Raw genomic sequence first — 42,735 nt, 5'->3', positions numbered from 1 at the left:
ATAGCTTGTTAGACTTCTAACTATCCAAAGGATAGTATTTATCATAACTACCGCTAAAATTAGCATGCCCAAAAGTACATAGGATGCGTAAACAAATTCGCCCATTGGAACTTTATTGCTAATTAGGCTATAGATTATATAGAGTAAAAAGAAGAATCCTATCCATTTGCCACTTGTCTTTAGATTTCCTTTAAAGTCTGGATAAATCATGGCTTTTTTGCTGTAGCGGTTTAAGAAGTAATCACGTTTTTTTCTTATCTCATCTCGCTTTTCTTTTGTAGCATTATCGATGAGAGCCGAATAATAGTGTTCCATATCGCTTGGTCTAGTAGCGTATTTTTTTAGATTTGCTGCTTCTTCATCAGAAAACTCATTAGCTAAGATTTGATAAGTGATGGCTGCCTTTGATTGGTAGGTCTTGCGTTCATCTCTTAGTTTTTTTAGCTTCTCTATATCTTTTTGTCCGCTAATCAAATTTTCGGTGTCTATTTCATATTTTCTCTTATATTTCAAATATCTAGTGAAAATTAGGACAAATATCAAAATAATAAGCATTTGCCCAATTATAACTAATAAATCTCCTCCACCTATGAGGCTAACTATGGTCATCACAATGGCTGGGATAAGTATAGTTATAAGGGCTATTATAACAAATAATAAAATTGATCTCATAATTTAAGTACCTTTTCGTAGGAATCTACTAATTTTCTTCCTGTGTTTTCTATAGACTTTGCCTTGGCAATTTCATAAGCATTTTCAGCTAATGATGGCAAAGCTCCACTTAGTATGCCAGTGATTTTTTCCCTAAAGTCTTTTAAATCTTTGCCCTTGTAGATATTTTTTCCATCAACATAGTCTTTTTCAAATATTTCTATATCTCGAATTAATATATCTGCCTTTGTGGCGAGGGCTTCTAAAAGGACAATCCCCTCTGTCTCCTCGTGGGTCAAAAATACATATAAATCTGATCCGCTATAGGCGATTCTTAGTTCATCGCTAGATATGTATCCTGGGAAGTGGAGATTCTCTGGAGCTTTGTCAATAAGTTTTTTTATCTCTGCAGGCATTACCGAAGGATTTAGCTTACCAAACCAGACAAATTCGTATTCTGGCATTAGCTCTGCAAGTTTTATAAAATCATATATGCCCTTTCTTTTGATAGGTAGCCCAACAGAAATGATTGATTTCTTATTAGGATCCAAATTATAGGTCTTATAAAAATTTTCCCTATCATTTTCTCTCTTTTGCCAAAAATCTAGGTCTATACCATTTGATACAACTTCAATCTCTCTTTTTAAGCCATAAGTCTTGAGAATTCCCTTGGAATATTCGCTTGGAGTAAGGATTAAATCTCCCTTGTTGTAGCAATGAGTTAGCCAAGCTTTAAAAAGTGGGGCTATTTGATTTGACAAAATAAAGGAATTTTTGAAATCTTCCTTGGTAGAATGAGCGTGGTAGATGACTTTTTTGCCAGATCTTTTTGCCTTAGAGGCAAAGGCAGCAGATTTGGGAAAGACTGTGTTGATGTGAACTATATCAAAGTCTTCCTTCTCATCTAGGGTGAAGTCACATCCGACCTTTGTCAAAGCCTTGATTTGGTGGTCTATGGCCTTGCCGACTCCAGATTCTTTTACTGTTTCATAATCTCTTGTATATAAAAGGACTTTCATAATCGTACTCATTTACTGCTTTTTCGTATAAGGCTTCACATTTGCTACCAAAGCTTTGGACAGAAAAATTATCCAGGGCATAGGCTCTGGCATTTGCTCTAAGTTTATTTTTCAAATCTTCGTCATCCAAAACCTGGTAGATATAAGCCTTAAATTGGTCATAATCATCGTAGCAAAATCCATTGAAGCCATTTTCTATAACTCCCTTTAGGGAATCATCACTCCTACAAATAGCAACCGTAGCATTTGATAGGGCCTCGTAGTAGGTAAGTCCTTGGGTTTCTGATGTAGATGCTGTTGTAAAGATATCAGCAGCCTGGTAGTATTTGTTAACCTCGCTTGGATCTACCATACCTATGAAATTTGCCTTGTTTTTAAAGTTTTTGCTATAATCTATCAGTTTATTAAGGTGAGGTCCGCCACCAACTATTAGGAATTCTATACTTGGATCATCGAGTTTGTCATAGTATTCTATGATTTCTTCTATGTTTTTTTCTTCGGCAAGCCTTCCTAGATATAAAAGGATTTTTTTATCCTTATCTATTTTTAGTTCATCACGCAAACCTTCTTTGTCATATAAGTCTGGAATGTGAACACCTGTTGGTATGACCGCTATTTTTTCTTCCTCTATATTATAAGACTCCAATATTGCTGCTGTTTTTGCAGTTGGAGCTATAAAATAATCGCACATATCAGAAAGAGCCTTTGAAAATTTAGCCACAATCTTAACACCAGCTTTTTTGTTGGTTGTAAAATAATGGGTGTAGTCTTCATAGACTGTATGATAGGTGTGGATTAGGGGGATATTTAGCATCTTTGATAGGGTCTTTGCCATCATAAAGGTCGAAAATTCACACTGGCTGTGGATAATATCTGGCTCCCATTTCTTTATACTTCTAAGATAGGTATTGGCCAAAATATTTGTAATCCTAGCTTCAGGATAAATTTTCTTGGCAGAAAGAGAACCTATATAATATACATCATTAGTCTTATAGGACATAAGAGTGTTTGATAGGGTTAGGACCCTTACCTCGTGGCCCTTACTTTCTAGATATTCTTTTAAATTTAATACTGATCTTACCACCCCGTTTACTACAGGATAGTACCAATCGCTTGTTATAAGTATTTTCATAGTATCCTCAATATTACTATATGTTCTATTATTTCTTTTACAATTTGGAAAAATCCTCATCTTTCATTATCCACAAAAATTAGTATAATTTATGAGAAATGAGGTGAAATATGGGTCCTTTAATAGTATCAGACATAATTCTTTTAGTATTTACAATATATATAGGAATTTTTTTAAGAAATTTCTATTCCCCCTATCCCGAAATGAAAGTAGGCTTTCATATTTGGGAAGTTTGCTATGACAAAAACACTTGGGAATACGGCAATAAGTTTGCTGGCCTTACTTCCATAGTTCTTGGCCTTATTTTATTTGCTATTATTTTTCCCCTACTAATTTACTTAGAGCTTAAGAGGTCATATCTAGTAGGAATTATAACATTGTTTGCTATTATCTATTTTATCCTCTTATACTTTATAGTAAAAATAAGACTTAGAAAAAAATTCAATCTCAAAGATGACTAAAGCGGCCAAAAGGTCGCTTTATTTTCTTATTTTAAAGGTTTCTTGGCCATATTTATTCACTATAAATGGAAATGTTACAGTCAAAATACCCATAATAACTATTAGACCTATAAAAGCCACATTCATATCTCCATCAAATTTACCAATAATTGAAGGTATAATCAAAATATTGACATAGCCTATGAGGGAATTTACAAACTTATATAAGCCTCCCTTGGCAGATGCATCGTGGTTAAAGGGTTGGAAAACATAATAATTAAATAGGTTAAAGGCTGGGAAAAACAAGTAGGCAAATACTACATAACTTCCAGCTAGAAGCCCTGTTTTTACGTCAATGTTTTGGTATAAAAAGTAATAAGTAATAAGGCTTACAAGTCCTGAAAAAAGTCCTGCAAGATGTATCTTTAACAAGGTCTTATATCTTAACTTATACATTTCAAATATTGCTTTGGAGTCCCTATAAAATCCATATTGAATCAAAGACCTGTCACAGTTTAGGAAAAAAGCCCTAGCACTTTCAGTATCATTAAAAATAATCATAGCAATGATAGGTAAGGATAATAAAAAGATTCCTTCTATAAGATTTGCAAAGCGTGTAAAAATAAATTTTACACCAACGAGCAAAGCTATAATAATGGCAAATATTATTAATGCCTTTTTAAATACTGGCTTTACAAGAAGCCTACTATGCCTTTGAAAAAAAAGATTATTTAATAGTTCATAGCCCCTTCCCTTAGCTACTTGATCCTTTTCTATATCAGAATCTTTGAGGGCAAGGCTATCATTGGCAATCTTATCATAATCTAAATCAATATTTGCGCTATCTCTTTTTGCCACTTCCAAAAGCCTATCGTAACCATCAAAGCTAAACAAATATCTGCTAGATAAAATAAAGGCAATGAAGCTAATTGCAAATATAGCTACAAGAATGATAATAGAAATATCTTCCACTTGCATCAATAAGGCAAAAAGTATGACTTCCAAGATTATAATGAAGGCAAATCTCTCAGAGAGCCTTTTTTCTTTTTTAGAAAACTTATAAACACTGTAAGTATTGGAACTTATTCTTATAAATGCTAGACTTAAGCTTATTAGAAAAGCCTTTTTAAAGTCCAAGAGTATCCAAAATATTATAGTTCTCCCCAAAGAAATCCTCAAAGGATCAAAGACTCCAAGTATTAGTCCAGACTCTTTGGCCTCCATCCTGTATTGCTTATTTAGTTGGTGGATTTTAAACTTGCCGCCTTCAATAAAATTGGACACGAGAGCTGGTGTTAGATAAAAGCTCAAAAAAGCCAGATTTACTGCTCCATAATCCATCATGTCTTCAAATTCCTGAACTTTATATATACCAAGCTTATGTAAAGCCCAAATTATAGATCCACTTATGACAATTGATATGACAAAGGATAGCAAGCATTTGATAATTTGACCCAACAAAGAAAATATAGGGCCTAGTGTGTATACAAATTTTTTAAATCCAAATAGCCTATACTTATCCCCCGTATGTTTTCCAATTATAGGAAGCCTATGGAAGAAGTGTATTAGGCGGTTGATGGATTCTGCATGGGAAATATTTTGAATAATCCTATATTTTTTGTAATATTCCATCGGCTAATCCTCTCTTTGCAGCAAGTTTATTACTTCCTCTTCAAAATCAGGATTGTTTTTGATTTCCCTGTCAACCTCGCTTATTTTCCCCTTGTGGAGAAGGAGGATCTCATCTGCCATGTTTTTGGCGAGATCTAGAATGTGGGTTGAGAAAATTATTATGTGGTCATTTTTGATTGATTTTATCAAATCCTTCATCTCTTTTTGAACCACTACATCAAGGGAATTGAGTGGCTCGTCCATCAAAATCACCTTTGGCTTTGTGATAAGAAACATCATCATTTGAAGCTTATTTCTCATACCTGTCGAATATCCCTGGATAAGCCTATCCTTGTCATCTTCATCAAATTTAACTTGATCAAAGTAAATATCTGGATTTAAGTTTCCTTTTATTCTTTCCTTACTTACGTCTATGAAAAAATTTATAAATTCTCTACCTGTAAGAAAGCGTGGGAGTTCTGGCTCAGCCAGCATGAAAAATACATCTTTTATGTCAAGAGGGCTTTTGCTAGATTTATCAATGAGATAAATATCTCCAGAATTTTTTTCTAGTTCCTTGGCTATTAGGGAAAATAGAGTGGTCTTTCCTGCTCCATTTCTACCTAAGAGACCGTAGATTATCCCCTGGTCTAAAGTTATACTTAGTTTATCTAAAACTAGTTTTTCGTCAAAACTTTTAGATAAATTGTCTATTAATAATTGCATCAATCCCTCCAATAACTTATCATTTCACTAACTAGTGTATCAAAGTTTTATACTTATTGCCAAGGTCATTGATAGCCATTATATTTATATTAATTATGGATTATACATTTCTGATAGTTGTGATTTCACTTGGTTTATCTATAATTACATCTGGATTTTGATCTTCTAAAACTTTCCTAGCTCTAAAGCCCCAGGAGCATCCTACAGTGAAAATACTGGCATTTTTCCCGCACTTCATATCTACTTCGCTGTCTCCAAAGTATAGGATATCAGAAAAATTCACCCCAAATCTTTCTGCAATTATCATAATTCCTTCTGGCGATGGCTTTCTCTTATAATCCTCCCTATAACCTAGTATATAATCGAAGTAATCATTGCCAAATACGTCTTTAAGGACCTTATTTGATGTGGAATCAGGTTTGTTGGAAAAGGCAGCCACTATCTCTCCACGACTTTTGATTTCATCAAGAGCTTCTCTTATACCATCAAAGGGCTTGGTAAGGTATGATGGGTTGTTGTCGTAGGCTAGATTATAGGCATCATAAATTTCTTCTTTTAAAATATCATCTCCAGAAAAATCAACATAGTCCAAGGCAGAATCAACTAGGACTTTAGGTCCATTTCCCACAAATTCTCTAACCTTATCTTTTGGCACAGGATCTAGGCCATATTTTTTGAAAGTTGTATTCAAGTGATAATCTATAGCATCAATTGTATTTAGTAACGTTCCATCTATATCAAATATATACATAAAATCTCCTTTGTTTTCCTATTTGCTAATTTACCCTATTGTATTATAAATTTCTCATTTAATGAAATAGTAGCTAAGAATACCCTTTGTTTGATAAATAATATTCATTGTATATGCAATGGGGTAAAATATTAATAACTTAAAGAAAAGAGGGTATTATGACAGACAAAAGAAACTTATCCATGCTTAGTGATTTTTATGAATTTACTATGGCCAACGGATATTTTAATAACGGAATGAAGGATACTATTGCAGTATTCGATGCTTTTTATAGGTCAAATCCAGATGAGGGAGGATATTCTATCTTTGCAGGATTAAATGACATCATAGATTTTATAGAAAATCTACACTTTTCAAAAGAAGACATAGAATACCTAAGGTCTTATGGCAATTTTACTGATGATTTCCTTGACTATCTTGCTGATTTCAAATTTACAGGAGATGTGTGGGCCTTTCCAGAAGGGTCAGTTATGTTTCCAAATGAGCCAATAATTACAGTAAAGGCACCTATAATTGAATGTTCAATCCTTGAGACTTACCTATTATTATCCATGAACTTCAACTCCCTAGTTGCAACTAAGTCTAGCAGAATAGTTCGTGCTGCAGGGGATAGACTTGTTATGGAATTTGGAGCAAGACGTGCCCAAGGAGCCGACGCTTCCATAACTGGGGCAAGAGCTGCATACATTGCTGGCGTTCCAGTATCATCCAATACTTTATCAGCCCAAAAATATGGCTTCAAACCATCAGGCACTATGGCTCACTCCTGGATCCAAGCCTTTGACAATGAATACGAGGCTTTCAAAACCTATGCCGAAGCTTATCCAGACAATTGCATCCTGCTAATAGATACCTATGATACCATAAACAGCGGACTTCCAAATGCCATGAGAGTATTCAAGGAAGTTTTGGAGCCAAAGGGCCTTAGCGGAGGAGTGAGAATTGACTCAGGAGACCTTGCCTACCTTTCAAAAGAAGTGAGGAAAATCCTTGATGAAAACGGATTTACAGACACAAAAATTGTAGCAAGCAACTCCCTAGATGAGTTTAAAATTAATTCCCTAACAGCCCAAGAGGCTAGGATTGATTCCTTTGGTATAGGTGAAAGACTAATCACAAGTAAGTCTGATCCTGTATTTGGTGGCGTTTATAAGCTTGTTGGAATTTATAAAGATGATGAGCTAGTGTCAAAAATAAAGGTTTCAGAAAATGTCGAAAAAATCACAACACCAGGCTTCAAAAAAGTTTATAGACTCTATAGCAAGAAAAATAGGAAGGCAGAAGCCGACTACATCACCCTTAGAGAAGAAGAAGTAAACGACAATGAGCCTCTTGTAATCTTTGATCCACTCTTTACATGGAAGATGAAAAAAATGGAAAATTACCAGGCTCGCTTGATGCAAGAAAAGATTTTTGAAGATGGAAAGCTAATCTATGACCAACCTTCACTAGATGAAATTCAAAGCTATTGTAAAAGCGAAATTGATAGCTTGTGGGATGAGGTTAAAAGATTTGACCAACCTCACAACTACTATGTCGACCTTTCCCATGACTTGTGGAATCTAAAACAAAATCTAATACTTGAGGCAAAAAAAGGCCTATAAGATGAGTGAAAAAAGATATATTAATTTTATAAATTCAGATAGCAAACAAGATTTTAATAAAAATTGGAAGTTTTACCTAGGTGACCAACCTGGTGCGAATTTGCCAAACTTTGATGATAGTGATTTTACAAATATCAACCTTCCCCACGATTACTCTATAGACCAAGACTTTAGCCCATATTTTGAGGCAGAATCTGCCTATAAGCCCGGAGGAGTTGGCAATTATAGGAAAAGTTTCGTCATAGATGATATCAATCTTGAAGAAAAGCAAGTTTTTATCTACTTTGACGGTGTTTATCAAAACTCCACAACTTATATAAATGGGGAAAAATTGGGCTTTAATCCCTACGGCTACAATCCCTTTGCCTATGATCTTAGCCCATATTTGAAAAAGGATGAAGAAAATCTCCTAGCCATAAGATGTGACCACCAAGTCCCATCTTCCCGCTGGTATTCTGGCTCTGGCATCTACAGGTCTGTCGATATTTTGGTAAAAAACAGGCTAAACTTAGGTATTTATGGACCAAAGATTGACTATGAAATAGCGGACAAACTTGGCAAAATAAATGTAAAATCTGAAGTTTGCAACAATTACAAAGATCCAAAAACATTTAAACTTAAACATTCCTTATACTTTAAAAATAAGTTAATTAAAGATATTACAAACGAAGAAATCACCATAGATGCTAATTCTAAAGAAGATATAGATTTAAATTTCCAAGTAGAAAATATTTCTTTGTGGGATTTGGATAAGCCAAATTTATACCAACTTAGATCAGAAATTTTACTAGAGGATGAATCTATTGATGAATATGTGACTGATATTGGCTTTAGGGTTTTAGAAAAAAATCCACAAACAGGCATATCCTTAAATGGCAAAAATATAAAAATTAAGGGTGTTTGCCTCCACCACGACAACGGTGCCCTTGGGGCTTGTGATTATAGGTCAGCCCTAGAGTACAAGGTCGATATCTTAAAGGATATGGGCGCCAACACCATCAGACTTTCTCACAATCCAGCAAGCAGGACTCTGATTGATGTTTGCAACAAAAAGGGCATGCTTGTGGTAAGCGAGATATTTGACGGTTGGCTTTTGGACAAAAATAACAATTACAATGATTTTTCAGCCTATTTTGAAAAAGAAGTCGGCCAAAGCAAACTTTTAGGATCTAATCCTTCTATGACTTTCGCAGAATTTTCCCTAAAAGAAGTCCTCAAAAGAGACTACAATTCCCCAGCTATCTTTATGATATCCATAGGCAACGAAATAATGGAGGGAACTGATTGGTCAAGCTTATCCAGGTATCCAGATGTTTGCGATAAGCTCATAAAATGGGCCAGAGAGGTCAATGCCAATAGATGGCTCACTATCGGGGATAATATTATAAGATATGACTATGTCGACGAACTAATCGAAGTCGATGATAAGGTTAATAAAGCTTCTGGCATGGTTGGCCTTAATTATACAGAAGGCGGACGCTATGATAAAATCCACAAAGATCACCCAGATTGGGTACTTTGGGCAAGTGAAACAGCTTCAAATATCAATTCCAGGTCTGTCTATGACAGGTTTGAATTAGATTATCTACCTAAGGATAGGAAGCTATCTTCATATGACACATCAAAAGTTGCCTGGGGTAGCCATGCATCTGATGCTTGGTACGATATCATCACCAGAGACTATGTAGCTGGAGAAGCTGTGTGGACAGGTTTTGACTATCTTGGAGAACCCACGCCCTTTAACGGTGTAGACAGAGGCCCAGTTGATAATTGGCCAAGCCCTAGATCTTCATATTTTGGCATCCTAGACCTAGCAGGATTTCCAAAAGATGCCTACTATCTTTATAGGAGTTTGTGGAATGATAAGGATATCACCTGCCATCTCTTGCCAAGTTGGAATGAAGATGAAGTCATAGTAAATGATGGCAAAGTTAAGGTCATCTGCTATACAAATGCTAGTTCAGTTGAACTAGTCCATAAGGATCAAAATGGCAAAATCAAATCTTATGGCAAAGAATATTTTGTAAGTCAAATTACAAAGGCTGGCCATAAATATAAAGTCAATAATGCTAGAAAACGTGGATTTTCCCTATACTCCCAATGGGAAATCCCTTTTGAAGAAGGAAGCATCCAAGCTATAGCCTATGATGAAAAAGGCCGAGTAATAACCCAAACTATTGGTAGAAGCACTATAAGCACAAGTGGTAAGCCTGCCAAAATTATGGCGAGGGCAAATAAAGATACCATATGTAAAGACTCTTATGGCCTAGCTTATGTCACAATAGACATAGTTGATGAAAATGATAATCTCATTACAAATGCTGATAATTTGATTAATGTTGAATTATCAGAAAATGGAGTCCTCCTAGGCCTTGACAACGGCTTCCAAGAAGATATGGATTCTTTTAAAGTATGTCAGAAAAAAGCCTATGCTGGCAAGCTTCTTGCAATTATTGGTGGAAAGTCTGGACTTTACCCAATAGAAGTAAAAATTACAAGCCCTGGTCTTGAAGAAGCAATCCTTAAAATTGACCTTAAAGAAAATCCAAACACTTTTAATATCAGAGAAGAAATATATCAAGAGCCAAAAACTCCAGCTTTCATAGGAGAAAAGGGCTTAAGCATTTTAAATTATTCCACAACAACCTTGCCAAATATATATCCAAGGCTTCCACAAAAGTTGGAATTAGTAGATAAAAAGGGCAAGCTTAGCGGAAATTATATAGATATTGCTTGGGATGACATAGATAGTGACGACCTTAAAGAAGAAGGGCAAATCTTAGTCAAAGGCTATGGGAATGTTGGAGATGAAAGGCTAGAAGTAAGTGCCTTTATAAGAGTTGAAGGCGAGAAACAAATTATAAATGCTGATATAGCTAATCTTGCCTTGATCAAAGAAGTAGATGATAAGCAAATCACCCTAGGCTTTGCCACCCAGCAAGTTTTTGGTAAACTAGCCATTAGCAAGGCGAAAAATCCTGATATAAAAATTTATGTATCAGAATCGAAGGCTTACGATAAGGGAAATCTAGTTAATTACCAAATGACTAAAAACAAGGGCGAGTACACTTATGAATTTGACCCTGTTAAGGCAACTTATATAACAATTGTCTTTGAAGATAAGGCTTGTAAGCTAGAAAATCTATGTCTTTACAAGGTTAAAAAACTTGCACGAATATATAATTCTACTGAATTTGAGTCCTTGGAAGTAAATGATTACAAGCTTTCAGATGATGAACTTAAAGCTAACGAATACATCTGTGATGGCAAAATCGAAGTAGTTTCCATAAATCCAAAAGAAAACGCAGCTATAACTACAATCAGACGAAAGAAAAAATGGATAATATTATTGCAGGCTGAAGACTCATCAAAGATAAGAAAATTTACAATAAAAAGGGACTAAATGAGCAAAACCCCTCTATCCGTATTGCGGATTTTGGGGTTCAAGTCATAATAGTCCCTTTTTTATTCCCTTGCTATCTCTTTTGCAAGTACATAGCCACCTATAAGGCCTGCCTCGTTGCCTAGTTCTGGGAATACTATATATTCTTTACTATCTGGCAAGACAAGGTAGTCGCCCTTTATCTTGTCAAATTCTTCTCTGATCTTATCAATCATACCTTCCTTGTTACAAACTCCTCCACCAATTATTATGATATGCGGACGAAGAATTGCTGTGTAGGTATAAAGTGCTTTTGCTATATATTTTGCAGTAATAGCAAAGGCCGGATCTGAGATGTCGAGATTTTCTCCTTTTTCTCCTGCTCTTTTTTCTATAGCAGGTCCTGAACAAAGGCCCTCAAAGCAATTTTTGTGATAATCGCACACCCCTTCAAAGTCATCACCATCTTCTTTTGGAAGTTCAAAGTGGCCCATTTCTGGGTGGGAATAACCTTCAAGCAATTTGCCATTTTGTATGTAAGAACCGCCTATGCCTGTTCCTATGGTTAGATATAGTGAGCTTGTCTTATCTTTTGCTGCTCCCAATTCATATTCGCCAATGCCACTTGCTCCAACATCTGTTGTAAGTCCCATTGGTAGGTCTAAATTTTTCTTAAGCTCACCAAGTAAGTCAAAGTTTCTCCAAAGCCTTTTTGGTGTAGCTAAGATAGACCCATAAGTTTTGCTATTTTTGTCAACATCAACTGGTCCAAAAGCGCCAATGCCAATGGACTTTATGTCAGAGTCCTTGAAGAATTCTACAATCTCTTTTACATTGTCATATGGGTCAGCCGTCTTTATCCTATCTTCTGTGAGGAGTTTTCCCCCATCGTCAAAAATACCACACCTTATTTTTGTTCCACCTAGTTCTATTGAACCGTACATATACTGCTCCTTTCATAAAAAGCACAAATATTGATTTTAAAATTTCCTATAGTTCCATTATATCATTACTTGTAGGGGAAATATTACTTTTATACATAATAACTAATAAATTTTAAAATCGTTAATGTATAGCTTGCTTGCTCCATATAATGCAAGTCTTAGAGTCTTGATTTTTTCATAAGATCTTAGGTCCAAAATACGCCTATCCCCAATGGAGTCGATATTGAATCTTTCTCCATTTATGAATATATATCCATGGGTGAAACGTGAACCTTTTCTAATATCTTCTCTGACTAGAAGAAAGTTAATATCAAGGTCATTTGGATTTTCTACTTCTAGAAAATATTCATTACCAATATCAGTACAAGTTATAAATATGCCATCTTCTATGTTTTTTGAAAAAGATTCTTGGATTTTTACCTTGGTTTCCTTTAATCTTTCTATAATCTTATCATCTATTTTTCCGCTTTTGTTGGCAGGAATGTTTAATAACAAAACTCCCCCACGGCCGACAGATTTGAGGTATATTTCAAAAAGTTCTTCTACAGATTTTATCCTCTCATCCTTGTGAGAAAACCAACGGTCGGTAACTGATGTGTCGCACTCACTAAGAGAAAAAACATAGTCTTCATTATGACCCACAGATGACCTAAAGGCAGCATCGTAGTCTATTTCAAAAGTATCTTTTTTAAGTCTAGGAGCATTTTCACTTGGGGCATAGCCTAGTTCGTTACCAGCCCAGTGGATGCCACCCATAGGTCCCACTCCAAAAAATAGGATATGAGGATTATTTTTCCTAATCTCTGCCATAAAACTCTCAAAATCATATTCTTGGTCTGGGTAATTCTCATCCTTGGCATTGTCAAACCACCATTCCACAAAATGACCCTTGTTGCCGTATATAGGATTATTAACAATCTCTTTGATTTGTTTTAGGTAAAATTTGTTATAAGCTTCTCCGCTACCATAAGTAGGCTCGTGGACATCCCATGGGGAAAGATATATGCCCATATTCATGTCAAACTTGCTACAAGCCTTTGAAAGCTCAGCTAGAAAGTCCTTGCCGTAGCTAGTATTAGTAATCTTATGAGAGGTCTCTTTTGTATCCCACATACAAAAACCATCGTGGTGTTTGGCTGTAAAAATTAGTCTCCTAAAACCCAAATCCTTCAAGGTCTTCACATAGGATTCGTAGTCAAAGTTAGTCAAAGTAAAATCATCTAGATTTTCCTTGCCATTGCCCCATTCCACTTCTGTATAAGTATTCATGCCAAAGTGCAAGAAAGCCCCACACTCTTCTTCCAGATAATTAACTTGAAAGACACTTGGGATAGGCCCATGGTATTTTGGTATTAATCCATCAAAGGTCTCTTCAAATTCAAAGTATGGATCAGAGTTCAAATCCGTTGTTTTTTCTAAGTTCATAAAACCATTCCCCAGATTTCTTAATCTTTCGTTCTCCAGTTTTAAGGTCTAGTTCAACAAGTCCATAGCGATTTTTGTATGCATTTAGCCAGCTCCAGCAGTCTATAAAGGTCCACACTTGGTAGCCCTTACAGTTGGCTCCTTCTTCTATGGCCTTGTGAAGCCAGTATAGGTGTTCTTTGAAAAACTCTATTCTATAGTCATCTTGGATTTGCCCATCTTTTCTAAAACGTTCCTCATCTTCTACACCCATGCCATTTTCTGTGACTAACCATTCAATATTGCCGTAATTATCACGGATATTTATTGCAATGTCGTATAGAGCCCTTGGGTAGATTTCCCAACCTCGATATGGGTTCATCCTCTTACCCGGCATGTCATAGCCCATATAGTATTTGCTTTGGGAAAACATAGCATCTTCTTTGTAGACATATGGATTTTCCCTAACCCTAAGTGGTTGGTAATAATTTACTCCAAGGAAATCTATAGTGTTTTCTTTGATAATTTCTAAATCGTCATCTGTGTATTCTGGCAACAAATTTTCATTTGCTATGATTTCTACTAATTCTTTTGGATAATAGCCTTTGACAGATGGATCCAAAAATGAAGCTGTATTAAATAGCTCGCTAATTTCAGCAGCTTTCAAATCTCCACCATTGTCACTTCTTGGATATGATGGTGTAAGATTTAGTATTATTCCTATTTTTTTCTTTCCATTCATTTGCCTATATGCTTTTATAGCTGAGGCACTGGCAAGCTGAGTATAAAAAGCACTTTGGATGGCCTTTTGCGGATTTACTTCCGCCGGATAGTGGCAACCATTCATATATTGGCATTCTACATGGACTATAGGTTCATTAAAGGTAAACCAACCGTCAACTAAATCGTCAAAAAGTTCAAAGCATTTTTTGGCATAGGAAACATAGGCCTCGACAGTCTTTTTATTGGTCCATCCACCAATATCCATCAGATACATAGGCATATCAAAATGGAATAAGTTAATATATAAGGTGATATTTTTTTCTTTGATTTTTGAGAAATAATCCCTATAAAATTCGACCGCCTTTGGGTTGACCTCTCCATCTATAGCTGGTATTAGTCTTGTCCAACTAATGGATGTTCTAAATACTGAATGGCCAGTTTTTTCTAGTAAGTCTACATCTTTTTCATAATTATGGTAAATATCCGTTGTTTCTTCGGGTCCTATAAGATTGTGAAATTTATATGGGTCTTTTTTGTACCAAAAATCCCAAGTATTTTCACTTTTGCCATCAAGGCTTGCCGCTCCTTCAGATTGGCTAGCACTGGTGGCTGATCCATATAGGAAACCCTGTGGAAATTTAATCATCTTCACTCCTTTGTTTAAGACTCCTGCCTTCTTTTATTGTCTTCATTAAATTAGCATAGGCTCCGTAGAGATTGTTGTCATTAAAAAATGATACAGGTCTGATGTCGTATGCTTTGCTTGCAAAAATTCCACTTACAAGTTTTTTCTTTAACTCATTTATAAAACGCTCATCAGAAGAAATCCCTCCGCCTAGGTATATGATTTCTGGGTCAATGGTATAGGCAATGTTATAAATGCCCATGGCTAGGTAATCGAACATCAAGTCAACCTCAGAAAAATATGGTTCTTCTTTTTTAAAATACTTGTCAAAAATCTGATAAGTCGTCTCCTTGATTCCATACTTTTCTACCATCTTACGCCTTACATTCGGTAAAGTTGCAAGAGTTGAGAAGTTTTCATAATTACCATCTTCATTTTTTAATAGCATATAGCCAAATTCGCCACTCTCTAGCTTGGCGCCCCTGACTATCTCACCCTTGTTTACAACAGCTCCCCCAATTCCTGAACCAATTATAAGAAAAGCTATGTAATCTTTTTTGTGATTTCCGTAATAAACCTCGGCAAGAGCTGCACAGTTTGCATCATTTTCTATAGCTACTGGTAAATAAAATTTCTTTTCTAGATGGTAGGCAAAATTATATTCTGTGATAAATTCTACAGCTGATTGGCCTAAGATTTTGCCTGTGAGAGGATCCACTGTCCCCGGAGAAGACAAGCCTATGCCCTCGATTTTATATTTATTTTGGTAATATATTATTGTATCTTCAAAAAACTTAACAAAATCATCCATATTTCTTGCTTGAGCTTTTGAATATTTCTCGATAATCTTATCATTTTCTATTAAAGCGTACTTGGTGGATGTGCCACCTATATCAAATACTAAATACATTTTTTTCCTTTATGTTATAATAATCTAATAAGGAGTTATTATGTCAAACAGTTCATATGATTTTATAATGGATATAATCAGCAAAAATAATATAAAACTTTCCAGAAGTGAGCAAGCTATAGTAAAAAAATTAAAAAGTTTAGACTACGATATTTCAAATCTTTCTATAAATGAATTTGCCAAAACTTTTTATGTTTCTACGGCCACTGCCACTAGATTTTCCCAAAAACTTGGTTTCAACGGTTATCTTGAGTTCCGCTATGCCCTAAAATCACTAGGGGATAATAGGCCCTACAAGGCCTTGGGCATATATGAAGATATGATTTCTGGTATAGAATCAGTTGATTCTAAGCTTCGTGATTTTATCAGAAATTTTGACCAATTTCATAAAATTGCAATAATTGGCATAGGTACATCTGGCCTTGCCGCCAATGAATTTGTCTACAAATTAAATGAAATGAATATAATAAATTCTGACTATGCCAAGGAACCCTACGCCATTGATTTATTGACCAATAGTTTAAATAAGGAAGACTTACTAATAGCTCTTTCCCTTAGTGGAGAAAACACCAACCTTCTAGAAGGGGTAGATAATGCCCTAGAAAAAGGGGCAAAAATCCTATCCCTCACCAGAAGTCCTAAGTCTACCTTGGCCCAAAAATCAGACTTTGTTTTCCTAACTCCATCATATTCGACCTATGAGTTTAACATTTCAAAAATGGCCCCCCTTATTGTATCTATAGATATAATCTGTGAAATCTACCAAGCTACTAGGCCTTGATCATTTCAAGGCCGATGTATCTTAAAACAGCCTCACAGAACATAGAGTTTGACCATGAGAACCAATCTCTTGTGTATTCGCTTGGATTATCCTTATGGAAACCTTCATGCATCAAATACTTATTATCATGTGTTGTTTCAAAATAGTGTAGGATTTCTTCTTGTTCGCTTTTTTCTGTTGATGTCATCATTTGCATAGCTAGGGCTATATGCCATATATAATCTTTTGGAGTATGGTCACTTCCTATACCCTTAGCAGCGCATCCCTCATAATAAAGGTGGTTTTTATCTGACAAGATTGCCCTTCTAGTGTTTTTGTAAAGTTCATCGTCCTTATCCATATAATCTAGGTAAGCAATGGATAATAGGCTTGGAACATTGGCATCATCCATAAAATTGCTATTGCCAAGTCCATCAACTTCATAAGTTAGAATTTCACCAAATTCATCATCAGCAATTTTTCCGTGTTCTTTTATTCCTTTGTCAATCTCATCAGCAAGATTTTTCATCTTATTAGCAAGGTCATTATCTTTGCCGGCATCAATCAAGCAATCAGCAAGTCTTCTAAGGCTTACAACTGTAAAGGCGTTGGCAGGAACTAGGTATTGGTACATACAAGAATCGTCACTTGGCCTAAAACCTGACCAGCTCATGCCAGTATAGGATACTGGAGATCCTTTTTTGCCAGTTCTTAGAGTTTCTGTAACAGCTTCTGGATTTGGTCTTACAAATTCATATGGTGAGTTTTCGTGGTTTTGTTCAAGCTTAATTTGATCAACTACATTTGCTAAAATTCTCATAAATTCATCATCAAATATAGATGAATCTTTTGTCTTTTCATAGTACAAATGAGCAGTTTGCATAATATAAGCTAGACTATCAAGCTCATATTTTCTCTCCCAAACCCAGTCAGATTCAAAGTCTGTTATATCATCGTGGGTCCAAGCCCTGCCATTAGCCTCTTTATTGAAGGCGTTGGCATAGTAGTCCTTGTCAACTGAAAAGAACTGTCTTTGGATGACTTTTTTGATTAAATCATTTGCCTCATCCGAATCTATATAAAATAAGGGTCTAATCTGTCCTGCAGAGTCTCTTAGCCACATAGCTTCTATATCACCTGTGATTACAAAGACATCTCCCCTATCTGTAGTTTCCATGGTAGTTGTAAAGGTATTTTTAATAGCTTTTTCAAATATCTTTTTTATTTCATCTGTCACTTGATTGGAAGCATTAACTTTTTCTATCAAGCTTTCTACTATCTTTTCCATAAAACTCCTTTCAAAAATCAAGTTTTGTGGTTCTAATCTCAAACGGACTTAATCTATCTTTATCAATCTTGCGATTATCTGGATTTTGCCCTAGTATATCGTAATTTTCCCCATATAGCTTTGGTATTTGCTTATATTCATAGCTTGGATTGTAGGCCCTAAGTATAGGATCCCCATCATAATTTCTATATAAAACAGAATATAAGTTCTCACCAAGATCTAGGTCAGGGATCTCTGGACTAAAGGCAGTCGGGTCAGTGTTTTTATCTATTTGAACCTTAAAAAATGGAACTCTCTCTTTCAAAGCTTTTTGTATTGAAAGAGATGGATCTTTGTCAAATATATCAAAGTATAGGTCAAATTCCATATCAGCCAAATCTCCCAAAAGTTGAGCATCTGGCGTTGGGAAATAGCCCCAGTCTCCAAGCTCTCCAGTAGACCTAAATAGAGTTAGATATAGGCCTTCATCTTTTATTTGTTCATATTCTGCTATGCCTATAGTTGATACTGTAAAGCCTTTGTTAGATTCATCTTTTACTTGGATATATCTGTTCAAATTTTGTGAATAATCTGGGTTTTCCCAAGTCTTTGGAGGGTAAGCAGATCTTTTGACGGTTTCAAAGATACTTTCTGGATAAATAAAATCTGATTCTAATGAGTGGCCAAATAACAACCTCATTCTATGGTCCTTCGCCATATTTTTAAGTTTGATCTTAATATCCATTGTTGATTTTTCATCATAAACTATAATTTCTTTGTAAATTTTCATCTTTACATAATCTTTTGACCTTTTTGCCTGCCTAAATGGTAGACCTACTAGGGTAACTTGCTCTTCAAACAAGATCTGGTCTGCTGATTTTGGTATAGAAATTTCCTCTTTAAGCTTTATGATGTACTTGTCATTTTCCCTTAAAACTTCTTTATCTATGAGCTTGCCACCCAAAATCCTTAGATTATCGTAAGACTGCCTGTAGATGTACTCGTTTCCAATATCTCCGCTATCTTCAACCATCAAAACATTGGTGTAAGATTCACCTGTCCTCTTATCCTTGATGTCCAAAGAAGCGTTGTCATTTATTTTTATTTGGTAGAAGTCATTTTCAATCAAGTCCTTGTCATAAGACCTAACTAAATACTTGCTTTTTCCTTCTACTAGTCTAAATATTTTCTTTTCATATGGCTTAAGCTTTGCCAGAAATTTGACATTAACTTGCCTTGAAAAATATGGCTTGCGGAAGACATCTTCTGGCAGTTCATAGCCAAAGTTTGTGCCAATATCTGTGATTTGAGCTGGAATTTCATTGCCATCCTCATCGACTAAAGTTAGATCTGGCAGGTCAATTTCTTGAAGTTTTTTGACAACTTCTGGGAAATTCGCTCCAAAAAACTCCTTCATATAGTCTAAGTCTATTGATACACTCCTCATCCTTTCATATGGCAGGGTGTTTATCAGGCAAAAGCTCACATAATCTGAGTCATTGTAGGTGTTTTTTGCTATAAATTCTCCTTGCTTTTGGTCAAGGTAATCAAGTGCCTCAGCTGCATCTTTGAACCTTCTCTTGTTGCCATCGTGAACGGAATCTATAGAACATCCACAAATACTGTCATGTGGATGGTTGGAAATAAGCCTTTCGTAGATGTAGTCAATTCTATCATGAGGATAGTTTTCCTTTTTTCCAAAGATGGTTAGTAGGGGTTGAGTGACTTCTTCAAGTCTCATCTCTAAGTTTTTGTTCATGTGTTTGAGATAGTATCTAGATGAAGAAGTTCCTTGTAGGGTGTACCAGCCGTCTGTAGTCTGACTGCGAAGTTCACCAGTGATTTGGGCAAGATTTCCCCTATCTATCTCTTTATTTACAGCCTCAAAGTACAAGTCTAGGTTTGAGTGGACAAATTCATAGTCATCATACATGGTGTTTAGCTTTTCTATGATTTCTCCAATGTTTTTTTGTACTGGAGAGTGGTCGCAACCGTTCATCAAGAGTAGTTGATTGGTTGAAGCGTATTTTTCCATGTCAGCTATTTTTTGGTCCATGTATTTTCTAAGCTTGTCTTCTCTGCTAGGTATATCTACTCCATTGCAATACCAATTAGCAAAGAGTATCCCCAATACTTCTGACCCATCATTTGATTTCCAAATAAGCTCAGAATTTTTGGATGTGAAATCTTCTATAACTGCATTGTCAAAGCCTGTTGCCTTGACTCCACGCCCAAAGTAAGAGACATCAATGCCAGCCTTATTTAAAATCTGTGGAGCTTGGCCAATATTTCCAAAGGTATCTGGGAAATATCCAATGCTAGCAGGTTTTCCCCAACTACTAGATTTTTTGATACCTAGGCTTAAGTCTTTGACATTTGATTCACCACTGGTCAAAAATGCATCTTGTAAGATATACCAAGGACCAATTATTATCCTTCCAGATTTTATTAATTCTTTTAATATTTCCTTATTTTCTGGTCTAACTTTGAGGTAATCTTCTATGGGCAAATACTGGCCATCAAATTGGAAATACTTGAAACGAGGATCTTCACAAGCTTCAATAAGTCCATCAACTAGGTCGACCAGACGCATAGTATGATTTTCTAAAGGCAAATACCATTCCCTATCCCAATGGGTGTGGGATATGATGTGGACTGTTTTTTTCATATTATTCCTCTATCAATTTGTGGTAAATTTCATCAAGTGATTTTGATGTTATAACCTGCCTATCTATAAGCTCATCTTGGGTAAATTCTTTATAGATTTTTATAGTATAGGATTTGCTCTTATCATAAAGTTCTCTTGCTTTTTTATCTTCTCCATTTATAGCTTCTTTTACGGCTAATAATAGGTATTTTAAGCTTTCAAAGAAAGGAATCACTTCATCATATAATTTTTGATTAGAATAATTTTGCTCATAGGAATCTATTGCAGTAACTTTCTCATCTATAAGTCTTATGACTTCATCATTATCAGCCTTATCAAAAGCTTCATTGATTTTAGCTTCTTCTAGGTATTTTTTATTCTCTTCCCTCTTATAAATATCAGATCCATAGAAAGAGTCAGATATGATGAAAAGTTCTTTTGCAACACTCTTATCCAGATAGTCAAGTCCTCTTTTGAAGGCTTCTATTGGTTCATAGTTTTCTGGGTCTTTGTAAAGCTCTGCTGCTTGGTAGATGGAAAGTTTTGATAATTCAGCTTGATTCATTGGGTTTAGTACAATAGAGTCGTAGTTGAAATCTTTGCTATCAAAGAATTCAAAAACTTCCATAAATATTTCACCACGTTTGTAGTCATTAACTGGCCAATTAAACCAAATATATGGTTTTTTGTCCAAAAGTTTTATAAAGGCTTCATTTGCATCATGTCTTAAAGGAGTGACAACATCATATCCTGTCCACATAATGTTTAAATTATCAATATTTCTAAACATATCATAGTATTCTTTGCCTTTTTCATCTATCCACGCTTGGTTATACCATGGGTTAACAAATATCAAGTCCTTGTTATCATATTTAGAAATATGTTCTATTAGATCTTTAACAAGTCTTAAGTGATATTTCCTATCTTCATAGGCTTGATTGCGATCAACATCGTCCATACAAAGGCCAAAGCTATTTACTCCAACTTCATGCAATTGATCATATTTTTTGAATATTTTTTCAATTTCTTTATCATAATCAGCCCATTTTATTAAGTTTTGTCCTGGATGGATAGCCCAGACAAATTCTATATTTTTTTCTGTTGCGGTTTCTTGTAATTTTTTTAATTCATCAAGTTTTTCTGCTGTATATGGCTCTCTCCATTTAACATTGTGGTAAGGGTCATCTTTTGGCGCATAGAAGAACTGGTCCATACCTACTTCTGATAGAAATTCTATAAGGGATTTTCTTTCTTCAAAAGTCCAAGGTATGCTGTAAAATCCTTCTATAATACCTGTTTTGATTTTCGTCATTTTTACTCCTTTAGAAACTACTTTTCTTATTTTCTAAATATATTGATAAATATTGTAAGTTCTTACAAAAGTCCTTAGAAAACTAGAGACTTATACACAAAAGTGCATAAGTCCCTTTTTTATCTACTATTTTTCCCAAGCATCAAGTTGATTTTGAACTTCAGTTATTGCTTTTTCGATTCCTGCTGTTTTTAGTTGATCTAAAAATTCATTGTAGTAAGATTCGTCGAAAGCACCTGTTTTAAGGTTTATAAAGTATTTTGATGTTGTAGCTTCAATATTTTCAAGTTCACCTTGGATAGGTGTTTTGTCAATATTAAATCCAAGTGTTGGAGAAGCAACAAGTTTTGATTCAAATTCTTTTACTTCTTCATCAAATTCTGGATCACCAAGTCCTACGCCACCAGCCATTGGTGTTCTGTTAAACATTGATAGGTATTGGAATGCAGCTACATCGTATACTTCTGTAGATTCGCCAAGTCTTTTTACTTTGCCATCTTCAAGTTCATAGTCTTCACCTTCAACACCATATGATAATAAGTCTTGAAGTTTCTTATCTGTGAACATTCTGTTGATAAAGTCTAAAGCTTGTTCTTTGTTCTCAGTTTGGCTGTTTACAGATACTAATTTACCTGTTGCTTTACCATTGTCGATTACTATAGAATCACCGATTATTGAAGATAATTTTTCTTCACCTGGTTGTGACCATACTGCTTGAGATCCTGGTTCACCTTCAGCTTGGCCTACAAGGTTTGATTCATAGCTTCCGTCAGCTTCACCTGGTTGAAGTTGTGGAGCATCTGGATTGATTAGACCTTCGTCATAAAGTTTTTTCATTTGGTCAATTTCAGCTTTGAAATCTTCAGATTCATAGATGCTATAAGCTACTAATTTTCCATCTTCTTCCTTAACACCTATACCAGAAGCAACTTCAAATACTGGGTTTTCTCTAGCGAATAGGTAGTCAGAAGCTACTATATATGGATATGGAGCATCTGGTTCGTTTTCTTTAACTTCTTTTAAGTATGGTTCAATATCTGTTGTTGTTTTTAAATCTTCATATGGTACATCATATTTTTCAACATATTCTTTGTTCCATACGAATTGGTTAGCTGCTACAACTCCTGGATAAGCTGATGGCAAACCATAAAGTGGTCCATTTATTCTTGAACCTTCTAGCATTCTATCGTCGATTAGTTCTGCAGCATCTTTTAGTTCATTGTCTAGGTAGTCATTTAAGTCTAGTAGAGCGTTTTGATCTGCTAGAGTTTTGTATGGACCTGCCCAGTTAGCTGTGAATGCTAGGTCCCAATCTTCACCAGAGTTAATTGCTAGTTGAAGTTTTTGTTGGTAATCACCCCAGTCATAGTAAACTGTGTCTATGTGATAACCAGCATCTTGGCTATCAAGGTATTCGTTAATAGCAGCTACAACTTCAGCATGTCTTGTTGGTTCTCCACCTATATTGAAATAGGTAAGTGTTGGAACTTCACCATTAGTTTCTTCTGTAACTTCTTCATCTGTCTTTTCTTCAGTAGCTTTTTCTTCGTCAGCTGGAGCAGTTTCAGTTGTTTCTGCCGCATTGTCTTTTTCTTCTTCTGCAGGTTTAGCAGAATCATTGCCACATGCTGTGATACCTAGTGCTAATGCTAAAATTAGTGCACTTTTCTTAAATTTGTTGTTCATATTTCCCCCTAAAATTTTTTATAAAAACTTTTTATTAATAAAAAGTATTTACCTACTTGTCTTCCCAGCTGTCTAGTTGTTTTTGAACTTCTTCTACAAGTTTTTCAATACCAGCTGTGTGAAGTTTTTCTACAAATTCTTCGTAATATGCATCGTCAAATGCTCCTGTTTTGATATTACGTAGATATTGTTCTATGATTTGATATACATTTTCGTATTCTTTTTCGCTTCCAGCCTTATCAAAGTTAAATCCAAGTATTGGTGATGGTTTAACCCTTTCAAGATAAGTTTCTAGTAAAGCTTCTCTTTCAGCTTTATCTTCTTTTTCTGCTTTAACACTTGGTGTCATCATTTGTGATGCAAGGAAGGTAAAGCCTGGAACATCATATCCTGTATCTTCTATTGGTTCTATAGCATCATCTACTAGCTTGTAGTTGACTCCTTCGATACCATTTACTAGATATCTCATCAAAACCTTATCGCTATACATTCTGTTGATAAAGTCCATTGCAAGTTCTGGATATTCACTTTGAGAGTTTATAGCAAGAAGTGAACCTGTTGCTTTTTCATTAGTTACATATACCATATCACCTGCATATGATGAAACTACTGGTACACCAAAGTTTTTAGTCCAAATATCGTCAGATTTGACTCCGCCCTCACCTTTTCTTACTAGCCATGTTGGGCCATTGGCCAATTGACCAGCATCTATTTGTGGAGCTGATGGATCGATGTAGCCAGCGTCCATGTATTTTTTCATGGTGTAGGCTAGGTCTTTGTAGCCATCATCTTCCCAAACTGAGTAAGCAACAAGCTTTCCATCTTCTTCTCTAACTCCTACTCCAGGAGCTGCAGTAGATGTTGGAACTCTTGTTTGGAAGATAAAGTCATTTGCTATACCAAATGGATACTCTACTTCTGCTTCATTTTCTTTAACTTCTTTTAGGTATGGTTCTAAATCCTTTTCTTCTTTGATATCTTCTATTGGGATATCATATTTTTCTACAAGGTCTTTATTCCAAATGAAAAAGTCTGCTGGTGTGATATTATCAGCTGTTGCTGGTGCTCCGTAAAGTCTGCCATCTACTGAGGCCCCCTTTAGTACATCATCACTTACCAAATCAAGCATAGCTTGGCCTTTTTCCTTGGCAAGGTCTGTGATATCTAAGAATGCTCCCTTATCAACCATTTCCTTGTATGGACCTGCCCAGCTTGCTGTAAATGCTAGGTCCCAATCGTCACCAGCATTTGATGCTAGTTGGAGTTTTTGTTGGTAGTCACCCCAATCAAAGTATTGGAAGGCTATATGATAGCCAGCATCTTGGCTGTCAAGATATTCATTTAAAGCAGCTGCTACATCATCTGTTGCAGGTTGTGGTGTTCCTACATTGTAGTAAATAAGTGTTGGCACATCACCTTTTGCCAAATCTTTGTCTTCTGAATCTTTGTTATCCTCGCTAGCTTCTTTATTTTCTTCGCCAGCTTCTTCTACTTTTGTATCGTCTGTAGTTGTATTCTTTTCATCTGCATTTTGACAAGATGTTACTAATAGCAAGGAAGCTAATAGTATAGAAATTTTACTTTGAATTTTCATATTACCTCTTTTTGTCAAGCTTATTCCTTAACAGCACCAAGGGTTAGCCCTGATATAAAATATCTTTGGAAGAAAGGATAGGCTATAAGTATTGGTGCTGTTGTGATAACTACTATTGCCATCTTTAGAGATTCTTGAGGAAGAGTCTTTTTTATCTCTCCTGCAAGAGATCCTATGGCATCTTGCCTTATTGATAGGAAGTTTGTTGAGTTTTGGATTCTCATAAGCATGTATTGAACAGGCATCTTATCTTCGCTATCTATATAAAGCATGGCTTGGTACCAGTCATTCCAGTAACCTAAGGTTACAAAGAGTCCAACTGTCGCAAGTATTGGCAAGGATAGGGGCAGTATAATCTTAAAGAATATCTGCATTTCACTTGCCCCGTCTATGGTAGCAGCCTCTATTAGGGCTTTTGGTATAGACGTTTGGAAGTAGGTTCTCATCAAAATAATATTATATGGTCCAACTAGTAGTGGTAAGATTAGAGCCCACATACTATCTTTTAGACCTAGAAACTGTGTCATTATCAAATAGCTTGCTACAAGACCGCCAGAAAATAGCATTGGTATTGTAGAAACTTTTGTGAAAAATCCTTTATACTCATAATCATCACGGCTTAGGGCATATGCATACATGGTTGTAAGAACAAGGGCTATGACTACGCCGACAACTGTTATTATAACTGAGTTTTTGTAGGCAGTTGCTATCTGTCCGCCACCCTTAAATACATATTGGTAAGCTTCAGTAGAAAATTTTTCTGGTATCAGTTGGTAACCGTTTCTCCTGATAGAATCTTCATCTGTAAATGAAATCATAACTACAAAGAGGAATGGCAATATAGCAGAAATTGTCAAAAGTACTAGGATTATGTTTAAAACTACATTTGATCCCTTACTAATCTTTAGAGGATCATAATTGCTTTTCTTTACTTCTTTCATCAATCACCTCCCTAGAATAAGGACCTTTGTGGATCGTATCTTTTTACAATCTTATTTGAGAACAAGATCAAGATAGTACCGACAACAGATTGCAACAATGAAACTGCTGATGATAGTCCAATATCCCCTGATTCAAGTAAGGCTCTAAATACATATGTGTCAATAACGTTTGTTACATTGTACAAAGGACCTGAGTTTCTTGGAACTTGGAAGAATAGACCAAAGTCTGCTCTAAATATATTTGCCAAGGATGTGATAAATATGATTGTTACAACAGGCCTTAGTAGTGGTATGGTGATTGATTTTGTCATCTGCCACTTAGTAGCCCCATCCATGGCCGCAGCTTCGTAATAGGTCTTATCTATACCGGATAAGGCCGATAGATAAACTACAGTGTTATATCCTAGACCCTTCCATGAGTTAATCAAAACTAAAAATACTGGCCAAAATTTGGTATTTGTATACCAGTTCACACCCTTTCCGCCAAGAGATGTAATAAGTTTGTTTAAAAGACCCTTATCTGGTGATAGGAATGCAAATACTGCATAACTTATAACAACCCAGCTTAGAAAGTGTGGTAAAAACATTGAAGTTTGGTAAAACTTCGCTAATTTCTTGCTGAAAATTTCATGTAAGGCTATAGCTGTAAACATAGCAAGAACTATATTTACTATTATAAAAACAAAGTTATAGCCAATAGTATTTCTAATAATTATCCAAGCATCATTACTTCTAAAAAAGAACTTAAAGTTATCTAAACCTGACCATTCACTCATGTAGAGATTGTAGAAAAAATTCTTTGAGAAGATTTTATATCTCTTAAATGGAATAATAAGTCCAAACATTGGCAGGTAAGCAAAAATTACAAACCAAATAAAAGCTGGCAAGGAAAAAACTAATAAGGGTAGATTTGTCTTAAATCTTTCTTTAAAAGGTTTTTTCTTAGCCTTTTTCTTATTCTCAATGCCAGGTTGGTTGGATATGGCTGCATTTTCCATTTGTTTATTAACTGGTTCTTTTTCCATATCTTCCTCCTTATATCTTCTTTATGGCATATTCATTAACTGTATTGATTAGGGCAGCAAATATTATTATAAATATTAGCATCCAAACACTATTTACTATGTATAGATTCTCAAACACTTCCCAAACTACAAAAATTAGAATAGTAAAAATAAAATATTTGTAGCTTAGTATCAGTGAATTTTTAATACTAGTGATTATCCCAACATATTCACGGTGAGATGTTTGTAATATGGTATAAAAAATTATCCCCCTATAAAAATACAAAAGAATAATTCTCAAAATCCCAAAAACAGCACTAGTCTGTCCAATAATACTCAAAGATCCATTTCCATAGTAGTAAAGAGCAAATAATAGGGTGTAAAGTTCGTATTTTGAAAGCCAGTCCTTGTTAAATACTTCCTTGAAATAAGGTGGGTAGACTTTCTTATCATTTACAAAAGCTGCTGTAAATGATAGAGCTTGTCTTTCTAGGGCAAAGCCTAAAAGTCCAACTAAAGGTATGAAGATCATAATGTATGAACTTATCGGACCTTCTATCAAAAGATCTATAGCAAAGATTGGCAAAAGTATCAGTCCGCTATAAAAAAAGCTAACTATTGCATAGATTATGACTTCCCCTATCCTATAAAGCCCCCTAGTAAATGACTCCATTAATTTATTCTCATCTGTGTTTTGCTATCAAATAAGTGAATATCATCGAAGTTTACAAATAGCTTTATCATATCGCCAGTTTCAATGCCCTTGCACTTGCCTTGAACTTTGATAGCTACTTTATTGTCGCCTTCTTCTTCAATAGATATGCTGCTTTCCTTATCTTCTGCATAGATAATTGTTTCATCTCCAAGCATTTCTATGTTGATAACTTTCGCTTCGATATAGTTATCTGGATTGTCAAGATTATTTAAAGAAAATGCTTCTGGTCTGATGCCTATAATTAATTCATGGTCAGAATTCTCGTAAGTCTTTAAAATATCTTTGGTGTGTTCAGACATTTCTATGGTGTTTCTACCAAGTTTTAATTGTCCATCTTCAAGCTTTCCACTAAAGAAGTTCATTGGTGGAGCACCGATAAAGTTTGCAACAAATACATTTGCTGGATGATCATAAATTTCTTCTGGTGTCCCTACCTGTTGGATGTAACCATCTTTCATAACTACGATACGACTAGCCATGGACATGGCTTCTGTTTGGTCGTGAGTTACATAGATAGTTGTGGTATCCAGTTGGTCGTGGATACGAGCAATTTCAGTTCTCATTTGTCCACGAAGTTTGGCATCTAGGTTACTTAGTGGTTCGTCCATCAAGAATATTTCTGCTTCACGAACTATAGCACGTCCTAGGGCAACCCTCTGTCTTTGACCACCAGATAGGGCTGCTGGTTTTCTATCTAGGTATTCTTCTAGTTGGAGCATCTTTGCTGCTCTTTTTACCTTTTCATCTATGTCTTTTTTATCCTTTTTTTGGAGCTTTAGGCCAAAAGCCATATTTTCATAAACACTCATATGAGGATATAAGGCATAGTTTTGAAATACCATAGCAATATTTCTATCTTTTGGGCTAACATCATTCATTAGCTTGCCATCTATGTATAGTTCCCCATCAGATATTTCTTCAAGGCCAGCAATCATACGAAGTGTTGTAGACTTACCGCAACCTGACGGGCCAACGAATACTATAAATTCTCTATCGGCAATATCTAGATTAAAATCAAAAACAGCTTGAACGCCATTTGGATAGATTTTATCTACATTTTTTAAATTTAATGTTGCCAATTTTCCCTCCTTAACAATTTATATGAAATCTTTTAAAAGTATACTAAATATTTCTATTCTCTTCTAACACTCTAATTTTAATACATATTGGGAAATATAGCAACGTTTTCACATATTTAGATAAAAATTTTCACAAAATTTATATAAAAATCTGTCAAATATGTAAACATTTTCATTATTACTAAAAAATAAACTCCTATTAAGAGTCTTAATAAGAGTCTTAATAAGAGTTTATTTATTGTTAACTACATTTGATTCGACTATTGTCAAGTCGCCAGCAAATTCGTATGTTGAAACTAAGTTTGTCAATATGAAAAAGTCTCCCTTTTTGATTTGGTATTTTTCTCCATCGACATTTAATTCGCCTGCCCCATCGATTACTGATTCTATCAAATAATCACTGGCGCGGTTAAGGCTTTTGTTGCCCTTTATTTCATATTTTCTCACTTGGAAAAATTCATTATCGGTAAGTTTTGTAAGTCTTAGGTCGCCATCCACACTTGTTTCAGTTTTGTTGTCAATATCATTGAGCTTGATAGCTTCTATAGATTTTTCTATGTGAAGGTCTCTTAAATTGCCATCCTTATCTTTTCTATCATAGTCGTAGAGTCTATAGGTTATGTCACTTGCTTGTTGGATTTCTAGTATTAAACAGCCCTTTTTGATAGCATGAACTGTGCCTGCTGGTACAAAGAAAAAGTCTCCATTTTTTGCTGGAACTTCCTTTAAAACGTCCTTCCATTTTCTTTCATTTATAAGCTTTACTGCTTCGTCTTTGTCCTTAGCATTTAGTCCATATATTATGGAAGATTCATTGTCATTTAATATATACCAGCATTCTGTCTTTCCCAAAGAATTTTCAAGTCTTTTACCCATATCATCATCTGGGTGAACTTGAATGGATAAATCTTCTTTGGCGTCGATAATTTTTACCAAAAGTGGGAAAGTTTCCTCCTTAGGATTGCCAAAAAGTTCTCTACTGTTCTTATATACTTCTATGAGATCTTCCCCTGCCAATTCTCCATTTATGATAAGTGATGGGAATTCTTCCATGGCTGATACAGCCCAGTATTCTCCAACGCTATCAGATTCTATATCATAGGCAAATTCTTCTCTTAGGCGTTCCCCTCCCCAAATCTTATCTACAAACTTTCCTTCTAACATTAAAACTTTTTGCATTTTTTCTCCTTATAATCTTTCGAGTATATCCAGAGTATCTTTTATCTGTCCATCTTCTGGATTATCTATATCTTCATATGGGGACCCCATAACTACAATGATGTATTCTTTGCCATTTTTGACGCTAAGGGTTGCCCAACATTGGCCAGCTTTTTCTGTCGTGCCAGATTTACCACCGATTATTTCAAAGCCTTCTTCCTGGTATTGGTCAAGTTTTTCAAATACCGTACTTTGCATATATACCCCATAAGGGTGGTCTGCTGTTGAAGAAGAATTATAATCTTTTCTTGTAAAAATCGCCCTGTAGTCTTCATTCTGGAGGGCGTATTTTAATAGCATAGCCATATCCTTGGCTGATGAATAGTGGCCCAATTCATCCATTCCATCTGGATTTTGAAAGTGGGTGTTTGCTAATTCCAGTTCCTTTGCCTTGTCATTCATTAACTCTACAAAGCTTATTATTGATCCAGAAATATTTATGGCTATGGAATTGGCTGCCTCGCCTCCTGATGGGAGCATGGCTCCGTATAGTAGGTCCCTATAAGTAGTTTGTTCTGCTCCATAAAAACCTGCCATTGATGCATTTTCTGCTACTAGCTTTTGGTAAGTTTCTGTATCCACTGGAGCTATAGAGTTTAGGTCGCTTACTTTTTCTAGGCCCAGCAAAACAGTCATCATTTTTGTAAGAGATGCCATAGGAAGCTTCTCATTTTCATTTTCTGCCAATACTTCCCTATCATCAGTCAAATTGTATACATATATAGCCTTGGAATTGTAGGTATGAACTTCCCTGCTATTATTCCTAAGTATTATAAATAAGGCAATTATCACTAGTGGCAAGGCTAGTATGGCTATGGATTTCTTTTTCATTTTATACCCTCTATTAATTATTATCGTCAATAAAAGTATACAGTATCAAAAAGTTTTTTAAAGTATTACTAGTCGTCAAGATATATATAAATTTTTATATTATACCAGTTTCCCTTTTTTTCCTTTTCTTTAACCTTGCCATACAAAAGCTTGCCCGCATCCATTAGCCTTGCAAATACCGGGTTATCAGCCTTTGGTATGTATCCAATCTTAGATCCATCGTCTACTTCTACCTTGATGGCTCTTGGGTCATATTCATTAGACGCTTCCCTATAAAAAGAAACTCTAGTCCCAATTTCTATTTTTTCGGCAAGTTCATCCATATTTTAAATATGACTAGTTCCTGCAATGTGGGTTTCAAAAAGAAATATCTGTCTATTAAAAGGCTTTGGAATTACTAAGTCGCCACCTCCATGAAGTCCGTCTACGACCTTTCCCTTATCTACTTTTTCAATCTTTGACATTTTCAATAATTTCCTTTAATCTATCTTCCAAATACTTATTGGATGTTTTGTAGCTTTCTATCAAATCATCTAGTTCTTTCTTATGATTTTGGGTCTCTTGCGGACTATCTAGCAAGTCCTTGTAAATATAAGGATATGAATTTTTGATATCTGCAATAGAAGCCTTTATTTTTTCAATTTTTTCCTTAAGGCGTCCTATCTCAGCTTTATAGTTTAGCCTATCATCCTCTGCATTGTAATCATCTGCAAGGACTATTAGCTCGTAGTAAAGGTCTATTATCTCACTCCAGCCATTCTTATAAGCATCCACAACCTTATAGAAAATTTCAAGCAGCTTGGTATCTATGCCTGGGTTTAGGTCCGGGTGGAGCTTTTTCACTAGTTCTTTGTACTTTTTCTTAAAATCTATGAATTCTTGACCAGTTATTTTATCACTACTAAACCTATCTGCTGCCCAATTAATTTCTTCTAGCTTGGCATTTAATTCTTCCATATACTTTTGAAATTCTTTTTCTATGTCCCTATCAAGGCGGTTAAGAAAGTCTCTACTAATAGTCTCTTTCCTGTTAAGCTTTGCCTGGAGGATTTCTATTTTCCTGCGAAGTTTCTGATAGCTTAGAGATAATTTTAGAATTTTATATTCTTTTGATCCAAACTCTCTGATATATTTAGCTCTGATATTTTCACATTCTATATATATCAAGTTATCTTCTTCGAGTATTAGCCTTTCTAACTCTTCCCTAAACCTTTTTACTTCATTTCTATTTTCAGAAGAATTTGGAAATTTTATTATATCAGCCATAGATCCCCCCTTTACTTATTAATATAAGATTACCCAAATTTTAAAAATAGGCAATTTTAACTATATTGACAGTGACATTAGCCTAAAGTATATTTTTTTCATCTATAGTAGCAATTACAAACAATCTATTTTTGCAATTATAACAAAAGCAATTATTAAGGAAACTAGCAAATAATTATGCATACAAATTCAAATAAAAAGACGATTTTATATTTTTTTATAATCCTTCTTATCTTTTTATTCACCTTAAATGGAAATAAAATATTTACAATTAAATATGATGATTTAGAAGCCAAAAACTCACAAATACTAAAATCAGAAAATATAAAAAACTATACTTTAGACGACAAAAAAGAAGCTAATTACAGTGTTGTGTATGCCTATAGATTAAATGATAATAAAGAGTATGTATTTATTTATAGTAAATCATCAATATTTAATCTTTATCATTTGGATGATAGATTCATTTCTAATGAAGATGAAATAAATACCTTGGCAAGCAACTTTAAATATCACAATCTATTAAAGATTGATAGATATAAAGATAAAGCTATTATATCTCTGACTCCTAAGAAAAATGAAGATTTTATTTCAAATATTATTTATGCACTACTATCACTAGCTTTGATTATTTTAATAAACTACCAAATACAGATAAATCGATCTAAAATAAAATCCTAAATACGATATTAGTCTATAAAAATCAAGTCAAAAAAAGCAAGTCTCAAAATTATGTAAGACTTGCTTTGTTTTTTGCTTTTATTTACCTATATATTCACTAGCATTTTTTGCAGCATTTCTACCAAATACTACTATATCTGTGATTGCGTTGCCACCAAGTCTATTTGCTCCGTGAACTCCTCCTGTGACTTCACCTGCTGCATATAGGCCTGGGATTGGATTGCCATCTTTGTCTATCACTTCAGATTTTGTGTTTACTTCAACTCCGCCCATGGTGTGGTGGATACCTGGTGCTATTTGTACTGCATAGTATGGAGCCTTGGATAGGTCACTTGTTACTGTATCCATGCCTTCACGACCGAAGTCTGGGTCTTGGTTATTTTTTACAATCTCATTCCAGCCCTCTATAGTTTTTGCTATAGTTTCTTCATCACAACCTATTAGTTCAGCTAAGGCTTTCATATCACTTGCTTCTTCCATGTAGCCTTTTTCTACGTATTTTTGTATAGTTGCTGATTGGTCATACATACCTTGGTCAACTATTAGCCATGCGTTTTTGCCATCTTGGTCAAGGATAGCTGCTGATACATTATCTCTTGTTTCTAGTTCGTTGTAGAATCTTTCTCCCTTGCTATTTACAAGGATTGCTCCCTCTCCACGTAAGCCTTCAGAGATTAGTGAACCGTTTTTTTGGTAAACTGTTGGGTGGATTTGGATTTGGTCCATATCAATGAAATTTGCACCTATTTCTTCCAAAAATCCTATAGCATCACCTTCTATTGATTTTGCATTGGTTGATACATAGCCCTCTAGGTCAGGATTGTAGTGGGTGATTAAATCCATGTTGCCACCAAAACCACCACTTGCTATTACTACAGCATCAGCATTTACTGTGATAGAACCATCTTTTGTTTCTGCCTTTACTCCCTTTGCCTTACCATCTTCCATGATAACTTCATTTACCTTGGCATCATATACTATTTCAATACCAAGTTCATTGGCTTTTTGGGTCAATTTGTCTACCAAATATGAACCAACTGGTATAGATTTGCCCTCCTCATTTAGTGGAGCGTGGGTTCTCATCTCGCTTTGTCCACCTGAAAATTTCAATTGTTTGAACACTACTCCATTTTCTTCAAGCCAGTCTATGGCATCTGAAGATTCACTTGCCAATATATTTACTAGGTCAGGATTGTTTAAGTTTTTGCCACCTTCCATAGTATCTTTTACGAAAAGATCTACTGTATCTGGCACATTTTCTTCTTTTTGTAGGCGGGTTTCTGCGGCATTCATACCTGCAGATGCATAGGCAGTATTACCACCTGTAATGCCTGCTTTTTCAACAATCATTACATCTACACCCTTTTGAGCAAGCTCGATTGCTGTAGAAAGTCCAGCACCACCAGCTCCTACTACTACAACGCTTGTATCATAAGAATCTTTTTTCTCATCTTCAAGATCTTCTTTGGCAAGTTTATCAGCATCAATTCCTGCCGTTTGCAAAGCTTCGTCTATTGCTGATAAAAATGCTGCTGAGGAAATAGTTGCTCCAGATATCCTATCTACGTCTATGCTATTAGAGGTGATTACTCTTTCTCTCATCTTTTCAAGAGCTTGGGATCCTACTGCCTTTGTTTCGTTTTCTGTAGTTTTTATGTCAGTTATTACGCCATTTTCAATATCAACAGCCACTTCTATGTCTGATCCATAGCCAGTAGCCTTGCCATTATATGTACCTGTTATGTCTGAATAATCAGCTGTTTCTGTTTTATCTTCTGATGTTTCTTCTGTAGTTTCTTTTGAATCTTCGCTTTGTGTCTCTTCGCTTACTTGGCTATCGTTTTTTGTTTGATTCTGTGTTTGATTGCCACAAGATGCCAGGCTTAAAGTTAGGGCCAAGGCCATCGCTAAACTTTTAAATTTGTTCATTTATCCTCCTTATATTGATAATCCTATAACAAATAATGTCAAAAAAACAGCTACCTTTGGCTTAAAGGTCAAAGATAGCTAATCTTTTACTAATTATTTCGCGTTTGTGATTGCGTCATCAACTGCTGCTTTGAATGCTTCAGATGTTACTGTAGCTCCAGATACGTTGTCAACACCTTCTGTACCGTTAGCTTCGATAACAGCTTTTTCTAGTTCTGGAATAGCGTCTGCTCCTACACCTTCTGTTTCTGTTTGTTCTGTATCGATAGATTCGATTTTTCCATCTTTACCAAAGTGAACTGTTACTTTGATGTCTCCACCGTAACCTGCAGCTGTTCCTTCTCCTACTTTTGGTGCTGCTTCTTCTGCTGGAACTGTTTCTTCAGTTGTTTCTTCTGTCTTGTCTGCTTCATCAGCAGGTTTTGCTTCATTTGCATTGTTTCCACAAGCTGCAAATGTGAATGCCATAGCTGCTACTAGGGCAAACTTGTTTAAATTTTTCATTTTCCTCTCCTATATGTATACATTTAAAATGTATTTATTTTTACTTTAACAACGATGTTAATATCGCAGTTATTATACGACAATGTTGAATATTTGCAAGCTTTTCAGGCCTTTCGCCTTATAATTGACACAATATTTAACTAGTCGATATTTTGATCAATTCTTTTATATTCTAGTTTTCTTGTATAGGAAGTCTAAAGACCATCACTAACATAGTATCATCGCTAGAGTCCACAGATATTATCCATAGAATACGTCGCCAATCACATCCTTTATATTGGCCATTTGCATAACTTTTATACCAGCAAAGTCTTTAGGATCAAGGGAGTTTCTTGCCACATAGCATTTCTTATAACCAAGTCTTTCCAGTTCCTTTACTCTTTGTTTGATTTGGGGAACTTTTTTAAGCTCGCCAGTTAGACCTACTTCAGCTATAAATACTGTCTTGTCGTCAACTGGTTTTTTAAGTAGAGAAGATGCTATAGAAATCATTATGGCAAGATTCACTGATGGCTCGGAAAGCTTAAGACCACCAGTTGTCTTTATTATTACGTTGTAGTCAAAGAGATTTAGCCCTGCGCGCTCTTGGAGTATGGAAATCAGCGTATTAAGGTCATCCTTTCTTAGGGAATCCCCTATCCTTTGGGGATATGGCAAAAATGACTTGGAAACTAGGGATTCTATTTCTACTTCTAGAAGTCTAGAACCTTCCTTGGTGACAGAAATAGCTGACCCTTCGATTTCATTTTCCCTTTGGGTGATAAAGTACTCGCTAGGATTTGTTATCTCTACTAGTCCATCTTCTGTCATTGAGAATAGACCAATCTCGCCAGTTCTGCCAAATCTATTTTTAGTAGATGTGAGAACCCTTAAGTCCTCATCGCTTTGTCCATCTAGGACTAGAACTGTATCGACCAAGTGCTCCAAAGTACGAAGGCCTGCCATTTCGCCAGACTTAGTCATATGGCCAATCATTATAAGAGCTCTCTTCTTCTCCTCGTCCTTGGCGATTTCTACAGCCTTATTTGCTACTTCTATAGTTTGGGTAGGGCTACCCGCCTTGTTATCAAATTCTGCCAGGGTAAAAGTTTGTATAGAGTCTAGGAAAATTATATCTGCATCTATTTTTTTAATCTCACTAATTGCACTATCCATAGAATTTGTCGAAAGGACCCATACATTTTCAGGTAAATGTTCCATAATCCTATCAGCACGTGATTTGATTTGGCTTTCGGATTCCTCGCCAGAAACATAGAGAACCTTAAGCCCCCTATCGGCATAGGATTTGGAAAGTTGGAGCAAGAGGGTTGACTTACCAGCTCCCGGGCGGGCTGTTAGTATTGAAACGCTATCTGGAACAAGACCACCGCCCACAGCTCTGTCAAATTCTTCAAAATCAGACTTAATCCTAGAATTAGAATCAACCTTGATAGCCTTTAACTTTTTGGAAGTCTTATCATCGATAAGTCCACTAGAACTTGCCTTAGTTTCCTTTACGGTAACTTCAGCCAAAGTCCCCCACTTACCACAAGATGGACATTGGCCAGCCCAGTGAGCTTCCCTATGACCACAATTGGAGCACTCGTAAGCTTTCTTAATTTTTGCCATAATTATCCTTGATAAAACTATTTACAGAAAATTCATAGATAGCCTTTTGCGGATCTTTTTTGTATAAATTTTCATATATATCCCTCGGCGTCATTTGTTTTTCCATAAGTTCCTTTAGTGGATTTATAAATTTCCTGTCTTCTTTGATTTTCCCTATAATTTCTAGGACCCACTCATAGATTTTTTTATCCTTGTAAGTGGCATTGATGCCTTCTTTCGTTGCCATTTCTTTTAAGTTTTGAGCCTTTTCAAAGTCCATATCAGCAAATTCTTGGTAAAGGTAGCTTAGAATGTCCTTATCATAAAAAATATTTTTGATAAGGGCAATTCCTGCAAAATTATATGGATATGGGATGTTGTCAGGCATACGAATTTCTAGATATTTTTTGGCCCTAACATCTGGAAATACAATTGATAGGGCATGGTAGATCATCTCCTCAGACATATCATCATCAAAGATTTCAGCAAAAGGAATCTTGCCTGTATAAATATCAGCTCCATCCTTATTTATAAAGATGCTAGGAGTTTCCAATATTTTTCTTGTGTAGGTCTCATAAGATAGGTCCTTATCAAAGGAGAAAGGATATATCCCTGTTCTATCTTTGTCGCAGTTTTCCCATATTGTTTGGCGAAGATTTCTTTTCCCATAAACTTCCCCTTCAAAAATATAGGAATTGTCAAAAACACTATATAAAAATGCAGAAAGTGCATTTGCCACAAAATATTTCATCCTAAAATCTGCTTCATTGTCATAGTCTATGGCAATTTGCAAGCTTGTTGACCCCTTCATCATATTATGGGCCATAGATCCGCCGTAGTCAGCAAAATACTTGTACATATAGTCATAACGTTTTTTAGGAATAATTGGAATTTCATCAATCTTTGACTTTGGATGATAGCCAACTTCCGCCAACAAAAGTCCCCTATTTTCAAAAAGAGGAACTAGCTCAGTCATTATTTTCTTATAATTACAAAAAAGCTCATCAACTGACCTACTAGATTCAAAAGCCACTTCAAATTGGCTGGCAGGTTCTATAGAAATACTAAGACCATCGCCCCTTAAGCCCATAATGTTGCTATTTTCATAGATTCCCTCATAGCCCATTTCTACCATCTCTTCCATTATAGAAGCTATGTTAGCATCATAGGAAGTGCTTTCCAAACTATCTTTATCAACAACAAAGTGTTCAATCTCAAATCCCACTTTGAACTCATCTTCACTTTTTTCACCTGAGCGAATATAATCAGCTAATTTTTTAATCTTTTCTTCGTAGTCCATAACTACCTCACTTACTATATAATATATGTATACTATACGCCAAAAAAGAAATATTTAAGGGTGGTAAATAAATCAATGACAAATAAGACTGCATATTACAAAAATGAAATTGGGATAATAAAGATATCCTATCAAGAAAAAATACAATCAATTAAACTAGTGAATAAAGTTTGCTCCATTAACGAGAAAACAGAGATAAGTGATAAAATTTTTAATCAAATTGACAAATATTTAAAAGGAGAAATTAAAGACTTTCATATATATGACAAGCTAGAAATCACAGGTACAGATTTTCAACAGAGCGTCTGGCAAGAGCTAATAAATATCCCCTATGGAGAAACAAGAACCTACAAAGATATAGCCCAAAAAATAAATAATCCCAAGGCCCTACGAGCTGTAGGAACTGCCATAGGCAAAAATCCATTTTTAATAATAATCCCCTGCCACAGAGTCATAAGAAATGATGGCAAACTTGGCGGATTTGCCTACAGGATAAGTGTGAAAGAAAAATTATTGGATTTAGAAAAGAAATACTAAATCCAATCATAAAATGTGAAAACAACATTTTGGATAATAATGATAATAATCTCTTAAATAATAAAAAGAGGCTTATACTAAGCAACAGCTTGTTGACAAAGTAAAAATCCAAAAAAAAAGCGTGTCATACGGAAAAAATTGTCGAGTATTCAAATTAAAGAAATCGATTAAAAATTGCACTGTTTGAGCATATGAGAGTTTGCAATTTTTAGAATTTTTAAATTATGAATACTCCAATTTTTGTAGTCTGACTAAGCGTTTTTTTGGGTTTGTCGCGAGTCTCAGGCTTGTACTAAGCAAAGCTTTTGATTAATATCTTCATTTACTTAGTATTATAAGCCCCTTATACTTGATAAGTGAAAAATCCAAATTTAAATTTTCTATTTTTTCTTAGCTTTCTTGCCAGTTCTTATTATAAAAAGTATGAATAAAATTACCAAAAGGCTCAAGATAATATTGCTATATACCGTATGTGGGATGAATGAAAGCCAAGTCATGGTTTGTAAAGAAAAGCATATATAGCAGTTTAATATTTTATAAACCAAGCTAAATTTTTCCTTATTTATATTATAGATAGTATAGACAAAGAGTACCAATCCATATGCTATAAGAGTATTTTTAAATTCCCTTATCTTTGAAATGTATGTGCTATAATTTACATTGCTATAGCTAGTTAAAAACTTTTCATAGGCATCTGAATTTGATATATTTTTTGCATGAATACTCGCAAAAATTATTATTAATACCGAATTTAATAAAATTAGTATGCTTATTTTTCTTTCTTTACTCAAGTCTTTTATTTTTTGCATAAAGATATAGCTCCTTCCTTTAATCTACTTTTACCCTAAATCCTAACTTAATACTTCACGCATGTTTAGCTTGTGAAATTGACGGAAGTTTAAATCTACGATTTGGCTAAGGAAGTCTATCAAATATTCTTTTTCCATTTATTGTAGCTATCTCTAATATTATAATATAATGAATATGGCAAATATAAATAAGGAGTTTTTATAATGGTAAATTTAGGTAAAAAAGTCATATATCAAATATATCCAAAAAGTTTTAAAGATACAAAAGATACAGGAATTGGCGATTTAAATGGGATAAAATCAAAAGCCAAGTATTTAAATGACTTGGGCATAGATATGGTATGGATTAGCCCATTTTTTGTAAGTCCTCAAAATGATAATGGATATGATATAGCTGATTACTATACAGTTGATCCTATGTTTGGAAATAATGACGATCTTTATTCTTTAATTGAAGATCTTAATAAATATGGTATTGACGTAATGCTCGATATGGTATTAAATCATACATCAACTCAACACGAGTGGTTTAAAAAAGCTTTGGCTGGTGATAAAAAGTACCAAGATTATTACTATATTGTTGATGGAAAAAACGGAAATCCTTCAAATAACTGGGAGAGTGTGTTTAAAGGTCCTGCTTGGCATAAATTTGCTGACACTGATAAATACTATCTAGCACTGTTTGAAAAAACTCAAGCAGATCTTAACTGGCACAATGAAGACTTACGTAATGAACTATTTGATATGGTGAATTTTTGGCTAGATAAGGGTGTTAAAGGTTTTAGATTTGATGTATTAAATATGATCGGTAAAAGTTCAAATTATAGCGATTGGACTGATTGGTCAGAAAATAAAAAACAATTTAGCTACTATACAGATACTCCAGTAGTGCATGATTTCATAAAAGAGTTATCAGCCAAAACCTACGGAAAATATGGGGACATCATAACTGTAGGAGAAATGGGCAATGTAGATTGTAATAATGCCTTAAAGTATACAGATACTGGTGATGAATTAAGCATGATCTTTGCCTTTGATCAACTTGATGATGGAGAAAATAAGGCCAAATGGACTTTAACTAGATACAATCTAGATGTAACACGAAGAAATTTATTTACTTGGCAGGAAAAAATGCAAGAAGGCAATGGATGGTTGGGACTTTTCTGGAATAATCACGATAATCCTAGGTCCATATCAAGATTTGGAGATCCAGAAAAATATAGATATGAATCAGCTACAATGCTCGCTCAATCTATTCATCTTTTGAGAGGAACACCATATATCTACCAAGGTGAAGAATTTGCTATGACAAATCCTAAATTTTATGATATTTCTGAATATAATAATATAGAATCAATAAACGCTTATAAAGATATGCTAGAAAAAGGAATTGATAAGAATACTGCTTTAAGAATATTAAACAATAAATCTAGAGACAATTCTAGAACTCCCATGCAATGGGACAGTGAAAATGAATATGCATCATTCTCTAATGTTAAGCCTTGGTTAAGCTAGCTGATAATTACAAAGAAGTAAATGCGAAAGAAGACAAAAATTCAGAAAAATCAATATTTAACTATTACAAAAAACTAATAGCCCTAAGAAAAGAAGATGATTTAATATCAGATGGTAAATTTGAAGCTTTATTTATAGATCATGATTATTTATTAGCATATAAAAGAACATTGAATGATAAAGAGCTTATAAATATTAATAACTTCCCTGACCAAGAAGTTTCTTTAAATCTTAGTGAACTAATAGAAGATATTAAAGGCTATAAAATATTAATTTCAAACTATAATTTAGATGAACTAAGTGATCATATAAGATTAAGAGCATATGAATCTTTAGCTATAGAAAACTAGTGACTTATCCACTGTTTAATTAAAATCCCCCCCTCTAATCCATATTCGGATTAGAAGGGGTTACTACATATGCACTTAACTAAGTTTTTTACTATAGCAATGAATTAATAAGAATCTCCTCCAATTATATCGCCATTGTAGGCGTCAACGTATATTAATAAATCTTCAATCTCTACAACATAAGCTAAATGAAGAACACCAGTGTCGGCAACATCAATACTTTTTTTACTATCTCCTATAATTGATGGATCATTCAAAAAATCATTAGATTCAATTACCGTTAATGAAGTATTTAAAACATCTCCCCATTCTTTTTCATTAGATTCTGACAAGAAGTTCTTTGCAATATTACAAGCTCCCTTTTCATCTATTTTAGGCGGCTCTTTTATTGTAAAATCATCTATTTTATCATATAGAATGATAGCGTTCTTATCCTTATTAAATACCACTCTAATTTGATCGTGTGGATTAAAAATATTAGCAGGATTAGCTTTATAAAAAGAATACATCTTAAAATCTTCAGTGTAATATCCTATTTCTTCTTCTGTATAGTCAGATGGAATATATTTATCTTTGATAGATTTTACATAATCTTCTTTTGGATATTCCAAATCTTTTTCACTATCCTCATCCCACTTAAGAGTGGATAAAGCATCTACGTGAATCACATCACTTTTGTTATCAAAAATAAAAATGCCACCATTAGAAGACTCGATTTTTATACCCCCATCATCTAAATTTTCTCCTTCTTTATAGAGGGTTTCTCCATCTTCTTCATCATATCCAAAATCCTTAAATGTACTTATTATTTTATCTTTATCTAACTTATCGCTCGAATCATCTGATTTATTACTTAAATTATCTAAATTATCACTCGAATTTCTTTTATTGGAGCAAGCCATTAAAAGAAATATTAAACAAAGACATGTTATATATATTAATGATCTTTTATTTTTCATAATTACCTTCATAGTATTAACTAAACTCTACCTGATATATTTTTATCACCCCAAAAACGTATATAATAATATGTTCCTGGTTTATTAATAGCTCTTAATAAATTAGAATAGAAGGTTTTGCTTGGATTTGCTTTAACTTGATACTTTAAATTTCCAGTTAAATCTAACATAGTGCTTAGTTCAACCTTTTTATACCATCCCAAAAATATTTTCCCATTTGAAGATCCACTTATTCCAAAAGCATCTCTCCACCTTGTATCTTCTGCCGTACGACATCCATTTAAAAAAACAAACTTCCAACAACAATTAACATTATTTAAAC

Annotated in this window: 38 protein-coding genes and 1 pseudogene (1 of these 39 only partly in view); 8 read left to right on the top strand and 31 right to left on the bottom strand. The window is 34.7% G+C overall.

Translation table 11 applies throughout. The annotated features are described in order from the left end of the window. The 3 genes from BN38_RS11170 to BN38_RS04910 all read right to left on the bottom strand — a co-directional run. A partial coding sequence (locus BN38_RS11170; protein WP_044565875.1) for a hypothetical protein occupies positions 1-672 on the bottom strand: 672 nt, incomplete at its 3' end. Further along, positions 669-1,670: a glycosyltransferase family 4 protein gene (locus BN38_RS04915; protein WP_044565874.1), complete on the bottom strand. Its 1,002-nt coding sequence runs from the start codon at positions 1,668-1,670 to the stop codon at positions 669-671. The genes BN38_RS04915 and BN38_RS11170, both read right to left, overlap by 4 nt. After that, the gene (locus tag BN38_RS04910; protein ID WP_044565873.1) at positions 1,639-2,802 is read right to left on the bottom strand and encodes a glycosyltransferase; all 1,164 of its coding nucleotides are present in this window, start codon (positions 2,800-2,802) and stop codon (positions 1,639-1,641) included. Before BN38_RS04910 ends, BN38_RS04915 begins: the two co-directional genes overlap by 32 nt. Before the next feature lie 110 nt (positions 2,803-2,912). Between BN38_RS04910 and BN38_RS04905 the strand changes: the two genes are divergently transcribed. Further along, on the top strand, positions 2,913-3,263 hold the full coding sequence (locus tag BN38_RS04905; protein ID WP_044565872.1) for an SdpI family protein: 351 nt from the start codon (positions 2,913-2,915) through the stop codon (positions 3,261-3,263). Between the two features lie 18 nt (positions 3,264-3,281). Here the strand turns inward: BN38_RS04905 and BN38_RS04900 are convergent, their stop codons facing one another. The 3 genes from BN38_RS04900 to BN38_RS04890 all read right to left on the bottom strand — a co-directional run bounded on the left by BN38_RS04900 (position 3,282) and on the right by BN38_RS04890 (position 6,330). Continuing rightward, complete coding sequence (locus tag BN38_RS04900) at positions 3,282-4,874, bottom strand: hypothetical protein (RefSeq protein ID WP_044565871.1); 1,593 nt, start codon at positions 4,872-4,874, stop codon at positions 3,282-3,284. Between the two features lie 3 nt (positions 4,875-4,877). Next, complete coding sequence (locus tag BN38_RS04895) at positions 4,878-5,579, bottom strand: ABC transporter ATP-binding protein (protein WP_044565870.1); 702 nt, start codon at positions 5,577-5,579, stop codon at positions 4,878-4,880. 100 nt (positions 5,580-5,679) lie between these two features. Further along, the gene (locus BN38_RS04890) at positions 5,680-6,330 is read right to left on the bottom strand and encodes an HAD family hydrolase (RefSeq protein ID WP_044565869.1); all 651 of its coding nucleotides are present in this window, start codon (positions 6,328-6,330) and stop codon (positions 5,680-5,682) included. Positions 6,331-6,488: 158 nt separating this feature from the next. On the opposite strand from BN38_RS04890, the gene BN38_RS04885 reads away from it, so the two are divergent. Beyond that, a complete protein-coding gene (locus BN38_RS04885) occupies positions 6,489-7,934 on the top strand; it encodes a nicotinate phosphoribosyltransferase (RefSeq protein WP_044565868.1) in 1,446 nt (481 codons plus the stop codon). A gap of 1 nt (position 7,935) precedes the next feature. Beyond that, entirely contained in the window at positions 7,936-11,337 is a 3,402-nt protein-coding gene (locus BN38_RS04880) for a sugar-binding domain-containing protein (RefSeq protein WP_049944445.1), read from the top strand. Positions 11,338-11,399: 62 nt separating this feature from the next. Here BN38_RS04880 and BN38_RS04875 read toward each other — a convergent pair whose 3' ends face one another. The 4 genes from BN38_RS04875 to BN38_RS04860 all read right to left on the bottom strand — a co-directional run bounded on the left by BN38_RS04875 (position 11,400) and on the right by BN38_RS04860 (position 15,922). Next, the gene (locus tag BN38_RS04875; protein WP_044565867.1) at positions 11,400-12,260 is read right to left on the bottom strand and encodes an ROK family protein; all 861 of its coding nucleotides are present in this window, start codon (positions 12,258-12,260) and stop codon (positions 11,400-11,402) included. Positions 12,261-12,362: 102 nt separating this feature from the next. After that, the gene (locus tag BN38_RS04870) at positions 12,363-13,685 is read right to left on the bottom strand and encodes an alpha-L-fucosidase (protein ID WP_044565866.1); all 1,323 of its coding nucleotides are present in this window, start codon (positions 13,683-13,685) and stop codon (positions 12,363-12,365) included. Continuing rightward, entirely contained in the window at positions 13,651-15,033 is a 1,383-nt protein-coding gene (locus tag BN38_RS04865; RefSeq protein WP_044565865.1) for a glycoside hydrolase family 1 protein, read from the bottom strand. The genes BN38_RS04870 and BN38_RS04865 overlap by 35 nt, the downstream gene beginning before the upstream one ends. After that, positions 15,026-15,922 carry an ROK family protein gene (locus tag BN38_RS04860; protein WP_044565864.1) on the bottom strand — a complete coding sequence of 299 codons (897 nt, stop codon included), beginning with the start codon at positions 15,920-15,922 and terminating at the stop codon, positions 15,026-15,028. The genes BN38_RS04865 and BN38_RS04860 overlap by 8 nt, the downstream gene beginning before the upstream one ends. A 40-nt stretch (positions 15,923-15,962) precedes the next feature. Between BN38_RS04860 and BN38_RS04855 the strand changes: the two genes are divergently transcribed. Beyond that, the gene (locus tag BN38_RS04855; protein ID WP_044565863.1) at positions 15,963-16,703 is read left to right on the top strand and encodes a MurR/RpiR family transcriptional regulator; all 741 of its coding nucleotides are present in this window, start codon (positions 15,963-15,965) and stop codon (positions 16,701-16,703) included. On the opposite strand, the gene BN38_RS04850 is transcribed toward BN38_RS04855, so the two are convergent. The 14 genes from BN38_RS04850 to BN38_RS04790 form a co-directional block, all read right to left on the bottom strand. Continuing rightward, positions 16,693-17,970, bottom strand: a complete 1,278-nt coding sequence (locus tag BN38_RS04850) for a glycoside hydrolase family 125 protein (RefSeq protein ID WP_044565862.1) — start codon at positions 17,968-17,970, stop codon at positions 16,693-16,695. The two genes, BN38_RS04855 and BN38_RS04850, sit on opposite strands and share 11 nt — an antisense overlap. A gap of 10 nt (positions 17,971-17,980) precedes the next feature. Next, a complete protein-coding gene (locus BN38_RS04845; RefSeq protein ID WP_044565861.1) occupies positions 17,981-20,617 on the bottom strand; it encodes an alpha-mannosidase in 2,637 nt (878 codons plus the stop codon). A gap of 1 nt (position 20,618) precedes the next feature. Next, complete coding sequence (locus BN38_RS04840) at positions 20,619-21,908, bottom strand: beta-N-acetylglucosaminidase domain-containing protein (protein ID WP_044565860.1); 1,290 nt, start codon at positions 21,906-21,908, stop codon at positions 20,619-20,621. Between the two features lie 126 nt (positions 21,909-22,034). Then, positions 22,035-23,594, bottom strand: coding sequence for an extracellular solute-binding protein (locus BN38_RS04835; RefSeq protein ID WP_044565859.1), 1,560 nt, complete (start codon positions 23,592-23,594; stop codon positions 22,035-22,037). 52 nt (positions 23,595-23,646) lie between these two features. Further along, complete coding sequence (locus tag BN38_RS04830) at positions 23,647-25,188, bottom strand: ABC transporter substrate-binding protein (RefSeq protein WP_044565858.1); 1,542 nt, start codon at positions 25,186-25,188, stop codon at positions 23,647-23,649. Positions 25,189-25,208: 20 nt separating this feature from the next. After that, complete coding sequence (locus BN38_RS04825; protein WP_044565857.1) at positions 25,209-26,129, bottom strand: carbohydrate ABC transporter permease; 921 nt, start codon at positions 26,127-26,129, stop codon at positions 25,209-25,211. A gap of 11 nt (positions 26,130-26,140) precedes the next feature. Further along, the gene (locus BN38_RS04820) at positions 26,141-27,154 is read right to left on the bottom strand and encodes an ABC transporter permease (protein WP_230197729.1); all 1,014 of its coding nucleotides are present in this window, start codon (positions 27,152-27,154) and stop codon (positions 26,141-26,143) included. 10 nt (positions 27,155-27,164) lie between these two features. Then, positions 27,165-27,806 carry a hypothetical protein gene (locus BN38_RS04815; protein WP_044565856.1) on the bottom strand — a complete coding sequence of 214 codons (642 nt, stop codon included), beginning with the start codon at positions 27,804-27,806 and terminating at the stop codon, positions 27,165-27,167. Then, positions 27,806-28,927 carry an ABC transporter ATP-binding protein gene (locus BN38_RS04810; RefSeq protein WP_044565855.1) on the bottom strand — a complete coding sequence of 374 codons (1,122 nt, stop codon included), beginning with the start codon at positions 28,925-28,927 and terminating at the stop codon, positions 27,806-27,808. The genes BN38_RS04815 and BN38_RS04810 overlap by 1 nt, the downstream gene beginning before the upstream one ends. Before the next feature lie 231 nt (positions 28,928-29,158). Then, positions 29,159-30,106, bottom strand: coding sequence for a type I phosphomannose isomerase catalytic subunit (locus BN38_RS04805; RefSeq protein ID WP_044565854.1), 948 nt, complete (start codon positions 30,104-30,106; stop codon positions 29,159-29,161). Between the two features lie 9 nt (positions 30,107-30,115). Then, positions 30,116-30,976: a D-alanyl-D-alanine carboxypeptidase family protein gene (locus BN38_RS04800; protein WP_044565853.1), complete on the bottom strand. Its 861-nt coding sequence runs from the start codon at positions 30,974-30,976 to the stop codon at positions 30,116-30,118. A 68-nt stretch (positions 30,977-31,044) separates the two neighbouring features. After that, positions 31,045-31,299 carry an HIRAN domain-containing protein gene (locus tag BN38_RS11345; RefSeq protein WP_230197728.1) on the bottom strand — a complete coding sequence of 85 codons (255 nt, stop codon included), beginning with the start codon at positions 31,297-31,299 and terminating at the stop codon, positions 31,045-31,047. Positions 31,300-31,302: 3 nt separating this feature from the next. Beyond that, a complete protein-coding gene (locus tag BN38_RS11340; protein ID WP_230197727.1) occupies positions 31,303-31,440 on the bottom strand; it encodes a hypothetical protein in 138 nt (45 codons plus the stop codon). After that, a complete protein-coding gene (locus BN38_RS04790) occupies positions 31,427-32,242 on the bottom strand; it encodes a hypothetical protein (protein WP_044565852.1) in 816 nt (271 codons plus the stop codon). Before BN38_RS04790 ends, BN38_RS11340 begins: the two co-directional genes overlap by 14 nt. A 177-nt stretch (positions 32,243-32,419) precedes the next feature. Here BN38_RS04790 and BN38_RS04785 point away from each other — a divergent pair, with 177 nt between their 5' ends. Continuing rightward, positions 32,420-32,923: a hypothetical protein gene (locus tag BN38_RS04785; protein WP_044565850.1), complete on the top strand. Its 504-nt coding sequence runs from the start codon at positions 32,420-32,422 to the stop codon at positions 32,921-32,923. A gap of 78 nt (positions 32,924-33,001) precedes the next feature. On the opposite strand, the gene BN38_RS04780 is transcribed toward BN38_RS04785, so the two are convergent. The 4 genes from BN38_RS04780 to BN38_RS04765 all read right to left on the bottom strand — a co-directional run bounded on the left by BN38_RS04780 (position 33,002) and on the right by BN38_RS04765 (position 38,243). Continuing rightward, entirely contained in the window at positions 33,002-34,852 is a 1,851-nt protein-coding gene (locus BN38_RS04780) for a flavocytochrome c (protein WP_049944444.1), read from the bottom strand. 93 nt (positions 34,853-34,945) lie between these two features. Then, complete coding sequence (locus BN38_RS04775; protein WP_044565849.1) at positions 34,946-35,356, bottom strand: FMN-binding protein; 411 nt, start codon at positions 35,354-35,356, stop codon at positions 34,946-34,948. A 240-nt stretch (positions 35,357-35,596) separates the two neighbouring features. Then, positions 35,597-36,964: a DNA repair protein RadA gene (radA, locus tag BN38_RS04770; protein WP_044565848.1), complete on the bottom strand. Its 1,368-nt coding sequence runs from the start codon at positions 36,962-36,964 to the stop codon at positions 35,597-35,599. Further along, positions 36,951-38,243 carry a glutamate-cysteine ligase family protein gene (locus tag BN38_RS04765; RefSeq protein WP_044565847.1) on the bottom strand — a complete coding sequence of 431 codons (1,293 nt, stop codon included), beginning with the start codon at positions 38,241-38,243 and terminating at the stop codon, positions 36,951-36,953. Before BN38_RS04765 ends, radA begins: the two co-directional genes overlap by 14 nt. 75 nt (positions 38,244-38,318) lie before the next feature. Here BN38_RS04765 and BN38_RS04760 point away from each other — a divergent pair, with 75 nt between their 5' ends. After that, complete coding sequence (locus BN38_RS04760; RefSeq protein WP_044565846.1) at positions 38,319-38,780, top strand: methylated-DNA--[protein]-cysteine S-methyltransferase; 462 nt, start codon at positions 38,319-38,321, stop codon at positions 38,778-38,780. 380 nt (positions 38,781-39,160) lie between these two features. Here the strand turns inward: BN38_RS04760 and BN38_RS04755 are convergent, their stop codons facing one another. Further along, positions 39,161-39,589, bottom strand: a complete 429-nt coding sequence (locus tag BN38_RS04755; RefSeq protein ID WP_044565845.1) for a hypothetical protein — start codon at positions 39,587-39,589, stop codon at positions 39,161-39,163. Positions 39,590-39,793: 204 nt separating this feature from the next. Between BN38_RS04755 and BN38_RS04750 the strand changes: the two are divergent. Both BN38_RS04750 and BN38_RS11655 read left to right on the top strand, forming a co-directional pair. Further along, a pseudogene (locus BN38_RS04750) lies at positions 39,794-41,160 on the top strand (alpha-amylase family glycosyl hydrolase); the annotation flags it as partial. A 114-nt stretch (positions 41,161-41,274) separates the two neighbouring features. After that, entirely contained in the window at positions 41,275-41,454 is a 180-nt protein-coding gene (locus BN38_RS11655; protein ID WP_456059068.1) for a hypothetical protein, read from the top strand. A gap of 104 nt (positions 41,455-41,558) precedes the next feature. On the opposite strand, the gene BN38_RS04745 is transcribed toward BN38_RS11655, so the two are convergent. Next, positions 41,559-42,413 (bottom strand): hypothetical protein, encoded by an 855-nt coding sequence (locus BN38_RS04745; RefSeq protein ID WP_044565844.1) that lies wholly within the window; start codon positions 42,411-42,413, stop codon positions 41,559-41,561. 20 nt (positions 42,414-42,433) lie between these two features. Continuing rightward, positions 42,434-42,735, bottom strand: the final stretch of a protein-coding gene (locus tag BN38_RS04740) for a hypothetical protein (RefSeq protein WP_230197724.1). The gene runs 856 nt beyond the window's last position; the window shows 302 of its 1,158 coding nt (coding positions 857-1,158); its start codon lies beyond the right edge, outside the window — the gene reads right to left on this strand; it ends in the stop codon at positions 42,434-42,436.

It is taken from the genome of Anaerococcus provencensis, assembly GCF_000312365.2.
Taxonomy (GTDB): Bacteria; Bacillota; Clostridia; order Tissierellales; family Peptoniphilaceae; genus Anaerococcus; species Anaerococcus provencensis.
The sequence above is the reverse complement of the archived record's forward strand: the minus strand, read 5'-3'. Positions and strand labels throughout refer to the sequence as shown.

Excerpts from the sequence above, each read along its gene's own strand:
- BN38_RS04915 (WP_044565874.1), bottom strand. The coding sequence starts at position 1,670 with ATGAAAGTCCTTTTATATACAAGAGATTATGAAACAGTAAAAGAATCT.
- BN38_RS04910 (WP_044565873.1), bottom strand. The coding sequence starts at position 2,802 with ATGAAAATACTTATAACAAGCGATTGGTACTATCCTGTAGTAAACGGG.
- BN38_RS04905 (WP_044565872.1), top strand. The coding sequence starts at position 2,913 with ATGGGTCCTTTAATAGTATCAGACATAATTCTTTTAGTATTTACAATA.
- BN38_RS04900 (WP_044565871.1), bottom strand. The coding sequence starts at position 4,874 with ATGGAATATTACAAAAAATATAGGATTATTCAAAATATTTCCCATGCA.
- BN38_RS04895 (WP_044565870.1), bottom strand. The coding sequence starts at position 5,579 with ATGCAATTATTAATAGACAATTTATCTAAAAGTTTTGACGAAAAACTA.
- BN38_RS04890 (WP_044565869.1), bottom strand. The coding sequence starts at position 6,330 with ATGTATATATTTGATATAGATGGAACGTTACTAAATACAATTGATGCT.
- BN38_RS04885 (WP_044565868.1), top strand. The coding sequence starts at position 6,489 with ATGACAGACAAAAGAAACTTATCCATGCTTAGTGATTTTTATGAATTT.
- BN38_RS04880 (WP_049944445.1), top strand. The coding sequence starts at position 7,936 with ATGAGTGAAAAAAGATATATTAATTTTATAAATTCAGATAGCAAACAA.
- BN38_RS04875 (WP_044565867.1), bottom strand. The coding sequence starts at position 12,260 with ATGTACGGTTCAATAGAACTAGGTGGAACAAAAATAAGGTGTGGTATT.
- BN38_RS04870 (WP_044565866.1), bottom strand. The coding sequence starts at position 13,685 with ATGAACTTAGAAAAAACAACGGATTTGAACTCTGATCCATACTTTGAA.
- BN38_RS04865 (WP_044565865.1), bottom strand. The coding sequence starts at position 15,033 with ATGATTAAATTTCCACAGGGTTTCCTATATGGATCAGCCACCAGTGCT.
- BN38_RS04860 (WP_044565864.1), bottom strand. The coding sequence starts at position 15,922 with ATGTATTTAGTATTTGATATAGGTGGCACATCCACCAAGTACGCTTTA.
- BN38_RS04855 (WP_044565863.1), top strand. The coding sequence starts at position 15,963 with ATGTCAAACAGTTCATATGATTTTATAATGGATATAATCAGCAAAAAT.
- BN38_RS04850 (WP_044565862.1), bottom strand. The coding sequence starts at position 17,970 with ATGGAAAAGATAGTAGAAAGCTTGATAGAAAAAGTTAATGCTTCCAAT.
- BN38_RS04845 (WP_044565861.1), bottom strand. The coding sequence starts at position 20,617 with ATGAAAAAAACAGTCCACATCATATCCCACACCCATTGGGATAGGGAA.
- BN38_RS04840 (WP_044565860.1), bottom strand. The coding sequence starts at position 21,908 with ATGACGAAAATCAAAACAGGTATTATAGAAGGATTTTACAGCATACCT.
- BN38_RS04835 (WP_044565859.1), bottom strand. The coding sequence starts at position 23,594 with ATGAACAACAAATTTAAGAAAAGTGCACTAATTTTAGCATTAGCACTA.
- BN38_RS04830 (WP_044565858.1), bottom strand. The coding sequence starts at position 25,188 with ATGAAAATTCAAAGTAAAATTTCTATACTATTAGCTTCCTTGCTATTA.
- BN38_RS04825 (WP_044565857.1), bottom strand. The coding sequence starts at position 26,129 with ATGAAAGAAGTAAAGAAAAGCAATTATGATCCTCTAAAGATTAGTAAG.
- BN38_RS04820 (WP_230197729.1), bottom strand. The coding sequence starts at position 27,154 with ATGGAAAAAGAACCAGTTAATAAACAAATGGAAAATGCAGCCATATCC.
- BN38_RS04815 (WP_044565856.1), bottom strand. The coding sequence starts at position 27,806 with ATGGAGTCATTTACTAGGGGGCTTTATAGGATAGGGGAAGTCATAATC.
- BN38_RS04805 (WP_044565854.1), bottom strand. The coding sequence starts at position 30,106 with ATGCAAAAAGTTTTAATGTTAGAAGGAAAGTTTGTAGATAAGATTTGG.
- BN38_RS04800 (WP_044565853.1), bottom strand. The coding sequence starts at position 30,976 with ATGAAAAAGAAATCCATAGCCATACTAGCCTTGCCACTAGTGATAATT.
- BN38_RS11345 (WP_230197728.1), bottom strand. The coding sequence starts at position 31,299 with ATGGATGAACTTGCCGAAAAAATAGAAATTGGGACTAGAGTTTCTTTT.
- BN38_RS11340 (WP_230197727.1), bottom strand. The coding sequence starts at position 31,440 with ATGTCAAAGATTGAAAAAGTAGATAAGGGAAAGGTCGTAGACGGACTT.
- BN38_RS04790 (WP_044565852.1), bottom strand. The coding sequence starts at position 32,242 with ATGGCTGATATAATAAAATTTCCAAATTCTTCTGAAAATAGAAATGAA.
- BN38_RS04785 (WP_044565850.1), top strand. The coding sequence starts at position 32,420 with ATGCATACAAATTCAAATAAAAAGACGATTTTATATTTTTTTATAATC.
- BN38_RS04780 (WP_049944444.1), bottom strand. The coding sequence starts at position 34,852 with ATGAACAAATTTAAAAGTTTAGCGATGGCCTTGGCCCTAACTTTAAGC.
- BN38_RS04775 (WP_044565849.1), bottom strand. The coding sequence starts at position 35,356 with ATGAAAAATTTAAACAAGTTTGCCCTAGTAGCAGCTATGGCATTCACA.
- radA (WP_044565848.1), bottom strand. The coding sequence starts at position 36,964 with ATGGCAAAAATTAAGAAAGCTTACGAGTGCTCCAATTGTGGTCATAGG.
- BN38_RS04765 (WP_044565847.1), bottom strand. The coding sequence starts at position 38,243 with ATGGACTACGAAGAAAAGATTAAAAAATTAGCTGATTATATTCGCTCA.
- BN38_RS04760 (WP_044565846.1), top strand. The coding sequence starts at position 38,319 with ATGACAAATAAGACTGCATATTACAAAAATGAAATTGGGATAATAAAG.
- BN38_RS04755 (WP_044565845.1), bottom strand. The coding sequence starts at position 39,589 with ATGCAAAAAATAAAAGACTTGAGTAAAGAAAGAAAAATAAGCATACTA.
- BN38_RS04745 (WP_044565844.1), bottom strand. The coding sequence starts at position 42,413 with ATGAAAAATAAAAGATCATTAATATATATAACATGTCTTTGTTTAATA.